This is a genomic window from Bacillus sp. 05T21 (assembly GCF_056396785.1).
The window spans coordinates 115,343-173,013 of the sequence record NZ_JBFTMD010000007.1 but is presented as its reverse complement, the minus strand read 5'-3'; the positions used below and the strand labels follow the sequence as shown (position 1 = coordinate 173,013).

The following is a 57,671-nucleotide window of genomic DNA, read 5'->3' as shown; positions in this document are numbered from 1 at the left end:
TTATTTTAAACAATGAAATTTTGAAAACAAAAAAGCCCCTTCAATTAAGAAAGGAGCTCAAAGGCACGTGCTGGCCAATCGGTAATGATGACATCTACACCATAGTCAATCATAGTTTGTAAATCTTTATATTCATTAATGGTGTAAGGACGAAAAACGTATCCTTGCCCCTGTGCTAATTGGACAAACTCTTTCGTTAATAATTGAAAGTTTGGATGTAATCCAGTCGCCTCGCGCCTTTTTGCTTCAGCAATAGGATCTGCAAGTGGTGTATCGTACAAAATCGCTCTTGGAATTTCTGGAGCAATTTCTGCTAATAATGAAACGGAATCGTGGTTAAATGATGAAAATGCAATTTGATTGGATAGATGATATTCACGAACAAGAGCAACAACTTTTTCTTCAATATTTGGATAATGAAGAACATCTGTTTTTAATTCAATGTTAAGTTGTAAATTTGTTGTAGAGAGCCAAATAAATACTTCTCGTAATGTTGGGATTTTCGCCTCATGGAAAGAAGGATCTTTATGGCTACCAGCATCTAAAGCTTGTAATTCCTCTACAGTTTTCTCAGAAACAAGTCCCACGCCATTTGTTGTGCGGTCCACCGTTTCATCATGAATAACAACTAGTTCACCATCTTTTGATAGATGAACATCAAGTTCAATTCCGTGAGCCCCAATGCGTTCAGCCTCTTGGAAGGCAATCATCGTATTTTCTGGGTGTGTTCCTTTTACCCCGCGATGAGCGAAAATAAGTGGTTTATTCATGTGGAAATCTCCTTATCATCTCTTTTCTTTCATTATGAAACTGCTTTGAGAAAAATACAATTCATATGACAAACATTTACAAAAGTATAACAGTTGCACAAAAGTTAACGTTAACGTAAAATGTAATAATCAGTGAAGGGAGGAATACACATGTATAAAATTGATGAAGTAACAAAGCAAGTTGGTTTAACAAAGCGTACACTTCGTTATTATGAGGAAATTGGTTTAATTCATCCCCCAGAACGCAGTGAAGGGAACATTCGCCTGTATACAGACGAGGACATTGCGAGAATTAAAAGGATTGTGGAAGCGAAAGAAGTACTAGGAATTACGCTTCAAGAAATGCAACATTTCTTATCGTTAAAAGAAAGAATGGAACAAAGAAGAAATAGTGAGAATCCGCGTGACCGTGAAGTGATTCAAGAAATTAAAGAGATGCTTGAAAAACAAGTGCAAACGTTAGACGAAAAAATGGAGCAAATGCAGCGTGTTAAGGCAGAGCTAGAGGATAGTTTAAGCCGTGCAGTTACATTTTTAGAGAATACAAAAGGAGAGTAATCAAAATGGAGAGCAAACAAAAATTAGGGAGATTGATTACAGTGGTGGCTACCTTCCTTGCCTTTTCAGGTATAGGAGTAGTCGATCCAATTTTACCAAGTATTGCTGAACAAATTGGTGCTTCGCATTGGCAAGTCGAGATGTTATTTACAGCATATATTTTAACGATGGCAATTATGATGTTACCAGCTGGAATATTTGCATCAAGATTTGGTGATAAACGAATGATGACGATCGGTCTTGCGATTGTAACTGTATTTGCATTTATATGTGGTATATCGCAAACGATTGCTCAATTATCTCTTTTCCGCGCGGGGTGGGGATTAGGAAATGCGATGTTCTTCGCAACGGCGATGACATTATTAATTGCATTAAGTAAAGAAGTTCATGAAGCAGTAGGATTATATGAAGCAGCTATTGGTTTAGGGATGGCAGGTGGCCCATTGTTAGGTGGTATATTAGGTGGACATTCTTGGCGTTACCCATTTTTTGCGACGAGTATTTTAATTTCTTTAGCATTTATTTTAGTTTTCTTTTTTGTAAAAGAACCGGAGCGAAAAGTGAAGCGTAAAGCGGCAGGCGTAGGAGAATTACTTAACCTGGTGAAGTATAAACCGTTTATGCAAGGTGCTATTTCGGGAATGTTATACTACTACGGATTTTTCGTCGTGTTAGCATATTCACCACTTATTATGCATTTATCTGCTATTCAATTAGGATTTGTATTTTGCGGATGGGGATTAGCATTAGCTTACGGATCAGCAATTTTAGCGCATAAGCTAGAAGGTAAATATGAACCAAAAACATTGTTAAAAGGTAGTTTACTCGTATTTGCGATTTTCTTAATTGCACTATTCTTCGTTAAAATTATGTGGTTACAAATCGTGTTAATCGTTCTATCAGGATTAGCATCAGGCTTAAATAACGCGTTATTTACAAGTTATGTAATGGATATTTCACCTTATGAAAGATCTGTTACATCAGGTGTTTATAACTTCGTTCGTTGGTTAGGAGGCGCGATTGCTCCAATTTTATCAGGAGTCATCGGTCATACAGTTTCACCACAAAGTCCGTTTTTAGTCGGTGGAATTGTTGTGTTAGTTGGTTGCGTAATGATCTTAATTCCGATTCGTAAACCGGTAGAAATAGAAACAAAAACCCTTTCTTAAGAAAGGGTTTTCTTTCCTATTACAGAGCAATCCCTTTTCACATATATGTTAGAACCCTCTGACTAAAATATATTTTCGGTATTTTTGTACTTTTAACTATACTTTTTGGATGTTTTGTTTTATTTTTGTTAGGGGACATTAATGATGTCCCTATTATAAATTTGCATTGAAAGGCGTGATTGTACGATGGAACTATGGTTCACTGAAAAGCAAACAAAGCATTTTGGAATTACGGCGCGTATTAACCGCACATTACATACGGAGCAAACAGAATTCCAAAAACTTGATATGGTTGAAACGGAAGAGTTCGGAAACATGCTTATTTTAGATGGCATGGTTATGACAACAGAAAGGGACGAGTTCGTTTATCATGAAATGGTAGCGCACGTACCTTTATTTACACATCCAAACCCTGAAAACGTATTAGTAGTAGGTGGTGGCGATGGTGGTGTTATTCGTGAAGTATTAAAACACCCAAGCGTAAAGAAAGCAACTCTTGTTGAAATTGATGGAAAAGTAATTGAGTACTCTAAACAATACTTACCATCAATTGCAGGCGCATTAGATGATGAGCGTGTAGAAGTAAAAGTAGGAGACGGTTTCCTACACATCGCAGAAAGCGAAAATGAATATGACGTAATTATGGTAGATTCTACTGAGCCAGTAGGCCCAGCAGTAAACCTATTTACAAAAGGCTTCTACGCTGGAATTTCTAAAGCGTTAAAAGAAGATGGTATTTTCGTTGCTCAAACGGACAACCCTTGGTTTACACCAGAACTAATTACAACTGTGTTTAAAGACGTAAAAGAGATTTTCCCAATTACTCGTCTATACACAGCAAACATTCCGACGTATCCAAGTGGACTTTGGACGTTCACAATCGGATCTAAAAAACATGATCCATTAGAAGTAAGTGAAGAGCGTTTCCATGAAATCGAAACGAAATATTACACAAAAGAATTACACAATGCAGCATTCGCATTACCGAAATTTGTTGGCGATTTAATTAAGTAAGAGCGTTAAATTGAAATAAATAAAGTGTAAGTAACTCATTTAAGGTGTTTGTCTAGAAGGCTTGAACATGCTAGTTACTTACACTGCTACAAATGAAGTAGTCTTCTTGTGATAACAAGAAGGCCCAGGTAAATCGAGAAAGAGGAGCAATGCGCTCCAAATTTGAGAAATAGTGAAAGGTTGGGATACCTTAAGTTCCACATAAGGAGGAAAAGAATATGCGTTTTGATGAAGCTTATTCAGGTAAAGTATTTATTAAAAGTCATCCAAGTTTTGAAGAGTCAGAGGCAGTTATTTACGGGATGCCTATGGATTGGACAGTAAGTTTCCGTCCAGGATCTCGCTTTGGCCCTGCACGTATTCGTGAAGTATCAATCGGTCTTGAAGAATATAGTCCGTATTTAGATCGTGAACTAGAAGAGGTAAAATATTTTGATGCGGGTGATATCCCATTACCATTTGGGAATCCACAGCGCAGCATAGACATGATTGAAGAATATGTAACAAAACTATTAGATGCCGGTAAGTTTCCACTAGGTCTCGGCGGAGAGCACTTAGTGTCTTGGCCAATTTTTAAGGCAATGGCAAAAAAATATCCGGATTTAGCAATCATCCATATGGATGCTCATACTGACTTACGTGAGTCATATGAGGGAGAGCCTTTATCCCACTCTACACCAATTCGTAAAGTGTGCGATTTAATTGGTCCGGAAAACGTATATTCTTTCGGTATTCGTTCTGGAATGAAGGAAGAATTCGAATGGGCAAAAGAAGTAGGTATGAACTTATATAAATTTGACGTATTAGAACCGTTAAAGGAAGTATTACCGAAACTTGCAGGACGCCCAGTCTATGTCACAATTGACATCGACGTATTAGACCCAGCTCACGCTCCTGGAACAGGAACATTAGAAGCTGGAGGTATCACATCTAAAGAACTATTAGAGTCCATCGTAGCAATTGCAAATTCAAATATAAAAGTAGTCGGAGCAGACTTAGTAGAAGTAGCTCCAGTCTACGATCATAGTGATCAAACACCAATCGCAGCAAGCAAATTCGTGCGGGAAATGCTGCTCGGTTGGGTTAAATAAAAGCGTAGGCAGCTCGCTCAGAATGTGAGGAAGAAGCGAAGCCACCGATCATTCTAGCCGCTGTAGCTGGATAAAGTAAAAGTGAAGCCGACTCAAAAAGTGTTTTGAGCCGGCTTCTTTTATTAATAGGTAGGTTATTATTGTCTTATTTAGTAGTTAAGTCGATATCCTTTGTCGAAACGTCGATATATGCGGAGTTGTGTTCAATATAATTTCACTTACCGTCACGCGACATAAAAAAGAGCTATTCTCAAACGATGAGAATAGCTCCCTTTCTTTACGCAACGTTCTCTTCCGAAGTAATTCCGCGAATTTCATCAGCAGAACGGATTGGATATTTGCGGAACACAATGGAACCGACGTATCCAATAATAGTGGTAACGATTCCACATAATACGGCAGCAATCGTTACTTTTATTACATCATTAAATCCGAACAGTACGAGAAGTCCTGGAATTGGTGATGCTGTCCCTGGTGCATTATTAACGAGCTGGAATAGCGACGTAATAATACCGGCAAGCGCACCGCCAACAAAGTTTGTCATATAGATAGGAATTGGATTTGCTGAGACAACATCGGCCTGTGTTAACGGCTCGATTGCCACGGCGATTGTATCTTTCTTTGAACAGATTTTTAGTCGTTTAAAGAAAATGAAGTTCATTGGGGCAGAAGCTGCTACGGCAAGACTACCAATTGCCATTGGTAAACCAGTTAATCCAAGCATTGCAGTTAGTGCCATAGAACTTAATGGAGATGTAGAAATAACTGTTATTAATCCACCAAGCATAATACCCATAATGATAGGACTTTCTGTAGTCGCAACTGAAATCATAGAACCGATTTTACCGAGTGTTGCGTTAACGAGTGGATCCATAAGCATGGCCATTCCACGTGAAATTGGTGCGGCAATACATAGAATTGCTAAAAATTCTACACCAGCTGGTAATTTCTTTTCGAGAAATTTCACGACGAAAGCACAAACGTATCCAGCGAAAAATCCTGGTAAAATACCGAATCCACTAGTAGCTATACCGATTAAAACAGCGTATACGGGTGAGACACCGATTGCTAATGCGACTAAAATTGCCGCTGCGACACCGCTCATGCTACCAGAAGCTACTCCTACTGATTGTAAAAAGTCATTATGAAACATTTCTCCACCAATATAACGGTGAAATGCTTCAATAAGAAAACTTGCGATTGCTGCATTAGCTAAAGCGCCCATTGCTTTCATTCCGTAAGGCGCACGGTAACTGAAAAGTGTAAATAGACAAAGTACAACAAGTAATAGTGCTAAACCTTGCAAGATAGCCATTTGAAAATTGTCTCCTTTGATTTTTGTAATAAAAATTTGTATCATTCAATAATAATATAAAAGTTTGTTAAACGGAAAAAATTTTTATTGGGAAATTGCTGTAAGGTGAAAAACTCTTACAATAATGTAAGGAAAGTGTAAGGCATTTCGATAGAGTATAGTATGCCTTTTTTCGTATAATACAGGTATAGACATACGGCTAGTGAGAAAGAAGTGCAAACAGGAGGCGCATTTATGAAATTGGTAATTAAAGTTTTAGCTGTGTTCGCCATTATTTTAGGTGGAACAGCATATTATTTAAACACGAAAACAGAAGGTGTGCATGCTTTTGTAGACAACTTCTTTTCAAATAAAGAAATACAAGATTATTATGCTGTTATAGATAAAAGTGAGAAAAAAGACGATGAATATTTGTATACATTTAAAGGGTATACAGAAGATGGAAAGCTACAAGTTATTAAAAGAATGGTGAACCGTGAATTGCATACGGGTGCTTTTATAAAAATTTATGCAAAAGGTATGCAGGGAAAAGGATGGGCTGAAATCTCGAAAGAATCAATCCCGCAAAAAGCGTTGCAAAAAATAGAAAAACCATAAAAGGAGCGAATCGTTCGCTCCTTTTTTAGTGCGTTAAAATGGTGATAGCTGAACTTTCTTTATTAGAAATGATTTTTGCCCTTCCGCCAATTGGGAAAGTAAAAATAGGAGTTGTATGTCCGAAACTTGTATTTGCAATGATAGGTATATGTGTAAGTTCAGGCTTTGAAGCAATCATTTCTTGAATGTCTTCTATCGTACATTCTGCTCCTTTTTGCATTCGTCCTATAACAATGCCTTTTACATGTTCAAAGTCAGGTTGATGCATAAGAGAATGTAAATATCGATCAAAAGTTTTTAGGGTAGATTTTCCTGTTAAACTATCCTCTTCAAGAAATAAAATTTTGCCCTGTAAGCTTGGCATATATGGTGTACCTTGCAGTAAATTAAATGTGCTCATATTGCCACCAATAATATCTCCCATCGCTTCCCCTTCTTGAATTGAAACATATCCTTCATTTTTAATAAATTCTCGATTTTCTTGATCCATATACCAAGAGTCATCGCTCCAAGTTTCAGCTGGTAGTATTTCAATAGGTTCATGAGAAGTTAAGCACTTTAAAAAGTAATCGGTCGTATAATCGAGCCCTTTCTCCATTCCAAATGAAGAGAAGTGAGGACCTGAATATGTAACTAAGCCTGTTTTAGCATAAATCGCGTTACTTAAAGCGGTAATATCAGAATAACCGCAGAAAATTTTCGGATTTTCTCGAATTAAATCATAATCGAGATGTTTCAATAAACCATTAGAGTTGTATCCGCCAAGTGTCGTCAAAATGGCTTTTACATTAGGATCTCTAAATGCTTCGTGGAGGTCTTGAACTCGTGAAGAAATAGAAGAGGAAGCGAATCGATCTATCTCATCAGCATATTTTGAGAATGTAACTTGAAAGCCTATGTCGGTTAATCTTTTTATAGCAAGGTCTCTGTTTTCATTTGAGACAATACTTGAACTACAAGATGGTGAAATAGCCCTTATTTCATCACCTTTTTTTAATTTTGTTGGTAGCACCAAATTCACCCCTTTAAATGAAAGAATATTTAGATTTAAAAAATATTTTAACATATGAAATAAAGTGAAGGTGAATTATTTTTTGAAAAGGAGTTTTCCTGATTTTTCAGCAGACAGACAGAGTCTTTTTTTGATATGATAGGAAAAGTGATTTATTATAAGTAGTATTTAATATCTATAACATTTGAAGGGTGTGCAAGACGTGAAGAAACAACTTGCAGGCTTGCCGGTACACGTTCATTTCGTAACAGAAATCCGTGAAGGGGCGAGGAAGGAAACCGTTGCTTTTGAAGCAAATGGTCAATACTATGTAAAAGGTCAAGGTACATATATAACATTCCAAGAGCCGAACGAACAAGGCGAAGTGAAAACAATTATTAAAATTCAAGATGAACAAGTTCTCATTATGCGTTCAGGTGCTATTTCTATGCGTCAGACGCATGTGAAAGGTGAATGGACAACTGGTACGTATACGAGTGAACTTGGTACGTTTGCATTGCAAACGAAAACTGATAACGTTCTTTTTAAATGGTCGGATGAAAAGAAAAAAGGACAACTCTTCTTAACGTACGCATTGCTTCTAAGTGAACAAGAAGCTGGCAGATATACAATTACACTTAATTTGAAGGAGGCAAAATAATGAATTCTTTAGAACAAGTAAAAGGATTGATTAAAGAAGAAATTCAAGCTGCTGTATTAAAGGCAGAACTAGCGACAGAAGAACAAATTCCAAACGTTGTATTAGAATCTCCAAAAGATAAAACAAATGGTGACTTCTCTACAAATATGGCAATGCAACTTGCACGCGTTGCGAAAAAAGCACCTCGTATGATTGCAGAAGACTTAGTTGCAAACTTCGATAAAGCAAAAGCTTCTATTGAAAAAATTGAAATCGCTGGTCCTGGTTTCATTAACTTCTACATGGATAATAGCTACTTAACAGACTTAATCCCAACAATCGTCAACGCTGGTGAAGCATACGGTGAAACGAATACTGGTAAAGGTGAAAAAGTACAAATTGAGTTCGTATCTGCGAATCCAACAGGTGATCTTCACTTAGGACATGCACGTGGTGCGGCAGTAGGTGACACTTTATGTAACGTATTAGCAAAAGCAGGATATGATGTATCTCGTGAGTACTACATTAATGATGCTGGTAACCAAATTCATAACTTAGCTCTTTCTGTTGAAGCTCGTTACATGCAAGCTTTAGGTTTAGAGAAAGAAATGCCAGAAGACGGTTACCATGGTGCGGACATCATTGGAATCGGTAAACGCTTAGCTGAAGAGTTTGGCGATCGTTATGCAAAAGCTGATGCAGAAGAAAGTTATGAATTCTATCGTTCATACGGTTTAAAATATGAGTTAGCAAAACTTCAAAAAGACTTAGAAAGCTTCCGTGTTAACTTCGATGTGTGGTTCTCAGAAACATCATTATACAAAAACGGAAAAATTGATCAAGCTCTTGCTGTATTAAAAGAGCGTGATGAAATCTTTGAAGAAGGCGGAGCAACTTGGTTCCGTTCAATGACTTATGGTGACGATAAAAACCGTGTATTAATTAAAAACGACGGTTCTTACACATACTTAACACCAGATATCGCTTACCACCGTGATAAATTAGAGCGTGGTTTTGATAAGCTAATCAACATTTGGGGTGCTGACCACCACGGTTACATTCCTCGTATGAAAGCTGCTATTCAAGCGCTAGGTTACGATAAAGAAACACTTGAAGTAGAAATCATCCAAATGGTACAACTGTACCAAAATGGTGAAAAAATGAAGATGAGTAAGCGTACAGGTAAAGCAGTTACACTTCGTGAGCTTATGGAAGAAGTAGGCGTGGACGCAATGCGTTACTTCTTCGCAATGCGTAGCGGTGATTCTCATTTAGACTTTGATATGGACTTAGCTGTATCAAAATCTAATGAAAACCCAGTATACTATGCACAATATGCTCATGCTCGCGTATGCAGTATCCTTCGTCAAGGTGAAGAGTTAGGATTAGCTACAGGCGGAGACGTGAATTACAAACTTGTTACTTCTGAGAAAGAAGTAGAGTTACTGAAAAAACTTGGTGAATTCCCAGCTGTAGTTGCGGATGCAGCGCAAAAACGTCTGCCACACCGCATTACAAGCTATGCATTTGAATTAGCAGCAGCATTACACAGCTTCTACAATGCAGAAAAAGTATTAAACCAAGATAACTTAGAATTAAGTAAAGCTCGTTACGAATTAATGAAAGCAGTACGCACTACACTTCAAAATGCATTAGCAATCGTAGGAGTATCTGCACCAGAAAAAATGTAATAGACAAAAGAAAAGATACTTATTTTTGTTTAGAAGTGATATACAAGTTGATATAAAGACATCTGATCAGTCTATACACTGATTAGATGTCAAAGAAAGAAGATCAACGAAAAGACGTATGGGGAAGAACCTCACGTACGTCTTGATGAGGGTAAACTGAAATAAAAAAGAGATGGCAGAGCTGTCTCTTTTTTTTATTTCAGTTTTCTAATATAAATACATGTGACAAATATATGTTATGGTGATGAAGTGAAAATAGTAAAATACCAATTAACTATTGATTTTTAGGAACGATTCTAGAATAATAGACTGTTGGGGGTAAAATTATCAAAAATCCATATATGTATTATTAGTTGGTGGAATGTTACTAGGAAATGGTGTGATTGTTGTAAAAAACATTGTTACAGCTATGCCAAATACTAAAATAACAATTCATCTAACCAAGTATCTAACCAATTAGTAATTAATCTTGAAAACTTCCAGCTTAGTCAAGAAACTAGGGGGATATGTTTAAAATAGTACATATAGTACAATTGAAGTTTTCATGATTTGATAAAAAATAATGAAAGGATATAAATCTCTCGGTTTTGATATTATCATCATATATAAGCTCATTTTAATTCTTCGACATAGCCATGGAACCCATTAGGCAAAGTGTTTTTTCTCGACACTCATTTATATACTCCAAAAATGAAAAGGCTGAATTTCGTATTTCTATGCGATTTACATGAAATCAGTTGACAATCATACTCTTTTTTAGTTACCCCCAAATTCGGTCCACTGTATTCAAATTTGGAGAATATGACTATCATCTTGCATAGGCAAACAATACTTCATCCAGAGCGTTTTTAATTATATAATGCTGGCGGTGGAACGCTTCTTGTTCTACTTGTTTCGGTGTGTAGGTCGGCTGTGTAACTAAACACAAAAGGTTTTAACATATGGCCAATTTCACCGCAACTTATAATGGCAGAAAACGCATCTTCAATAACATCTTTTAGAATACGAGTATCCAAGTATGTTTCACAGTTCGAACTTTCCTTGGCTGATATGCTAATTTCGATTATAGATGGTACTTCTTGTTATTCTTTAGGAGGATAAGTAAGGAAGTTGACCAAATGCATATTTACTGTGAAGTAGCTAGGCCATACTTGTCGGTAACGAATTTTTCTGTATTTATAGGGCAAACGTTTGCGCTGAATATGAAGAAATTTCGAGAACTCTACGGCATAATAAGACGAAAGACTGTTATGAGTTTTATCGTGAGTGCTTTTCGAACTGTCTTCTTCTGACTTTAAAGTTATTCTATGGTCCGTTCATGTGTACTTGTAATTTGAATTTCTTTATCAAAATTTGTCCTGTATCTGTTTTTGTTAAACAGTATATACGAGAAATGAAATGTCAGGGGAATTAGACGAATCTATATAAGAGCCAAACTGCAAGTTTCTAAGTAATAGAAGGATTGAAAAAGAGAAAAAGATGATAATAGCTGTCAAACATATTTTAGTAAATTGGCTTAATGACATTGAATTGTAGAACCTTTGTTATAGTATGCTTGTACCAGGATCTATCTATTTTTAATTTTATAGGAGGATAACATAAAATATGTATTTAAAAAGAGTTACTTCGATTTTTTCGATTATAATGATTTTCATGTTTACTATAGGTCAGAGTTTGCTACCTATAGTAGCAAATGCACAAGAACTAAACACAGCAGGACTTGTGGATAGTTTTCAGATTGGTAAAACAAATCTAAGTACCACAGAACGGACTAAAGTCACTGTAAACTTCAGTGAAAAAGATGGACTTAATCTGAAGCCTGGAGACACACTAACATTAACACTGCCTCCAGAATTAAAAGGATTAGATAGGGAGTTTCCATTAGATGACTATGGTACTTGTAAAGTCACTGCAGGTACTGTGGTATGTACATTTAATGATAAAGTGAGCACATATGAAAATATTCAAGGGTATTTAAACTTTTTCGTGGAAGCCACTAATGTAGGAACGGATCAAAAGAAAGAGATTGAAACCAATTTCGGTACAACTGTAGATAAGCAGTCTGTAACAATTACCGGTCCAAGTAGTGGCGGTGGCACAGATCCTGGAAAGCCACCGTTTTTTTATAAAACTGGTGATATGAACTCAGGTAAGGACAATGAAGTACGTTGGTTCTTGAATATAAATTTAAATAAAGAAGAGTTAAGTCGTGATATTGTTGTGACTGATAATTTACAGGAAGGTCAAACACTTAATAAGGATAGTTTCTATATAAGTGTAGATAATTACCTAGGTAATCGATATTTAACGCTACAAGAGTTTGAACAGCAAGGTTACGGAACGATTACCTTTACTGGTGACAGATCATTTAAAGTTGTGCTTAATAAGGATAAAGCGGGTCTTGCTGCCTTTTCGATTGGTTATACATCTACTATAACGGAAGCCGGAAAGAAGCAAGAGTTTTTTAAGAATGATTATACGATTGATTACCAAGTTCTAAACGAAGAACCAGTTAATGAATCGGGTAGTCACCCAGTCGAAAATATGACAGCTGGCGGTGGTGCTACTGGTAACAAGGTTCCAAAAGGAAAGCTGAAAATTGTTAAGCATATTGAAGGAAATAAAGAAAAAGTAATTCCGAATGTTTCGTTTAAGTTGTATAAAGAGTCTGGTGAACAAGTTGGGGGCGAATATAAAACAAATGAAAAAGGGATAGTTGAAACTCCTCAATTATCACCAGGTAAATATTATGTACAAGAGGCTTCAGCTCCAGACTATATTGATTTCGATCCTCAGAAAAAAGTAGAGTTTGAAATAAAATCAGATGATGAAAATGGAGTCGAACTGGATATTCCAAATAAAGTGAAAGCTACATCTGTTTCAGGAACGAAGATGTGGAATGACAACAACAATAAGTTTGGTAAACGCCCAGAAAGCATCACAGTTCAATTGCTTCAAAATGGAACAGAATTTAAAACACAAGAAGTGAAAGCTGATAAAGAAGGCAACTGGAACTTTAGTTTCACGGATCTTCCAAAGTACGATGAGCAAGGAAGCGAGTACACGTACACAGTAAGTGAAGTAAAAGTAAACGGATATGAAACAAAAGTAGACGGAACAACGATTACGAACACTTACAAAAATACGGACAAAACAGAAGTTAGTGGTAAGAAAGTCTGGGAAGACTACAACAAYAAGTTCAATACACGCCCAGAAAGCATCACGGTTCAATTGCTTCAAAATGGTAAAGAGTTTAACAAGCAAGRAGTAAAAGCTGATAAAGAAGGCAACTGGAATTTCAGCTTTAAAGATCTACCAAAGTACGATGGACAAGGAAATGCGTACACGTACACAGTAAGTGAAGTAAAAGTAAACGGATATGAAACAAAAGTAGACGAAACAACGATTACGAACACTTATAAAAATACGGAAACGACTGAAGTTAGTGGTAAGAAAGTCTGGGAAGACTACAACAAYAAGTTCAACACACGCCCAGAAAGTATTACGGTTCAATTGCTTCAAAATGGAACAGAGTTCCAAACACAAGAAGTGAAAGCTGATAAAGAAGGCAACTGGAATTTCAGCTTCAAAGATCTACCAAAGTACGATGGACAAGGAAATGAGTTCAAGTACACAGTAAGTGAAGTAAAAGTGAAAGACTATGAAACAAAAGTGGACGGAACAACAATTACGAACACTTACAAAAATACAGAAACAACTGAAGTTAGTGGTAAGAAAGTCTGGGAAGACTACAACAAYAAGTTCAACACACGCCCAGAAAGTATTACGGTTCAATTGCTTCAAAATGGTAAAGAGTTTAACAAGCAAGAAGTRAAAGCTGATAAAGAAGGTAACTGGAATTTCAGCTTCAAAGATCTACCAAAGTACGATGAAAAAGGAAACGAGTTCAAGTACACAGTAAGTGAAGTAAAAGTAAACGGATATGAAACAAAAGTAGACGGAACAACAATTACGAACACTTACAAAAATACAGAAACAACAGAAATCAGTGGTAAGAAAGTTTGGGATGATAATAACGCAATAGATCGTCCAGTATCCATCAAAGTAGACTTATTACAAAATGGAAAAGTGATTGACACGAAAGAAGTAAGCGTGGCAACAAACTGGAAGTACACGTTTGAAAAACTACAAGTATATGATGCAAACGGAGTAGCGTACAAGTATGAAGTGAAAGAACAACCAGTAGCGGGATACAAATCCGAAGTAAATGGTTATGACATCACGAATACAAAAATCAAGGACGAACCAGGTGTAGATCCAAAAGATCCAAGCACAGATCCGAAAGATCCAAGCACAGATCCGAAAGATCCAAGCACAGATCCGAAAGATCCAAGCACAGATCCGAAAGATCCAAGCACAGATCCAAAAGATCCGAGCACAGATCCAAACACAAATACAGACAAAAATAGCGATTCAAAAGTTCCACCTACTACAGAAAATGATAAGCCAACATTACTTCCTAACACAGGAGGAACATCAGCAGAAACGATTTCAATTCTTGGCGGTATGGTATTGTTCCTTTTAGGTGGAATTCTATTTGCTCGTCAGCTAATAAAATAATAAAAGAGCTTTAGATTATTGATTAAACCGTAATCTGAGTAGCAGACAAGTTGAAAAATTACTATTGATATTACGCCCTTTAGGTAAGTATTCAAAAAACTTCACGATAAAGTGAAGAGAAGAATGCAACCTGAAGGGTTTTTTTATAGAAAAAGAGAACAGTTTCAAGTTGGACTCAATCGGCAGCCCAATAATATGGTCAGCTTTCATAGAGATAAGCGGCTCTAAAGCGATAACAAAACCGGTTTTAAGAAGTCTATTATCCATTGGACCATAAGCTTAGAATGCGGTGTGGTATCTCATGTAATTTAAGATCAATGACCATGTTCCATTAAGTTTTGGATGACTGTATGGCCATTTTTATGGCGAATTTAGAAATAGTATTCTGTAAAGCTTTGTTCTTGAGTAGCTGCAGCAGCGTTTGTTTCAGGAATAAAGGCATTAGTTCCTGAAATTCAAGTTAAAGTTAACGCACCTGCAAGAATAATTTTTTCATAATGGAAAAGCCTCTTTATTAGACGTAATCACTATTATTACAATTTTTATTCTACATGGTAATACCATGTAATAAATATGCTATTATGCATATTTTGCAATTTTTTATTCTATATGATAATGCCATGTAATAAACATGTTTTTATACATATTTATTTTTCCTTAATAAAAAGCCACCGATTAATCGGTAGCTTGGAAATAGTATTAAGCAGCTTTTTGTCCTGCTTTCACGTTAGATTGAAGGATATCATAGACACCGGTTCCAATGACCTCTAATGCCATTTTCATACGTTCAGGTGAAATGTTTTCGAATACATTATCTTGAGGTGTATGGTATACCTTTTCGATATGATAGATTAATGGATTCCAGCTATCGACACCCATCCAAATAAATAGAGCGGAGGGAATACCCACTTCAGCAAATGGCACGTGATCACTAGAACCGAATTTTCCTTGAAGAACGAGATCATTATTTAATTGTTTACCTGCTTGTAAAGCGGCATCCGTTACAAGGTTTGTAGAACCATCAGGAGTCATAGCGTATAAATTCTTTGCTTTATCATAATTTGTTGCCACCATATCAGCATTAAAGACACCTAAAATACGGTCACGTTCTTTTTGAGATAGACTATTCACATAATAACCCGAACCGAGTAAACCCATTTCCTCGGAACCGAAAGCAATAAAGCGAATTTCTTTATCAGTTTCTACATTTTGAAAAGCACGAGCTAATTCTAATACTAATCCAGTCCCAGAAGCATTATCATTGGCACCAGGTGCGCCACCGACGCTATCATAGTGCGAACTTACAACGACTGCTTTTTCATTACCTGTACTATTTTTTGGTTTCTTTTTTGCAATGACATTTAGTGATGTTAAATTAGATTCGTGTCTAGCTTTTAAAGAAAGGATTGTTGTTCCTTTTTTCGCAATTTCTTCTTTAAATGCATTCCCTTGAGCGTAAGCAAGGCCAAATACAGGTACGGATTGTTTTTTCGTTAAGCGAGGATTGAAAGTTTGTCCATAGTTTCCGCGTCCTCCAATTAAACTGTATAAAAGAACCCCTTTTGCCCCTTTACTAACAGCATTTTCAACTTGCTTATTATAATCCGCTACTGTTGCACCTCGTTCGAATAAAACAATTTTTCCGCTAACCTCATTCGGAATTTCATCTAATTTTGTTCCATTTTTAACGAAGATAAGTGGTGCTGTGATAGCTGCTGTAGAAATTAGTGCATTGGGAGCAGCGCCAGCTTGCCAATTACGTTTTGTGGATAATGGTGATTCGATAAATCCAACGTATTGATCCGGTACTTGAAAGGGCTGATATTCTACTTCATATCCCATTGATTTAAGCTGCATACCAACGTAGCGAGAAGCCCATTCTTCTGATTTTGTACCACCAGGGCGGGGACCGATTGTCTCGGATAAGAAACGGATATGTTCGATGGCGCGGCTTGCATCAACTTGTTTTGTAATAGATGGGGCCTGTGTAATTTCTGATGTAGAATCAGCTTTTGCTTGAACAATTGGAGCTAAGCTAAAGGCGAGTGATACAGTAAGCAAGGAGCTTACTATTTTTTGTTTCAGTGATTTTCTCATTTTTTCCTCTCCCATTCTTCTATTCTCTCTGACTGACAAAAGAAGACGGATAACGACTTTATTTTACTCTTGGATTTCTGAAATTTCAATCTATTAACATTGAGAAATAAAGTAAAACGTTAATGAGTGGGATAAGAAACGCTATATGTATATTTGCATATTTTTAGTGAGTATATGTATGCTATCATTCTAAATGAAGGTTTGCTTTCTGTTCTGAAGGCTCCTACATTGCATGAATCTAGTGTACCCAAACTTTAGATTATGTAGGGAAAAGGAATCCGTTATAGGGTTTCTTTTCTCATGTTTGAATCATGTGATGGTAACTATGTTTCCGCATTTCATAATTATCATCAGTGATATATGTAAGGCATCCATATGAAAATACGAGGCTGTTCAAGAGTTTTCCGTACTTTTGGACAGCCTCACCCCGTTAAGAAGGTGATGCTTTGATGCACCACCTTTTTATTTATATAAGCTTTTACATGCATAAAAATAATAAAAAACAGCCGTTTCAGTAACAGGAATCTACAAAACGGCTGCTTTTTATTATATTTCGGTTAAGATAATCGGTTCGCCACGTGTTACAACGATTGTATGCTCACATTGTGCAACAAGACTTTTATCAGGTGTAACGAATGTCCAACCATCATCCCCGCGCTCAATAATATGATCTGCTTTCATAGATATGAATGGCTCTACAGCGATAACAAGACCATCTTTTAGAAGTGCATTATCCATTGGATCATAGTAGCTTAAGATATGATTTGGAGCCTCGTGTAAGCTAAGCCCAATGCCGTGACCAGTTAAGTTTTGAATAACGTTGTATCCATTTTTATGTGCAAAGTTAGAAACAGCACGACCAATTTGGTTTTGTTTTGATCCAGCTTTTATTTTTTTCATTGCTTCCCAAAACGCATCTACCGCAGCTTGGCATAGCTTTTCTTTTTTTTCGTCTTCACCAAGAACAAATGAAATACCTGTATCTGCATAATAACCGTCAAGTGCTGCTGATACGTCTACGTTTACTAAGTCGCCTTCTTTTAATACACGATCTCCTGGAATACCGTGAGCAACTTCTTCGTTTATACTAATGCAAGTTACACCTGGGAATTTATATTCTTTTTCAGGTGCTGATATAGCACCGTGCTCATCTAATACTTTTTTACCAATTAAATCAAGCTCTTTCGTTGTCATACCTGGCTTCGCTTGTTGTTTCATTTCTTCGCGTGCAAGTGCAACGATGCGGCCGATTTTTCGTAAACCTTCTAAATCTTGTTCATTACGAATAATCATGAAAACCACTGTCCTTCCTCGAATATATATCTTATCCGATTGTATCATGTTTATTTTGCTCCTGCTACTCGCTTGCAGTATGCGGGTTGATTCCTCTCACAAAGAATACATGACAATTGTCATATGGATGTCATGACGCATCATACTGTTTCCTAACTTTTCCAACACATACAATGTAAATATAAGAAACGGCGGGGGTGGAGAGATGGAAAAGATTATTGAAGTAAATGGTGTTTCTAAAACATTTAAACATAAAAAAGCAGTAAATAACGTTTCATTTCATGTAAATAAAGGACAAATAGTAGCATTACTCGGTCCAAATGGTGCGGGGAAAACAACGACAATTTCAATGATGCTCGGATTAAAAGATCCGACAGAGGGGAATGTCTCTATATTTGGAAAGAGTCCGAAGCATAGAGATGTTCGTAATAGCCTTGGTGCGATGCTACAAGAAGTAAGTGTGATTGATAGTATCACGGTAGAAGAGGCAATTGAGTTATTCCGTAGTTATTATACGAATCCTGTAGAGAAAGAAATATTACTGCAGTTGTCAAACTTAGAACCAGAAAGAAAGCAAAGATGTGAGAAATTATCGGGCGGTCAAAAAAGAAGGTTAAATTTTGCGCTGGCACTTGCAGGGAATCCAGAGTTGTTATTTTTAGATGAACCAACTGTAGGGATGGACATAACATCTCGAAAAACGTTTTGGGAAACGATTAGAAAATTAGCAAGTGAAGGGAAAACGATTATTTTAACAACACATTATTTAGAAGAAGCGGATGCGCTAGCAGATCGAATTTTATTATTTGCGAACGGAAAGATTATCGCAGATGGCACACCAGATGAGATGAAAGCGACTATTTCTCGAAAAACAATCTCGTTTTATTCGAAAGAGAAAATTCCTAAGAGTTTACTAAAGGACTTACCGCATGTAACAGAAGTACAGTCAAATGAAGGGCGCTTCACTTTAACGACGGAAGATACAGATGCCACTTTACAAGCAATTTATCAGAGGAATCTACCTGTAACAGACGTTTCAGTTGAACGTGGAAGCCTCGATGAAGCATTTGAACAGTTTGTTGCAAATCAGAAGGAGGGAATCGCATGAGAGCATTATGGATGCAATGTAAAATAGAGGTTTTACGTACGTTCCGCAATAAATTATTCATCTTTTTCTCATTATTAATGCCAGTTATGTTTTATTACATCTTTACAAATGTTGTTCAAGTCCCGCAAAACGGAGATGCATGGAAAGCACATTATTTAATTTCAATGGCGACTTTCAGTATTGTAGGGACTGCCCTTTTTAGTTTCGGTGTGAGACTTTCTCAGGAAAAAGGGCAAGGATGGACACATTTGTTAAAAATTACACCGCTTCCAGAGGGAGCATATTTAGCAGCTAAAATTATTGCTCAAACAGTAGTGAATGCTTTTTCAATCTTAGTTATTTTTATGGCAGGAATATTAATTAATAATGTTGAGTTAACGATAGGCCAATGGATTGGTGCAGGATTATGGCTATTACTAGGCGTGACACCATTTTTAGCCCTTGGAACAGTAATAGGTTCAATTAAGAAGGCGGATGCAGCAGCTGGTTTAGCCAATATTTTAAATATGAGTCTGGCTGTAATCGGTGGATTATGGATGCCAATTGAAGTGTTTCCGAAAATATTAAGATCTATTGGTGAATGGACACCAACATACCACTTTGGAAGCGGTGCATGGGACATTGTAGCTGGGAAATCAGTTGGTTGGGAAAATATCGCGGTACTAGGAGGTTATTTCCTTATATTTGTTGTAGTATCAATATATATAAGAAAAAGACAGGAAGCGGTATAAATGATAGAGAAGAAGAGGTTTGAAGTTTTTCCGAAACAGATGGGTTTCTTCCCGTATATGTGGTTAGTGTATCTGTTATTTCCGATTTACCATCTAACGCAGGTATCAGGGTGGAAACTTGGGATAGGGAGCGGTATGTTGGTGCTTTTTATTATCACATACCGTCAACTTTATTTTGTTAATAAGACGTTCATTTTATGGGCATGTATTCAAATGGTACTCATCTTTTTATTTGCCTTATTTTATAATGCTTTTATGATATTTTTTGGTTTTTTCACGGCAAGTGCGATGGGCTTTGCGCCAAGTAAGAAAGTATTTCGAGTGTTGTTAGGACTGTTGATTACAATGCTTGGGGCCTTTATATTCGTATATTTTAAGCATTTAACAACTACAAATTTAGTGAATATAGTTCCAATGTTTATTTTAATGCTTCTTACGCCATTTGGAATGCGTAATTTTAATCAAAAAAAGATGTTAAAAAATCAACTAAACGAAGCAAACGAACAAATTAAAGACTTAGTAAAACGTGAAGAACGTCAGCGAATCGCAAGAGATCTTCATGATACGTTAGGGCATACGTTATCTCTTATTACTTTAAAGAGTCAGCTTGTGGAGAAATTGATTGTGAAGAATCCAGAACGCGCAAGTATAGAGGCGAAGGAGATTACACAAACATCTCGTACTGCTTTAAAACAACTGCGCGAGTTAATTTCTGATATGCGTATGATTACAGTGGAAGAAGAACTTGAGCAAATAAAAGCAATTTTACAAGCGGCTAATATTGAATTAGAAGTAAAACAAGAAGCTAATTCTAGTTCGTTATCACCAATTGAACAAAATATTTTAGGAATGTGTTTGCGTGAGGCAGTTACGAATATTGTAAAGCATAGTAAGGCGACGGAGTGCATTGTATCTGTATTAGAATCGCAAGGTGAACTGATTTTGAAAGTAGAGGATAATGGCGTAGGTTTGGAAAATCAAAATCATGATGGAAACGGTATTCGCGGTATGAAGGAGCGGATCGCCCTTATTGATGGGTTTGTTGAACTAAATACGATAAATCCAGGGACACTATTAATAGTAAAAGTACCAGTTGTTATTAGAACAGGAAAAGATGAGGTGAGGGCATGATTCGAATTATTATTGCAGAAGATCAGCGAATGCTTCGTGGTGCGTTAGGAGCCCTGCTTGATCTAGAGGATGATATTGAAGTAGTTGGTCAGGCTGCGAATGGGGAAGAGGCGTTAAAATTAATCGAATCGCTAAGGCCTGATATAAGTATTATGGATATTGAAATGCCGATTCAAAGTGGTTTAGATGTTGCTGAAGCGCTGAAGAAGGAAAAGTCACCTTGTAAAGTAATGATTTTAACAACATTTGCACGACCAGGTTATTTTGAACGGGCAATGAAAACTGGTGTTCACGGGTATTTATTAAAGGATAGCCCAAGCGAGGACTTAGCTTCAGCAATTCGAAATGTCATGAAAGGGAAGCGAGAAATTTCGCAGGAGCTAATGTTTGGCTTATGGCAGGAACAAAATCCGCTATCAGATCGTGAAAAAGAAGTGCTGGTACTTGCGAAAGAAGGAAAGACTACAAATGAAATTGCTAAGATGCTTTATCTTTCGCCTGGTACAGTACGTAATTATATTTCTGAAGTATTAGCGAAACTGGAAGCAAAAAATAGAATTGAGGCAATTACAATTGCGGAAGAAAAGGGATGGATATAAAAAGAAGTTTACCTATGAGTGGTAAACTTCTTTTTTCTTATAAACAACGGTTTCACTAGAGAATTCCGTCTCAGCTGAGTCGCTTGGAATTTGAAGTGTAGTACGTAATGTAGATTTTGCTTCATTTTTCGACAAAAAATTTGTTATAGTAAGATTAGGTTGTTGGTCTAAATTTTGGACAACTTTACCACTAACAGTTGTAATTACTCCATTTTTATCTACTTTTACAATGAGATCTTGACCATATACTTTATAGTTTTTGTAAGTTTGTGCAAGGCGAACTTCGGTTTTATTTACTTTTGTATCTTTATTTGTAGGCTGGGAATCTACATTCATTTCAGTTGTCACTCACTCTTGTTGAGCTTTAGCCTCGTTTATCTCATCTTTTAAATACTTTTTCGCCATATTTTTTTCGTATTATTTTGAGGTTGTGTTAATTTTTTTATCGTTAAACTAGGCTGAGCAATTTCAACTTTTACTTCATTTCTATCTAGTTCTTGGGTGTGAATAGCTTCTGCTGATAAAGGATAAAGAAGACCGAATGTAACGAAAGCACGGGCAAATTTTCTATAATTTATCTATAAAATTACTAGTCTATTATATTATGTGAGATGGATTGTATGAAAAATTTGCCGAATTTTATATATATTATGCATTATTTCATATCAAAAATTGTCGAATTCACATTATTGTAGTGGTATGACAACTTAAAAAATTAGATTGTTATAATGGGATGGTGAGTAAGTATGCACGCAGAAAAATTAGGAAGCGAAATAAAGAAAATTAGGGTGATGAGAGGATTAACACAAAAACGGTTATCCGATAATATATGTCACCAATCGGAAGTGAGCCGAATTGAATCGGGCGCGGTATACCCAAGTATGGATATATTGCAAGGTATTGCGGCGAAATTACAAGTTCCCATTATTCATTTTTATGAGGTACTCATTTATTCTGATATTGAGAGGAATAAGCAGTTAAAAGATCAAATTATTATGCTTTGTAAGCAAAAGAAATATAAAGAAATTTATAATAGGGTATGGAATGAGTTGAAGAAGGAAGAATATCATCCCGAGCTTGAGCAATTTCTTCAATGGCAATATCATGTAGCTGCTTACATATTGAAAAAAATCGATTACGATTATTGTATTTTAGAATTAAAGAAATTGCTCAATCAACAATTGGTAGGAATAGATGTATATCAGAATCTTTATATTGAAAACGCAATTGCAAACATTTATGCTGAAAATGGCTATTTTAAGAAGAGTATTGAGTTATTTGAAAATATATTAAAACAATTAGAGGCATTGCATGATAATAAAGAGTTTGATGTGAAGGTGAGACATAATCATGCAAAAGCATTATACTTAGATAATCAATATGAAGAAGCGCTTTGTCACGTAAACAAAGCCATTGAACTATCGTGTCAAATTAATAGTATGACATTGATTGGACAGTTATACTATCAAAAAGGTGAATGCCTAGAAAAGCTAGAGTGTGATAGAGCAGAAATTGAAGATGCTTATGAAAAAGCGTGCTTCTTTTTCGATATATTAGGAATCCATGCATTAAAAGAATCACTTATAAAAAAAATGAAGAAATAAAAAAGACCTAAAAAACAAATATGCATAATTGCATACGATATGGATAAATTTTCATGATATATTTAAAGAAAAAATGTGGGTGATGGAATATGAAAAAACTACTTATTGGTAGTCTATTAACGTTAGCGATGGCATGGGGTATTTCACTAGGAGATACAGCTTTAGAGAAAAGTCAAGTGATTTCCTATAATGATCAAGAGATACAATTAGCTTCAGATGTACCTTTTGAGTACTAAAAAACAACCGTCTTACTTAGACGGTTGTTTTTTTGTGGAGTAACATCCAAACATCTTTACTAGAAACAGGTTTGCTAAAGAGGAATCCTTGAATATGGTCACAGTTTTGTTCATGTAAAAACTTCCATTGTTCTTCTGTTTCTACACCTTCCGCAATAACCTCTAAATTTAATTCTTTCGATAGCTTAATAATGGAAGCGATAATCGCTTCTTCTAAAGGGCTATTTGTAATTCCACAAATAAATTCTCGAGCAATTTTTAATGTATTGATTGGATATTTCGTTAAATAAGCTAAAGAACTATAACCAGTTCCAAAGTCATCAATTGAAATTTGGATACCGAGATTTTGAAGTTCTTCTAGTTTAGCAATTACAGAATGATTTTGATTAATTGCGATACTTTCTGTAATCTCAATATCTAGCGCTTCCGGCTTTAGTTCTGTTTCTTCCAAGACCTTTGAAATAGTTGATATTAAATATGCGTGATTAAATTGAACAACAGATAAGTTTACACCAACGTTTAAGTGAGAAAATCCTTGGTTATGCCACTTTTTTGCTTCTAAGCAGGCGGTACGTAAAATCCAATTGCCAAGTTCAATAATAAATCCTGTTTCCTCTGCTAGAGGAATGAATTGGGCAGGCGATACAATTCCGAGTTTTGGATGTTTCCAGCGAACTAATGCCTCAAAACCGATAATTTGTTTTGTTTTTGTATTTACTTGCGGTTGATATTCAAGGGAAAATTCATTTTGTTGCAGAGCTTTTGAAAGTTCACCTTCTAGGAAGTGTATTTCATTTTGTGCAATACTCATTTCTTTTKAGAAGAAAATGAATCTATTTTTCCCATTAGCTTTTGCTCGATACATAGCCATATCTGCATTTTTCATTAATTCGGTTACATCGGTTCCATAGTCAGGGTACATTGCAATTCCGATACTCGGTGTAACAGAAAGTTCTTCATCTTTAATAAAGTAAGGCTTATTTAAGATAGTTAAAATTTGTTCAGCTATAAAAGAAGCACTTTTTTCAGAGTACATATCTGGTAATAGAATCGTAAATTCATCTCCGCCTTGGCGGGCAACGATATCTTTTGAACGTAAACATCCACGTAATCTTTTTGCTACTTCAATTAATAATAAATCCCCGACATCATGGCCGAGTCGATCGTTAATTTTTTTAAATCGATCTAGGTCGAGGAACATAACCGCAACGTCATTAGTGTTGTTTTGAGCTAGATTTAAAATCGTTTTTAAATCTTTTTCGAATTTCCGTCGATTCGGTAGTCCTGTAAGTGCATCATGGAAAGCCATATGCTCTACTTGCTTTTGTTTTTCATATAAAGTTGTAATATCACGTGCGATACCAAACATCCCAACAACTTCTTTATTTATAAAAATAGGGATGAATGTAATGTGAAGGTGATAATAATAGCCTTCTTTTTCTTTTGTACGAATTTCTAGAGTTTGTGGTCTACCTTCTTTTGTAATTTGTAAAGATTTCTTCAATAATTCATGATCTTGTGGATCAATGAAGTGTTGAAGAGAATAGCTTGTTACTTCACAATAATAGGCTGTAAATAAACTTTCACAAGCCTTATTAGATTGTTGAAAAATCCCGTTCATATTTAAAGAAAAAACAGCATCAGGATGATCTTCGAATAAAGATTTATAACGTTGTTCACTTTTTGATAGGGCAGATACGCCTTCTTCAACTTCATCTTCTAGTTGTGTAGTCAACTGTTCATACGTATCGATTAACACTTGATTATCTTTCCACATGTAAAGTTGTCGTAGGATTAATAATACTAGTGATAATACTAGACCGATTAGCATGAACTTATCATCCCAAGGTTGAATAACAACAAAGGAAAAAGTAATGATTATACCAAAATAAGGTAATATAAAGCGTACATAATCGAATCGATAATATTTCGTTTTCGTTTCATGTTGCATTGGTTTATCCAAAATGTACAGTATGGACGATAAACCGATTAGTAAAATCGAAGCAGTATGTATTAAATAAGAGACTTCAGAAGAAGTTCCCATTCCCGTGTTTAATTGGAATAGATGTATATATCCGTACACAAGTATGATAGTAAAGCCAATAATTAATGAGATTCTACTAGAAGAATACCGTTCTCTTCTATATAGGCTAATAACGGCGTAAATTACTAATGATTGTGCGATAAAATACCCAATCAAAATCCACGTGTCCTTTGTTAACATACGAAAGCTTGAAATATCTAAAATAAAGGTTAAGATAAAATAAATATTCATAATAATAATGAATATGCTATCGAATGAAAATTGAGCAAGACCCCTAATGGAGTAATGTTTTATAAACTTTATAGCAAAGCCAGAAAAAAGCAAAATATATTGTATGATAAAAAAAGGTAGTGATTCATATGAGAATATAACTTGATCATAAATAGAAAGTGAATGAAGAAATAAAGTTATTTCCATAATTAGTCCACATATGCAAGTACATAGTAGTAAAACCCAAAATAGTTTATCACCGCGCTTCATTTTTTTAATTGCTTTATATAAGCAATAGCAAGAAAAGAGTGCAGCAAAACAAAATAAGAAGAGAATTCCAATTTCTTTTATATTTAAATCCTTAGGGATAAGGAATATCCAAAGAGAAAATATAATTATATACATCATGACAAATTGTACATATTTTTTTTGATTAATCATATTATGACTCCGTTTCAATAAGGTTGAATCTCAGGGGAAAATGCTAATCTAAATAGTAGCATACAAACGGGGATGTTTTTTACTATAAAAATTACTTTTTTTTGAAAAAAATAGCGCAACGTTACAATTTACCATTGTAACGTTGCGCCATTTTTTCTTTTTATCCCTCTTATAGAAGAGATTTCATCTATTAACTGAAGAAGTGCTAAATCCTTTTGTTTACTTTCAATCATAATATCGAAATCATGATCAATTTTTTTTGTAATGTGTAAAAAAGGTTTAATAAACTCTAAATCAATATAATTTGCGTGAGCTCTAAATTCTTTTTCGGATTTAGGAGAAGAAATATGAACTTTAGGAAGGACATTTGTATGTGACCAAGTTTTAAATATCATAGGAAGTAATTCTTCTAGCGGTTCATTACAAAGGTTCGCTATGTGATGATGATAATCGAACACGAAAGGGATTTTTTCTTTTTGACAAATAGCCAAAGTTTCAGAAGTTGTATACGTTTTATCGTCATTTTCAAGAGTCATTTGTCCTTTTATATGGTAAGGGAGTTTTTGTATGTTTTCATGAAAACGTTCGATTGCCTTCTCCTTATTTCCATACGCACCACCTACATGGATATTAATGTAGGAAGAATCTGCAATTCCCATAGCATTTAACACATTATAATGATAGGTCATATCTGTAATAGCATTAGTTGTAATATGTGGTTTGTCGCTTGTAAATAGTGTGAATTGGTTGGGATGAAAACTTACGCGTAAATTGTGTTCTTGAATTAATGCTCCTATTTTACGCCATAGTGGAGCAAATAGTTGAATGTAATCAAATTCAACTTCAGGATGTGTTGCAAGCGGGACGATAGAAGATGATAAACGATATAATGGAATTTCGTGTGCAATATTGTAATGAAGGATGCGTATTGTGTGTTCTAGATTTTGCAGTGTAACATTATATAATTTATCTTCACGCTCTTGTTTTTTTAGCTTTTTCCAGCTTGTAAATGTCATTGTTTTGGCAGGCGAACAGTCCCATAATGCCGTAGCATGTGAGACATATCCAAATCGAATTATCATATGTAATGCACCTCCTTGGCCCTTGAAATTTCTCTATAAAAAGAACGCGAGTATCGTTCCTATCCATTCCTTTCCTCTATCGATAATGGAGAGAGGGCTGACATCTTCAAAGGAAAGTAATGAGGAGCGTTCCAAATCTTCCTCGAATTTACTTTTTACTTCTTGTATGAAATGTTTATCGTATAAAAGGCAATTGATTTCATGGTTAATATATATACTTCTCATATCGAAATTAGCAGTTCCGATATCACAAGTATGATCGTCTACTATAATAATTTTTGCGTGGAAAAATCCTTGCTGAAAAGCGTAAATATTACAACCAGCTTGTATTAACTTTCGGCAATATGGGAATTTTGCTTCTCGAACGAGGGCGTGATCAGCTTTTTGTGGAACGAGAATAGTTATTTGAACCCCACGTTTTCGCGCTTTTAATAATGCATTCATAATTTTTTTTCCAGGAATAAAATATGGTGTACCGATAAAGAGTTCTTTTTTCGCGCTTTCGATTAAATGTAAAAATGTATTTTGTAAATAGGCACCATCAGTAGGGATGAAACGATGTAGAATGGTCCCTGGTTGTTGCATAGGAAAATAAAGAGATGAATCTAATAAATTTTGGTCTGTATCGTCGAGCCAATCATGTAAAAATTGTTTTTGTAAATCTTGTATCCCTTCTCCTGTAAGACGTAAATGATAATCTCGCCATAACCCTAACCTTTGATTATGCCCTAAATATTCTTCGCCAATGTTAAATCCACCAATATAACCAATTTTCCCGTCAATAACTGTAATTTTTCTATGGTTTCTTTGATTTGCAGAAAAGAAAGGAAAAGGAAATTTCACTTTATGACAAAATGAAAAAGAGACACCATGCTTTTGTAGCGAGTAAATCGCTTCTTTTGATAAATAATGACTTCCAAACCGGTCGAGTAAAAGTCTTACTTCAATTCCTTCTTGTGCTTTATCGATAAGTAACTTTAAAAACGTACGACTTATATCATCGTTTTTTACAATAAAAAATAAAACGTGCACATGGTGTTTAGCTTGTTTTATATCAGTAAAGAGAGCATCGTATAGATCATTTCCGTATGTATAAAGGCGAAAATCACTTTGACGTAAAGGGAAAGAACGAGAACGTACACGCTTTAAATGAACAATTCTCCCATATGAAAGGTCGATTGTAATCCAGAGAGCGCTGCCTAATAACAAGAGAGATAAGAAAAACATAAGTAAATTCCCTCCTTCACGGTCTTTTCACCATCAATTTTTTACAAATCAAAATTTCACTGTATCCCGCTATTTGCGGGCAGTAAGACTCCCACCTCGAAATTGGGTTAAAAGCAAAGAAGTTGGTTGGGATTCGGGCTGCCCGTAAAATCCCGATTGGTGAGGGCTAATAATCAGTAGGGAATAAACCGCTCCCTACTGATTAAAGTTTCACTTTATAGTTTCACCGAAATAAACAGCTTTATTAAAAAATGTGTTGTTGTATAACAAAAAACTGTTGACTGAATGCTCACTCATTATATAATGGGAATAGGGGATATAATTCAGAAAATTATATATTTTCGAAGATTCTAAAAAAGAAAGAGAGCTTACAAAGAGAGGGGTAGCATAAAATGAATAGCTTACTAATCATTAATTGGCTGGCTGCCATTGCTGTTATTGCTTATGCGGGGTATTTGTTTGTATATCTTATACGAACAAGGATGGCCTACATACAATTAGGAAAAAAGATCGAATTTGACCGTCGCTTTAAAGAGCGTTGGGATCTTCTTAAGGTCAATGTTTTCGGTCAGAAAAAGCTGCTGAAAGATAAAAAGAGCGGCATCATTCACGTTATGTTCTTTTACGGATTTATTCTTGTCCAATTTGGAGCAATTGACTTCGTTTGGAAAGGACTTGCACCAGGATCGCATCTTCCACTTGGACCACTATACCCTGCATTTACATTCTTCCAGGAAATTGTCACACTCGTTATTTTAATTGCAGTCTTTTGGGCTTTTCATAGACGCTATATTGAAAAGCTTGTTCGTTTGAAACGTAATTTTAAATCAGGCCTTGTTCTTATCTTTATTGGTGGCTTAATGATTTCTGTGCTACTTGGTAATGGAATGGGAATTATATGGCACGGCGAGGAGCTTTCATGGAGTGAACCGATCGCTTCTGCAATCGCTTACGTTTTCTCGGGATTAAATGAAACCGTAGCCATTTCAGTGTTCTATTTCTCTTGGTGGGTGCATTTACTAATTTTGTTAACGTTTTTAGTTTATGTTCCACAATCAAAACATGCGCATTTAATTGCTGGACCAGTTAACGTGTTTTTTGGTCGTCTTTCAAATCCGGGAAAACTTGAAAAAATTGATTTTGAAGATGAAACACAAGAAACATTCGGTGTTGGTAAAATTGAAGACTTTAGACAAAATCAACTTATCGACTTATATTCCTGCGTCGAATGTGGTCGTTGTACAAATATGTGTCCGGCAACAGGAACAGGGAAAATGTTATCACCGATGGATTTAATTTTAAAACTTCGTGATCATTTAACTGATAAAGGCGCAGCGGTAACATCAAAAGCACCGTGGGTTCCAGTTGTTGCTTTTAATAATACACAAGGAAATCAGTTAGCGATGATGGCAGCTGGAAAAGGACAACAAGAATCAGCGGCTACAGCGCTAGCGTACGACCCAAGTTTAATCGGAGACGTTATTACAGAAGAAGAGATTTGGGCATGTACAACGTGCCGTAACTGTGAGGACCAGTGCCCAGTTATGAATGAGCATGTTGACAAAATTATTGATTTACGCCGCTATCTCGTTTTAACAGAAGGAAAAATGGACGCGGAAGCGCAGCGTGCAATGACAAACATTGAGCGTCAAGGTAATCCGTGGGGACTGAACCGTAAAGAGCGTGAAACATGGCGCCAAGGTGACGATGAAGTAACAGTTCCAACTGTAAAGGAGAAATCAAAAGCTGGCGAAGAGTTTGAATACTTATTCTGGGTTGGATCAATGGGTTCGTATGACAATCGCAGTCAGAAGATTGCGATATCATTTGCGAAGCTAATGAACGAAGCAGGCATTTCATTCGCAATTCTTGGTAATAAGGAAAAGAACTCTGGTGATACACCGCGCCGCCTTGGAAATGAATTTGTATTCCAGGAAATGGCGACTAAAAATATTGAAGAATTTGAAAAAGCAGGAGTGAAGAAAATCGTTACGATTGACCCTCATGCTTATAACACTTTTAAAAATGAGTACCCGGACTTTGGCTTACAAGCAGAAGTCTATCATCATACAGAATTACTAGCCCAGTGGGTGAAGGAAGGTCGTTTAAAACCTGTCCATTCTATTGAAGAGACAGTTACGTACCATGATTCCTGTTACTTAGGAAGATACAACGAAGTATACGAAGCGCCGCGCGATATTCTAAAAGCAATTCCAGGTGTAAACCTTGTAGAAATGGCGCGTAACCGTGAAACGGGAATGTGCTGTGGTGCGGGTGGCGGCCTAATGTGGATGGAAGAAACGACAGGTTCTCGTATTAACGTTGCTCGTACAGAACAAGCGCTAGCTGTACAGCCGTCAATTATCGGTACAGGATGCCCGTATTGCTTAACGATGATTAGTGACGGCACGAAAGCGAAAGAAGTTGAAGAAACAGTTCAAACTTTGGACGTAACAGAGATTTTAGAACGCTCAGTTATCGGACAGAAGAAAGAAGCAATGTAGTTTGTAGGAATGCATTTAAATTTAGAAAGAGGTGCAATAATTGCACCTCTTCTAGGCGCAAGGATACCGAGCGAGCGCTCGGTGCTAAAAAAAGAAATGGGGGAAAGAAACATGAGTAAAACAGTTATTTTAAGTGCTGCAAGAACACCGGTTGGAAAATTTGGAGGAACTTTAAAAGACGTGAAAGCAACAGAACTTGGAGGAATCGCAATTAAGGCAGCGCTTGAAAGGGCAAATGTTTCCGCTAGTGATGTTGAAGAAGTTATATTTGGAACGGTTATCCAAGGAGGGCAAGGACAAATTCCATCACGTCAAGCAGCAAGAGCGGCCGGCATTCCTTGGGAAGTGCAGACAGAAACAGTAAATAAAGTTTGTGCATCAGGGCTTCGCGCAGTTACGTTAGCAGATCAAATTATTCGTACTGGTGATCAATCACTGATTGTAGCTGGTGGAATGGAATCGATGAGTAACAGCCCTTACATTTTACGAGGGGCAAGATGGGGATACAGAATGGGTAACAACGAAGTTATCGATTTAAACGTTGCAGACGGTTTAACATGCGCATTTTCAGGTATACACATGGGTGTTTATGGCGGAGAAGTTGCGAAGGAAGATGGAATCTCTCGCGAAGCACAAGATGAATGGGCATATCGTAGCCATCAACGTGCGGTTTCGGCACATAAAGAAGGGCGTTTTGAAGAGGAGATTGTACCAGTAACAATTCAGCAAAGAAAAGGCGATCCTATCGTCGTGGCTAAGGATGAGGCGCCACGCGCGGATACAACGATTGAAAAATTAGCGAAATTAAAGCCTGTATTTGATAAGACGTCAGCGGTGACAGCAGGTAATGCTCCGGGACTAAATGATGGCGGTGCTGCACTTGTATTAATGAGCGAGGACAGAGCGAAGCAAGAAGGAAGAAAACCATTAGCGACAATTTTGGCGCATACGGCGATTGCGGTAGAATCGAAGGATTTCCCAAGAACGCCAGGTTATGCAATTAATGAATTGCTGAAAAAGACAGGTAAGACAATTGAAGACATAGATCTATTTGAAATCAATGAGGCATTTGCGGCTGTAGCAATTGCAAGTACAGAAATCGCAGGGATCGATCCGGAAAAATTGAATGTAAATGGCGGTGCTGTAGCAATGGGGCATCCAATTGGAGCGAGCGGAGCACGTATTATCGTTACACTTATCCATGCACTGAAGCAGCGCGGCGGCGGAATTGGAATTGCTTCTATTTGTAGCGGTGGCGGTCAAGGTGATGCAGTGATGATTGAAGTTCACTAATTAAGATTAGAAGATATATAGTTTATTAACAATTAAGGGGGAAGAAAAAATGAGTGTACAAAAGATTGTTGTAATTGGTGCAGGGCAAATGGGTTCAGGTATCGCACAAGTGTGTGCAATGGCAGGCTATGATGTGAAAGTGCAAGATTTAAAGCAAGAGCAATTAGATAGAGGGCTAGCTGTTATTTCGAAAAATTTAGCCCGCCAAGTAGAAAAAGGCCGTATGAAGGAAGAAGAGAAAGATGCGACTTTAAATCGCCTTACATGGACGCTCGATTTAAATAGTGTCAAAGAAGCTGATCTTATTATTGAAGCAGCTGTTGAAAAAATGGATATTAAAAAGAAAATTTTTGCGAATTTAGATGAAATCGCTCCAGAACACGCAATTTTAGCGACGAATACGTCATCGTTACCAATTACGGAAATTGCAGCGGTAACGAAACGTCCTGAGAAAGTAATCGGCATGCACTTTATGAATCCAGTTCCAGTTATGAAACTCGTTGAAATTATTCGTGGTTTAGCTACAGATGATGCAGTGTACGAAACGATTGAGGATATTACGAAAAAAATCGGGAAAGTGCCAGTTGAAGTAAATGATTTCCCAGGGTTTGTATCGAACCGTATTTTATTACCGATGATTAACGAAGCGATTTATACGTTATACGAAGGAGTGGCGACGAAAGAAGCGATTGATGAAGTAATGAAACTCGGTATGAATCATCCGATGGGACCACTTACGTTAGCTGACTTTATCGGTTTAGATACGTGTTTATACATTATGGAAGTGTTGCATGAAGGATTAGGAGATAGTAAATATCGCCCATGTCCATTATTACGTAAGTATGTGAATGCAGGATGGTTAGGACGTAAAACGGGTCGTGGTTTCTACGTTTACGAATAAATTCCTCCCTTTATTAAAGTAGTGGTCTGACCAAATTGTTAAGAAGATATATAGCAAACGGAGGCGAAGTACATGAATTTTCATTTTACTGAAGAGCAACAAATGATGAGGAAAATGGTTCGAGATTTTGCGCAGAAGGAAATAGCTCCCTTTGTTCCTAGTATGGAACAAGGGGTGTTCCCGAAAGAGATTTTGCAAAAGATGGGTGAGCTTGGACTAATGGGTATTCCAGCGCCTGCAAAATATGGCGGGGCAGAAATGGATTTTATTTCTTACATTCTAGCAATTGAGGAAATTTCAAAGGTAAGTGCAACGGTTGGTGTAATTTTGGCTGTACATACGTCAGTTGGAATGAATCCGATTTTATACTTCGGAACAGAAGAACAGAAGCAGAAATATGTTTCTAAACTGGCGACTGGTGAATATTTAGGCGCATTTGCTCTAACAGAACCGAATGCAGGATCAGATGCAGGTAGTTTGAAATCAAGAGCTGTAAAGAAAGACGATCACTACATCATTAATGGATCGAAAGTCTTTATTACAAATGGTGGTGAAGCAAGTACATATATCGTCTTCGCGTCTACAAATCCAGATGCGGGGAAAAGCGGGATTTCAGCATTTATAGTAGAGAAAGATACACCAGGCTTAATCATTGGAAAAGATGAGCATAAGATGGGTCTTCTTGGTTCTCGTACAGTGCAACTTACGTTTGAAGATATGAAAGTGCCGGCCGAGAATTTACTTGGTGAAGAAGGACAAGGATTTAAGGTGGCAATGGCGAATTTAGATGTTGGGCGAATTGGAATCGGAGCGCAAGCATTAGGAATCGCGGAAGCGGCGCTTGCATGTGCGATTGATTATGCGAAAGAGCGTGAGCAATTCGGAAAGCCAATTGCGGCGCAGCAAGGACTCGGATTCAAACTTGCAGATATGGCAACAAGTGTAGAAGCATCGCGATTACTTGTATACAGAGCAGCATCGCTAAGAGCACAAGGATTACCATGCGGTAAAGAAGCTTCTATTGCGAAATTATTTGCTTCTAAGACGGCTGTCGAAGTTGCGATTGAAGCGGTGCAAGTATTTGGTGGTTATGGTTATACGAAAGATTATCCAGTAGAAAGATTTTTCCGTGATGCGAAGATCACACAAATATATGAAGGAACGAGCGAAATACAAAAGCTTGTAATTAGTCGAGCTTTATAAAAAGGCAGAGGGGGAGACGGGAATGCATTTTAAATTATCAGAAGAACATGAAATGATAAGAAAAATGGTTCGGGATTTTGCGAGAAATGAAGTAGCACCGACAGCAGCAGAGCGTGATGAGGAAGAGCGATTTGATCGCGCTTTATTTGATCAAATGGCAGAGCTTGGTTTAACCGGTATTCCGTGGCCTGAAGAATACGGCGGAATTGGAAGCGATTACTTGGCGTATGTAATTGCCGTTGAAGAATTATCCCGCGTTTGTGCTTCTACAGGTGTAACGTTGTCTGCACATACTTCACTTGCTGGATGGCCAATTTTTAAATTTGGAACGGAAGAGCAAAAACAAAAGTTTTTGCGCCCAATGGCTGAAGGGAAGAAAATTGGTGCATATGGCTTAACAGAACCAAGCTCTGGATCAGATGCTGGTGGAATGAGGACGACTGCAAAACGAGATGGAGACCATTACATTTTAAATGGTTCGAAAATTTTTATTACAAATGGCGGTATTGCTGATATTTATGTTGTTTTTGCATTAACAGATCCTGATTCGAAGCAGCGCGGCACGAGTGCATTTATTGTGGAGAGTGATACGCTAGGATTTTCGGTTGGGAAGAAGGAAAGTAAGCTAGGGATTCGTTCTTCGCCAACAACTGAAATTATATTTGAAGACTGCCGTATTCCTGTAGAGAATTTACTAGGGGAAGAGGGCCAAGGGTTTAAAGTTGCGATGCAGACATTAGATGGCGGCCGTAATGGTATTGCGGCACAAGCAGTCGGTATTGCACAATCCGCTTTAGATGCTTCTGTAGAATATGCAAGAGAACGTCATCAGTTTGGGAAGCCAATTGCGGCGCAACAAGGAATTGGCTTTAAACTTGCGGATATGGCAACGGATGTAGAGGCAGCGCGTCTTTTAACATATCAAGCGGCTTGGCTTGAATCAGAAGGGCTTCCGTATGGGAAAGAGTCAGCGATGTCAAAAGTATTTGCAGGTGATACAGCGATGAAGGTAACGACTGAAGCGGTACAAGTATTTGGTGGTTATGGTTATACGAAAGATTATCCAGTAGAGCGTTATATGCGCGATGCAAAGATTACACAAATATATGAGGGAACACAAGAGATTCAAAGGCTTGTAATTTCTCGTATGTTAACGAAGTAGGAACAAAAGCGTAGGTATTTTCCTACGCTTTTTACTTCCAAAAATAATAGAGAGAGGTGAAGGGATGGTTAAACATAATGTACATGCGTCAGTGAAAGATGAAAAATTAGTTGCGTTAAGACGTGAACAAATGATTAAAGGTGCGGTGCAGCTGTTTAAGCAAAAAGGATTCCCGCGTACAACAACGAGAGAAATTGCGAAAGCGGCTGGATTTAGTATCGGAACACTTTATGAGTATATTCGCACAAAAGATGATGTATTATATTTAGTTTGTGATAGCATTTATGAACATGTAAAAGAGCGGTTAGAGGAAGTGGTGTGTACAGAGAAGGGAAGTATAGAAAGCTTAAAGATAGCGATAATGAATTATTTTAAAGTGATGGATGAATTGCAAGAAGAAGTATTAATTATGTATCAAGAGGTACGTTTTTTACCGAAAGAATCACTCCCATATGTATTAGAAAAAGAGTTTCAAATGGTCGGGATGTTTGAGGATATTTTAGAGCAGTGTACGGAAAATGGGACATTTACACTAAATAAAAAGGAAATACAGCTTCTTGCACATAATATTTTCATACAAGGACAAATGTGGGGATTTAGACGTTGGGCCCTGCAAAAACTGTATACTCTCGAAGAATATACAGAAATGCAAATTAGGTATGTACTGCAAGGAGCACATATGTCTCCGAAATAAAGAATGGACAAATTATAATTTTATTGCCCGTAAATAGCGCGATAAAAGTTTCCCGTTTTTTTTGTAGCATATTTGTGCGACTTTTGTTTATAATGAATAGTATGGATTTTTTTAAGCAGACCGTTATATATAAGCTTATATTTGAAGAAAGGAAGTGCCGCATAAGTGGGTTTTAAGCAATATTCACCAGAAGAGCTAAAAGAATGTTCAATGATTGAAGTTGTACATAGTGTTTTAGGGAATAAAAGACAAGCAACGACATTCAACGAGTTGGTTCAAGAAATCGCTCAAGTGCTGGGACTATCTCAAGGGCAAGTTAATACGAAACTCGCACAATTTTATACAGATTTAAACATCGATGGACGTTTCATTAATTTAGGAGAAAATCGTTGGGGGCTACGTAGCTGGTACCCATATGAGCAAATTGATGAAGAAATTCTGCCTCAGCCAAAACCGAAGAAGAAACGCAAAGTTGAAGAAGACGGTTTTGACGACTACATTGAAGAAGATGATGTAGAAGAAGTAGAAGAAGAAGAAGTAGAAGAAGATGTAGTAGATTTGGACAAAGTTCTTGAAGACGAAGACGCAGATGATGAAGATGATGATCTTGATGATTTAGAAGAAGATAATGAAGACTTCGCAGAAGAAGAACTTGAGTATGATGAAACTGAAGAAGAAGAAGAGGAAGAGCGGTAGCTCTTGACTTTTCATTATCGTCCATGTAGAATCATTTTTGGGCTCTTTAAAAAAAGACGATAATACTTTTAAAGTGTAAATATAAAAGAAAATTGCTCCCTACTTATTACTTTATGTGATGAGGGGAGCAATTTTCTTTTTTGTTTTTTGTTTAGAAAATAAAAAGAGCCTAACAATAAGATAGATACAGTGTTATCTACATACGTTGCGCTTTGCAACGGTGATTATATAACAACGAAGTAGAAGGGAGTATTTTCATGACTAAGTATATTTTTGTAACAGGCGGTGTAGTATCGTCTTTAGGTAAAGGTATTACAGCAGCATCTCTTGGAAGACTTTTAAAGAATCGTGGTTTAAACGTAACTATTCAAAAGTTTGATCCATACATTAACGTAGACCCAGGGACTATGAGCCCCTACCAACACGGTGAGGTATTCGTAACAGATGATGGTGCAGAAACGGACTTAGACCTAGGTCACTATGAGCGTTTTATCGACATCAACTTAAATAAATACAGCAACGTAACAACAGGTAAAATTTACTCTTCAGTTCTTCAAAAAGAGCGTCGTGGTGAATATTTAGGAGGAACAGTTCAAGTTATTCCTCACATTACTAACGAAATTAAAGAACGTGTATATCGTTCTGGTCGCGAAACAAATGCCGACGTTGTTATTACAGAAATCGGTGGAACTGTTGGTGATATCGAGTCTCTACCATTCCTAGAAGCAATTCGTCAAATTAAGAGCGACATCGGTCGTGACAATGTAATGTACATTCACTGTACGTTAATCCCGTACTTAAAAGCAGCGGGTGAAATGAAAACAAAACCAACGCAACATAGCGTTAAAGAGCTTCGCAGCTTAGGTATTCAACCAAATATTATCGTTGTTCGTACAGAACTACCTGTTTCTCAGGACATGAAAGACAAGCTTGCATTATTCTGTGACATCGATACAAAAGCAGTTATCGAAGCACGCGATGCAGATACTTTATATGCGGTTCCATTATCTCTTCAAGAACAAAACATGGACCAAATCGTTTGTGATCACTTGAAGTTAGACAATCCAGCTGCAGATATGACAGATTGGACTGCGCTAGTTAATAAAGTACGTAACCTTTCTAAGAAAACAAAAATCGCTCTTGTTGGTAAATACGTAGAGCTTCAAGATGCATATATTTCTGTTGTAGAAGCACTTCGTCATGCAGGTTATTCATTCGACACAGATGTAGAAGTGAAATGGGTAAATGCTGAGCACGTAACAGCAGAGAACGTAAAAGAATTAGTTGGCGATACAGATGGTATCCTTGTACCAGGTGGCTTCGGCGATCGTGGTGTAGAAGGTAAAATCGTTGCAATTCAATATGCTCGTGAAAACAAAGTTCCATTCTTAGGAATTTGCCTAGGTATGCAACTTGCATCAATCGAATTTGCACGTAACGTATTAGGATTAGAAGGAGCTAACTCTTCTGAAATTAATCCTGACACACCTTATGCAATTATCGATTTATTACCAGAACAAAAAGATGTAGAAGATTTAGGTGGTACACTTCGCCTTGGTCTATACCCATGTAAGCTTGCTGAAGAAACAAATGCTTACAATGCTTACAATGAGCCGGTTGTATATGAGCGTCATCGTCATCGTTATGAGTTTAACAATCAATTCCGTCCAGATATGGAAAAAGCAGGATTTGTATTCTCTGGTACAAGCCCAGACGGTCGTCTAGTGGAAATTATTGAATTACAAGATCACCCTTGGTTCGTGGCAGCACAGTTCCATCCAGAACTTGTATCTCGTCCAAACCGTCCACAACCATTGTTCCATGACTTCGTAAGTGCTTCTATTACGAATAAAGAGAGCAAGTAATAAAAAAAAGCGCCTGAAATAGGGCGCTTTTTTTAATATTCGTTTAACATTTCATCAATTGTAAATTTCAATCCGTGATAAGCAAATAAAGCTATAATTAAACTTGGGAACCCATAGCGGTTACCTTCATCATCTGGAATAAGACCTTTTAACAGCTTTGTATCAATATGTACATCTGTATATTGTTCCAGTGATTCAACACCTTCTTGAATAGCCGAGATTCCAACGATAGATTGGCCTTCTTCATGAAGTTTTTTCGCGGTTTTTATAATTTCTTCATCTGTCGAAAAACGACTAATAAGAAGTACGCGGTCCGCAACAGTCACTGCCGCCGGTTCACCGTTTTCTATTAAACGTTTTGCTTGTTTCATTGGTTCGGCGCCAAATAATGCTTCTGAAACAATACCTTCCATTTCGTTTGTACCATGCAAGTAAATGAAGCCATCACCAACTAACGCCTGGGCAAGTAGACGAGCGCTATCTTCTATATTCATTTCCTCTTTTTGAGAAATTCGGGAGAAATATCCATTTAATTGAGTCGAGAAAATTTTTAACATGTTGTTGCTCCTTTCTTTCGTGTTAGCTGGTTCTCATTATAGCTTATTTTTTTTGGAAAGGGGAAATAGTAGGGTGGCATAACAAAATAGGAAACGGTAAAATAAGAAAGAATAGGAAGGGATTTGGCAAAGAGTAGCGAAAATAAACCGATAAGATATAAGAAGCTTTAAATCTTGTACTTACACAGAAAGGTTGGGAGTTATGGAAGGGAAAATTTTAATCGTTGATGATCAATATGGCATTCGTGTTTTATTGCATGAAGTGTTCCAAAAAGAAGGTTATCAGACTTTCCAAGCAGCGAATGGATTTCAAGCTTTAGATATCGTGAAAAAAGATAATCCGGATTTAGTAGTGTTAGATATGAAAATTCCAGGTATGGATGGTATAGAGATTTTAAAACATGTAAAAGAAATTGATGAGAGTATTAAAGTTATTTTAATGACTGCTTATGGAGAATTGGATATGATTCAAGAAGCGAAAGATTTAGGAGCTTTAATGCACTTTGCTAAACCGTTTGATATTGATGAGATTCGTCAAGCAGTGAGAGATCAGCTTGCCGTAGAGGCGTAAAAAATGAATTTTTTATAAAAAATATGGAAAAAAGCGTTTACATGGACTATTGAGCAGGTGAATACGGTTGAGTTTTTGAGTACAAGTTGTTATCCTATTGAGTGTAGAAAGAAGTCCGGTATGTAAATATACATATTTTACCTTATTCTGGTCATACTACCAGCGATAAGAATTTATCGGATACAAAAAACGTTTTTTAGGAGGATTCACCATGCCTTTAGTTTCTATGAAAGAAATGCTAAACACAGCACTAGAAGGAAAATACGCAGTTGGTCAATTCAACATGAACAACTTAGAGTGGACTCAAGCTATCTTAGCTGCTGCGGAAGAAGAAAAATCTCCTGTAATCTTAGGTGTATCTGAGGGTGCAGCTCGTCATATGACTGGTTTCAAAACAGTTGTAGCTATGGTTAAAGCTTTAATCGAAGAAATGAACATTTCTGTTCCTGTAGCGATTCACCTTGACCATGGTTCAAGCTTCGAAAAATGTAAAGAAGCAATTGATGCAGGTTTCACATCTGTAATGATCGATGCTTCTCACCACCCATTCGATGAAAACGTTGAAACTACTAAAAAAGTGGTAGAATACGCACACGCTCGTAACGTATCTGTTGAAGCTGAGCTTGGAACAGTTGGCGGACAAGAAGACGACATCATCGCTGAAGGCGTAATTTACGCTGATCCAGCAGAGTGTAAGCACCTTGTTGAAGCAACAGGTATCGATTGCCTAGCTCCAGCTCTAGGTTCTGTACACGGTCCTTACAAAGGTGAGCCTAACTTAGGATTCGCTGAAATGGAACAAGTTCGTGACTTCACTGGCGTACCTTTAGTATTACACGGTGGTACTGGTATCCCAACTGCTGATATCGTAAAAGCTATTTCTCTAGGTACTTCAAAAATTAACGTAAACACTGAGAACCAAATTGAGTTTACAAAAGCTGTTCGTGAAGCATTAAACAAAGACCAAGAAGTTTACGATCCTCGTAAATATATTGGACCTGGCCGCGACGCTATCAAAGCAACTGTTGCTGGTAAAATGCGTGAGTTCGGTTCTAACGGTAAAGCGTAAGAATAAAATTCCGTTTTGGAAACCGTCTAGTCTTTTAGACGGTTTCCTTTCGTTGTATAATGAAAGCGCGAACAAGTCTAAAGATTTTATAAAGTGAATTTTTGGTTTGCAAATATAGAAAATAACGTGCATAGTCCTATTAATAAATGTGGTAAGTATCTGAATTGAGTAATTTGATTCGATGAATAGTTAATCTTCATCTATTTGTACAGCAGGGGAGCTACAGGTGATGGTTTTCTACTTATTGAGTTTCAGGATGGAAAGAGTGATTGAGATTCTTAAGGGGGAATCTTCTACTTCTTATAAAGAAGTAGAAGATAAATGCATTCACAAGAAGGGAGCTCAATATGGAAAAGTTGCTAATTGAAGGCGGAAGAGCTTTAAATGGAACGATTCGTGTGAGTGGTGCAAAGAACAGTGCTGTTGCACTAATTCCAGCGACAATTTTAGCAGATACTCCAGTAACTATTGGCGGTGTTCCTAATATTTCGGACGTGAAAATGTTAGGAGACTTACTAGAGGAAATTGGAGGGAAAGTAACTTATGGGCAGGAAGAAGAGATGGTAGTCGATCCTTCTAACATGGTTGCGATGCCTTTACCAAATGGAAAAGTGAAAAAATTGCGCGCCTCTTATTATTTAATGGGTGCAATGCTTGGCCGTTTTAAAAAAGCTGTTATTGGGCTTCCAGGTGGATGTCATTTAGGGCCACGACCGATTGATCAGCATATTAAAGGGTTTGAAGCGTTAGGGGCATATGTTACAAATGAACAAGGTGCCATTTATTTAAGAGCAGACGAACTACGTGGGGCACGTATTTATTTAGATGTTGTTAGTGTAGGAGCTACGATTAATATTATGCTAGCGGCTGTACGAGCGAAAGGTAGAACTGTTATTGAAAATGCAGCGAAGGAACCAGAGATTATTGATGTAGCTACATTGTTAACGAGTATGGGAGCACGTATTAAAGGTGCTGGTACAGACGTAATCCGAATTGATGGTGTGGATTCACTGCACGGTTGTCACCACACTATTATTCCAGACCGTATTGAAGCTGGTACGTATATGATTTTAGGGGCTGCGTCAGGAGGAGAAGTAACAGTTGATAATGTTATTCCTCAGCATTTAGAATCCGTTACTGCGAAGCTAAGAGAAGCTGGTGTTCAAATTGAAACGAACGATGACCAAATTACAGTGAACGGCAATAGAAGGTTAAAAGTAGTTGATGTAAAAACGCTTGTATATCCAGGGTTTCCAACGGATTTACAACAGCCGTTTACAACGCTTTTAACAAAAGCGCATGGAACAGGAGTTGTAACTGATACAATTTACAGCGCACGTTTCAAGCATATTGATGAATTGCGCCGTATGAACGCGCAAATTAAAGTAGAAGGCCGTTCAGCAATTGTGACTGGACCGGTTTTATTGCAAGGTGCGAAGGTGAAAGCGAGTGACCTACGAGCTGGTGCGTCCCTTGTTATTGCGGGTTTAATGGCAGATGGCATTACAGAAGTAACGGGACTTGATCATATTGATCGAGGTTACGAAAATATAGTAGACAAGCTTAAAGGGCTTGGTGCAAACATTTGGCGAGAACAAATGACAAAGCAAGAAATTGAAGAAATGAAGAATGCATAAAGTGAAACTTTAATCAGTATGGGGTATCCCACGCCGATTATTAACCCTCACCAATCGGGATAAGGTGGTGATACTTCCGTTAATGGGGAGCGAAGAATCACTACTAACGGAAGTACACTTTATAGAAAAACAAGGTTCACAAAATACGGCAGAAATATAAAGACTTAAAGGAGAGGGATTATCGTGGAAAGAAGTTTATCTATGGAGTTAGTACGTGTAACAGAGGCTGCAGCATTATCATCAGCGCGTTGGATGGGGCGCGGAAAAAAAGATGAGGCAGATGGTGCAGCAACATCAGCTATGCGTGATGTATTTGATACAATTCCGATGAAAGGTACAGTTGTAATTGGCGAAGGTGAAATGGATGAAGCGCCAATGCTATATATCGGAGAAAAATTGGGTACAGGATATGGACCACGCGTAGACGTTGCAGTTGATCCTTTAGAAGGGACAAATATCGTAGCGGCTGGCGGCTGGAATGCGCTTGCTGTTATTGCAATTGCAGATCACGGCAATTTGTTACATGCTCCTGACATGTACATGGATAAAATAGCGGTTGGTCCAGAAGCAGTTGGTGCAGTTGATATTGACGCACCTATTATCGACAACTTACGTGCAGTTGCGAAAGCGAAAAATAAAGATATCGAAGATGTTGTAGCGACAGTTTTAAACCGTCCACGTCATCAAGCAATTATCGAAGAAATTCGTAAAGCTGGTGCTCGTATTAAATTAATTAACGATGGAGATGTAGCTGGAGCAATCAATACAGCATTTGACCGTACTGGTGTAGATATTCTATTCGGTTCTGGTGGAGCACCTGAAGGTGTATTAGCTGCGGTCGCATTAAAATGCTTAGGTGGAGAAATTCACGGGAAGCTCTTACCTCAAAACGAAGCTGAACTAGCTCGTTGTAAAAGAATGGGTATTGAAGATATCAATCGTATCCTTCGTATGGAAGACTTAGTAAAAGGTGACGATGCAATCTTTGCAGCAACAGGTGTAACAGACGGAGAACTATTACGAGGCGTTCAATTTAAAGGTAGCGTCGGGACAACACAGTCCCTTGTTATGCGTGCAAAATCAGGCACAGTACGCTTCGTAGACGGCCGCCATAGCTTAAATAAAAAACCGAATTTGGTTATTAAATAAAAAGTGCAAGCGGCTCGTTTAGAATCGCAGGAAGAAGCGAAACCACCGACCATTCTAGCTGCTGAAGCTGGATTAAATAAAAGCAGAAATGCCTTATCTATTCTGCCTTAAAATCAGGTGAGTAGAAAAAAGAAAGAAATATGAAAAGGCGAAGACAAATTTTCTTGTCTTCGCTTCTTGTATTTGTGTTTCAACGTATTGATTAAAACTAGATAAAAGGGTTACAATAGTGAATATTATCCTACTTGAACTTATTGCCTTTCATTATTATTTATTTGCCTTCCGTATTTTTCCCTTTACCCATGTGAAAAGAGAATAAAGTTAAAGTGTGGTGTCTGAATGAATTTGTCAATTGCAGCATTAGAAAACATGAAATTAAAAGAGTTATACGAGCTTGCGAAGGAATTTAAGATTTCGTATTACAGCAAGTTAACGAAAAAAGAGCTAATCTTCTCTATCTTAAAAGCTCGAGCAGAAAAAGAAGGTTTCTTTTTCATGGAAGGCGTATTAGAAATTATTCAATCAGAAGGATTTGGATTCTTACGTCCTATCAATTATTCTCCAAGCTCAGAAGATATTTATATCTCGGCTTCGCAAATTCGTCGTTTCGATTTACGTAATGGAGATAAGGTTTCTGGTAAAGTACGACCTCCGAAAGAAAATGAGCGCTATTTTGGATTGCTACAAGTTGAAGCTGTAAATGGAGATGATCCAGACTCAGCAAAAGAGCGTGTACATTTCCCTGCATTAACACCGTTATACCCAGATCGCCAAATGAAATTGGAGACGGAAACGAAAAAGTTACCGACACGCATCATGGATTTAATCGCACCAGTTGGATTTGGACAACGTGGTTTAATTGTTGCGCCTCCAAAGGCTGGTAAAACAAGTCTGTTAAAAGAAATTGCACACAGTGTCACAACAAATCATCCGGAAGCAGAATTAATTGTACTTTTAATTGATGAGCGTCCAGAGGAAGTAACAGATATTGAACGTTCTGTTAAAGGTGATGTTGTAAGTTCTACTTTTGATGAAGTGCCAGAGAATCATATTAAAGTAGCGGAGCTTGTATTAGAGCGTGCAATGCGTCTTGTAGAACATAAAAGGGACGTTGTCATTTTAATGGATAGTATTACCCGTTTAGCGCGTGCTTACAACCTTGTTATTCCGCCAAGTGGTAGAACCTTATCGGGTGGTATTGATCCTGCTGCTTTTCATAGACCGAAGCGTTTCTTTGGGGCTGCGCGTAATATCGAAGAGGGCGGTAGCCTAACGATTTTAGCAACAGCGCTTGTTGATACAGGGTCTCGTATGGATGATGTAATTTACGAGGAGTTTAAAGGAACTGGAAATATGGAACTTCACTTAGATCGCTCATTAGCTGAGCGCCGTATCTTCCCAGCGATTGATATTCGTCGCTCTGGTACGCGTAAAGAAGACCTATTAATTCCGAAAGAACATTTAGACAAGCTGTGGGGTATTCGTAAAACAATGCGTGATACACCAGACTTTGTTGAAGGCTTCTTACGTAAACTTCGTCAAACAAAGACAAATGAAGAATTTTTACAAAACATTGTTGCAGACTCAAAAAGGTATGTAACCACTAAGTAAAGGGAAAAGATGGGGACTCGCTTATTTCGTAGTAAGCGAGTTTTTTATGTTTTTAAGGGAATATTAGAGAGTAATATATGGAAAAAATTTGTTTTTTGAGATGGAAATCATATTTGGATTGAGAGCTTGAAGTGCCCTACGATTCTGGGCGAGCCGCTTGCGCTTTAAGGTGTATCTAGTTCCACCTCAGCGGCTAGAATGGTCGGTGGCTTCGCTTCTTCCTACGAGGCAAAAAGCGCTTCTTGGTCGAGAGCTTGAAGTGACCTGCGATTCTGAACGAGCCGCTTGCGCTTTTAGGTATATCCAGCTCCAGCGGCAAGAATCTCCGGCCATTTCGCTCTCTCGGTCGAAGCAAAAAGCGCTTCTTGGTCGAGAGCTCCAATGTCCTGCGATTCTGAACGAGCCGCTTGTGCTTTTAATTTTTAAAAAGACAAAAACAGGTAGTTGCAAAATGGAGTTAGCCTTGTTATAATTTCATCATATGTGTTTCATCAATATAGTTGTGTAAGCAGCTGAAGATGAAAAACTCTGTTTCGAAAATGATTCAGGGCGGAAGGAGATGAAAAGAATGAAAGCAGGAATCCATCCAAATTACAATAAAGTTGTATTTATGGACACGAACACTGGCTTCAAATTCTTAAGCGGGTCTACAAAAGGCTCTAGCGAAACTGTTGAGTGGGAAGATGGTAACACTTATCCATTACTAAAAATTGAGATCAGTTCTGATTCTCACCCATTCTACACTGGACGTCAGAAGTTTGCTACTGCAGACGGACGTGTTGACCGCTTCAATAAGAAATACGGCATCAAGTAATAAAGAACATAAAACAGGCAAGTGTATGTATTCGCTTGTCTGTTTTTTTTGCGAAAATATTAAACCTTTACCCTACTTTGGATTAGGAAAGTAGATGAAAGGAGAGCTCAATGTACTTAATGAATCAAAATGGTTGGATTGAAGTGATTTGCGGGAGTATGTTTTCTGGAAAATCAGAAGAGCTCATCCGCCGTATACGCCGTACACAATTTGCGAAACAACATGCAATTGTATTTAAGCCATGTATTGATAATCGTTATAGTGAAGAAGATGTTGTATCACATAATGGATTAAAGGTTAAAGCAGTTCCTGTTTCAGCTTCAAAAGATATATTTAACCATGTAACAGAAGAAATGGATGTTATTGCAATCGATGAGGTACAATTTTTTGATGGGGACATTGTGGAAGTGGTGCAAGTATTGGCAAATCGTGGCTATCGTGTCATTGTAGCTGGATTAGACCAAGATTTCCGTGGTCTACCATTTGGACAAGTTCCTCAGCTGATGGCGATTGCTGAACATGTAACTAAATTGCAGGCAGTTTGTTCTGAATGTGGATCTCCTGCAAGTCGTACGCAACGTTTAATCGATGGAGAACCAGCGGCATTTGATGATCCAATTATTTTAGTTGGGGCTTCAGAATCGTATGAACCACGTTGTCGTCATTGTCATGCAGTACCTACAAAACAAAGATAAGTGAAACTCGCTATGTAGAGCGGGTTTTTTTCGAAAATAGATGAAGATTGGTGGCCAGCTCTTCGTGTCTAAGAACCGCCGCTACTCAAGGTGAAAAGCACCTTTTGTGCGAGAGAACCTTAGCCAGTCAGAGCTGAGCGAGCCGCTTGCGCTTTTAAATATTATCTAGCTCCAGCGGCTAGAATCTCCGGCCATTTCACTCTCTCGCTCGAAGCAAAAAGCGCTTCAAGGTCGAGAGTTCCAATGTCCTGCGATCCTGAGCAAGCCGCTTACGCTTTTAAATATAATTTGCGTTTTTTTGATTAAGTACCATATACTATTTGTATTAGATACTAGGATGTAGAGGTGAATGGTGTGTTAGATCGTTTGCAAGCTGTAGAAGATCGTTATGAGAAGTTGAATGAGTTGTTAAGTGACCCAGAGGTTATTAGCGATACAAATAAGCTTCGTGAGTATTCAAAAGAGCAATCTGATATTCAGGACACGGTAGAGGTGTACCGTGAGTATAAAGATGTTCGTGAGCAATTACGAGATGCAAAGGCAATGTTAGAAGATAAGTTAGACGCTGATATGCGTGATATGGTAAAAGAAGAGGTTTCTGAATTAGAAGGACAAGAGAAAACATTATCAGAACGTCTGAAAATTTTACTTGTTCCAAAAGACCCTAATGATGATAAAAACGTTATCGTTGAGGTTCGTGGCGCTGCTGGTGGTGACGAGGCAGCTTTATTTGCTGGTGATTTATATCGTATGTATAGCCGTTATGCTGAGGTGCAAGGTTGGAAAACTGAAATTATCGAAGCGAGCTATACAGAGTTAGGTGGATATAAAGAGATTATCTTTATGATTAACGGTAAAGGTGCTTTCGCGAAGCTGAAATTCGAGAATGGTGCTCACCGTGTACAACGTGTTCCTGAAACGGAATCTGGCGGACGTATTCATACATCTACAGCAACTGTAGCTGTACTACCAGAGGCAGAAGAAGTAGAAATTAATATTCATGAAAAAGATGTTCGTGTTGATACGTTTGCTTCTAGTGGTCCTGGTGGACAAAGCGTTAATACAACGATGTCAGCGGTACGTTTAACGCATTTACCGACTGGTGTAGTTGTATCTTGTCAGGATGAGAAATCACAAATTAAGAATAAAGAAAAAGCGATGAAAGTATTACGCGCACGTGTTTATGATAAATTTAGACAAGAAGCGCAAGCTGAGTATGATCAAAACCGTAAACAAGCTGTTGGTACGGGAGATCGTTCAGAGCGTATTCGTACGTATAACTTCCCGCAAAACCGTGTTACAGACCATCGAATCGGTTTAACGATTCAAAAGCTAGATCAAATCCTACAAGGTAAGTTAGATGATTTCATCAATGCCTTAGTGATGGAAGATCAGGCGCAAAAGATGGAGGCAGCTGAGTAATGCGTGTCTATGAAGCCCTGAAATGGGCTTCTTCTTTTTTACAGGAAAATGGACGAGATGAAAATGCGGGAGAAATTGTCCTTTGTCATGTATTAAAGACGAACAGAACCGGAATGCTCATGAATATGCGTGAAGAAATAACTGCGGAACAAGAGAAAAGTTTTGCACAATTTATCCACAAGCATGTAGAAGGTATTCCGATCCAATATATGCTCGGTTATGAAATGTTTTATGGCCGAGCATTCTTTGTAAATGAAGAGGTATTGATACCAAGACCGGAAACAGAGGAACTTATAGTTGGAGTGCTAGAGAGAATTGAGCGCCATTTCGGTAATGAGGAGCTTCACATAGCGGATATTGGAACAGGTAGTGGAGCGATTTCTATTACGCTTGCTTTAGAAAATAAAAACCTTCATGTGTATACAGTAGATATCGCACAGGAGTCGATTGAAGTTGCAAAAGAAAATGCAAAAACTTTAGGGGCGGATGTAACTTTCTATCACGGCGATTTACTGTCTCCGTTTTATGAAACAGGTCAGAAGTTAGATGTTGTTGTTTCCAATCCTCCGTACATACCAGAGGAAGATTGGCGTGGTCTTTCTACTGTTGTGAAGGAGCATGAGCCGAAGCGTGCGCTTGTTGGTGGGGAAGATGGACTAGATTTCTATCGTCGTTTTATGGAGGAATTGCCGAATGTATTACAGAACAAGGCGATTGTTGCGTTTGAAATTGGTGTAGGGCAAGGTGAAGATGTGAAAGCATTATTACAGCAAACTTTCCCGCGCGCTCAAGTTGAAGTTGTATTTGATATTAATGGAAAAGATCGCATGGTATTTGCAGAGATGGAGTAAGGGATAAGCCTTACTCTATTTTTTGTATGAAAAATTCGTAACTACTCAGCCATACATTTTATTTAGAATTTTGGTAAGGGGTATTATTTCAGCGAAAATAAGCACCTTATTACCTATAGATTGCTGTCATAAAGATAAAAATGGACATACACCTTGTTGCCTGTCTTTGTTTTAAAACTTTGCGCGTGGCAGGAAAAGGCCCTGACCGCTCCTATACATAGCCAGTCCCTATCGCCAATTAAAAAAATGCTTTTCTATCGGTTTTTTATATAGATTTCGAATTTAATAGTTTAGAAAGATGAAAGTCTGTCCACACTGTTTCTAGAGGGGACGGTGGAGGAAATGAAAAAACAAGTTATTGCTTACTTTCTTTTATTATTAATTGGTGCACAGTTACTTGTGCAGTTTGGATATATGAAAGCTGATGCAAAAGGGCCTACTGTTATTCCGAAAGAGGCCGTTCGATTACGTATTTTAGCTAATAGTGATTCCGATAAAGATCAGGCATTAAAACGTAAAGTACGTGATGAAGTGAAAGCGCAAATTGATGGATGGGTAGCGGAGTTAACGTCATTTGAAGAAGCTCGAAAAGTAATTCAAAATCATATTCCTGAAATTGAAAAGACAGTGGCGAATACGCTGAAAAGAGAAGGAAGTAAAAAGGCGTTTCAAGTGAAATTCGGTAAGAATGTGAAGTTTCCTACAAAGGTATATGGGAATTTTATTTATCCGGCAGGAGAATATGAAGCGGTACTTATTACAATTGGAAAAGGTGAAGGTGCAAACTGGTGGTGTGTATTATTTCCACCGATGTGTTTCTTAGATTTTTCAAGTGGTACAGCTGTAAGGAAAGAAGAACATGTTGTGAAAGCTGAATCTCCTGAAGAGGAGCAGGTGAGACAATCAGATGAAGAAGTGGTGGATGTACCGGAGAAGAAAGAGGATAAGGTGAAAGAAAAGAAAGTAGTAAAGCCGGAAAAAGCTGAAAAAGTAACAGCACAGGAAAAGAAAGTAGTAAAACACGAAACACAAGTAGAAGAACAGCCTGTAAAAAAAGTAGAAACAAAAACTGTGGAGAAAGTGGAGAAAGTGGAGAAACCTGTGGAGCAAAAACAAGAAAAGCAAAATGAATATGTAACAGTAGAAGAGGAAGAGAAACCAGAGGTTAAATTATTTATCGTCGAAGCTTTTACATCTTTATTCTCTAAATAGTGCTATTAATAAATCCTTCCTCATATATATCAATGAGGAGGGATTTACTATGAAGAACGTATATTTTGCTACGAAAGCAGATGTAGAAAGATTACATTCTTTTTTCGGACAAGCTAATAAAAAAGATGATAAAATAAATGAGTTGTACGCACAATTTATGATCTTGGAAGAGGCGGGAGAAATACGAGCGGTAATTGGATATGAACAAAGTGGAGAAAATGCACTTATCCGTTCTTGTTTATTCACACCTAATGTGGATAAACAGACTTTCTTATATTTTTTCGAGATGTTTTTGCAGTATATGAAAGAAAAAGATATTCGACAATTGTACTTACTCACAAATCATCCACAATCTGTGACCATCTTTCAGTTTTTTAACTTTGTCATTATAGAGAAAGAGGAAGTGCCAGAGGAAATTCGACAGTTAGAACACTTTTGTAAAAATATAAAAGAGCTAAATGCAATAATACTAAATTGTCAGCTATTCACAAAGTTATCCACGGATTAACAAGGTTTATCCACATTTTGTGGATAAACCTTGTTTGTCTTTTGGATAAATCTCATAGTAAACTAAAAATAGACAAGTATTTCATGGTAGAAAAGGACGTGGGAAAAAATGCATACAAATATGTGGGTTGTGGATAATGTTGTGGAAAGAAAAAAATATTATCCACAATTAAAAGAAGCAGCAAGATTATTAAGAGAAAATGAAGCGGTAGCCTTCCCAACGGAAACGGTATATGGGTTAGGAGCAAACGCAATGGATGATGAAGCGATAGCGAAAATTTTTGAAGCGAAAGGGAGACCGAGCGATAATCCACTGATTGTTCACATAGGAACAAAATCTCAGTTAGATGGTATCGTAAGAGAAATTCCGCCGGTTGCAGAAAAGTTAATGGAGCATTTTTGGCCAGGACCATTAACAATCATTTTACCGAGAAAAAAAGGGATTTCAGAGAGAGTTACGGCAGGACTTAATACAGTCGGAGTGAGGATGCCGGATCATCCAGTAGCGCTCGCCCTTATTGAAGAGGCAAACGTGCCTGTTGCGGCACCGAGTGCGAATCGTTCAGGACGCCCAAGTCCAACGTTAGCTTCTCATGTGTATGAAGATTTAAATGGGAAAATTGCTGGTATTGTTGATGGCGGGGCAACAGGAGTAGGCGTTGAATCAACTGTAATTGATTGTACGAGCGAAGTTCCGACGATTTTACGTCCAGGTGGGATTACGAAGGAGCAATTAGAGGCCGTGATAGGAAATGTTTCTTTAGATCCAGCTTTAAAGGATGAGAAAGAAAAACCGAAATCACCTGGAATGAAATATACACATTATGCACCGAAAGCGCCACTTAGTATTGTTGAAGGGTCCCGTGAGTTTATTCAACGTATTGTGGATGAGAAAAAGAAAGAAGGATTTAAAGTAGGTGTATTAACGACAGAAGAGTATCAGCATGTGTATAGTGCAGATGTTGTATTGTCTTGTGGTGTGCGAAGTGATTTAGCCAGCGTTGCGACTAAGTTATATGATGTACTTAGAACGTTTGATGCAAGTGAAGTAGATGTTATTTTTAGTGAATCATTCCCGAATGAAGGCATAGGAAATGCAATTATGAATCGTTTAACAAAAGCTGCGGGGCATCAGATTATTATTGAATGATAATGTACCTTTAGCAAACAGAATATTTCTCCTCGGATAAGCATATTGTGAAGTAGCACGTCCGAGGGGGGATATGAATGACACTTGAACAATTAATACCTTTAATAATTATGGCATTTGCCCTGGGGATGGATGCATTTTCAGTGAGCCTCGGTATGGGGATGGTAACATTAAAGTTAAGACAAATCCTTTATATAGGTATGACGATTGGGATATTTCATATTATTATGCCATTTATCGGAATGGTACTAGGGCGTTTTCTATCAGAGAGGTATGGGGATGTCGCAAACTTTGCAGGAGCTATTTTATTAATTGGGCTAGGGTTCTATATCGTATATTCGTCTATTTTAGAAGGGGAAGAGACTAGAACTGCTCCAATTGGAATTAGTTTATTTGTATTTGCATTTGGTGTCAGTATAGATAGTTTTTCAGTAGGTCTTAGTCTTGGAATTTACGGAGCAGAGACAATTATTACGATATTATTGTTCGGACTAATAAGTATGTTACTGGCTTGGATGGGTTTATTGCTTGGTAGCCATGCCAAAAATATACTTGGCACATACGGTGAAATAGTAGGTGGTATTATTCTTGTTGGGTTTGGATTGTATCTCCTTTTTCCTATATAATTTTATGTAGGAGGGAATTATGAACAAGCTATTGGAATAGTATGTTAAGCTTTTAACCTTCTTTCCTCGATGGCTAAGAAGACTTATAATATTGGGTGTTATTTTGCAAATTTCGATGTTAGGTTGGATTAAGTTAATTCGTGAATGGTGAGATAGTTCTTTTCTGTGCATAGTTTCGTTTGTACTATATTGATCACACTAAAAAATTACAAATATAGAAAGGATGAGATGAATGACGAGATTGAAGCAAGTTTTTGGTATTATTATTAGTTTTTTTGTTTTTTGGTTCAGTATGCTCGGTGTACAAATGTTTGCTGAGTTTTTAGATATTGAGTCATTGAAGTTTGTTGCAGGAAAATCGGAGGCGGCGCGTACTTTTTATTCTCCGTACCCGTTTTTAATTGTTTTCCTTATTACGTTACTTTCCTTATATTTCTTTGTAATAAAGCTTGGTAGATCTAAAAAAGAGAAATTCCCGGCATTAGAGGAGAAGAACGAAGAATTACGATAAAAAACCCCCCGCTGAAAGCGGGGGGTTTTGTTTGAGTGATGAAGCTGGAGCTTTTCGGTGGTATCCAGTTCCAGTGGCCAGCTCTTCGCGTCTAAGAACCTCCCGCACTAAAGGTATAAAGCACCTTTTGTGCGAGAGAACCTTAGCTGGTCAGAGCTAAGCGGGCCCCTTCCACTTTTAAATGTATCCAGCTTCAGCGGCTAGAATGGTCGGTGGCTTCGCGCCTTCCTGCGAGGCAAAAAGCGCCTCTACGTCAGGAGCTCCATCCCCCTCTCATTCTGAGCGAGCCGCTTCCGCCTTTAAATGGGCCTCACTAATTCAAATTGTTCTCCTAGTTTTGCGTAGTTGTGTCCTGCTAGGCGGCTTATTGGTTTTAGTTCTTCGGCGTGAATTCGGCCGTTTTCGTATAAGTGTTCAGCGACGTGAAAGCGAACGACGCGGCCGATTAGTAGGTCACAAGCTGGCGAGTCTTCGGTTCCGCCGAGTGGGATAGCGCGTTCTAATATACACTCCATTCGAATGTTTGCTTCTTTAACCCCTGGTACTGAAATGACATCACTGTCAATCGGTGTTAGTTTTGCTAATTCGATTTCACTTTCATTAGGAGGTAGGTTCGCTGCTGTTTCATTGATCGCTTCTACGTAAGATTCATCAGAAATATGTACGACAAATTCCCCTTTTTCTATTGCGTTTCTGGAAGTGTCTTTCTGTTTTCCTTCTTTGCGTTGTACTGAAACTGAAATAAGTGGTGGATTGGCAGCGACGATATTGAAATAACTATATGGCGCACCGTTCAATACGCCATCTTTAGTTACAGAAGTAACGAATGCAACAGGACGTGGAATGATACTTCCTGTTAGTAATTTGTAATTATCTTTTTCAGTTTGTTCGTTTGGATTAATGGATAACATGTTGTAATCCCCTTTCTAAATATGAATACTTATTGTTCCTTTACAAGATATCAATGGGAATCTCCTGCTGAAAATAATATTTTTTTGATGATGTAAAAAAAAGAGATTACCTCGATTGTACTGAAGTAATCTCTTTTTTGGTAAATATCTTGAAATAGAGATAAATATTAAAGTAAAACGTAAGCGCCAGGTCCAATTAAAGCTACACCGATAGCGACAGCGATTAACATTAAATTATATTCGAATCCGTTTTGTGTTACCCAGTAACCATTTTTTCCGTGAACTGTGAAAATTGCTACTAACATTGTTCCTACGATAAATAATGAACCAACTACAGTGAAAATACCTGCTGCGAATAAGAAACCACCTAATAGTTCAGTTGCGCCAGCCATAAATGCCATAAATACACCAGGACGTAAGCCGATTGACTCCATCCAGCCGCCAGTTCCCTTTAAGCCGTAACCGCCGAACCAACCAAATAATTTTTGAGCACCATGACCCATGAATGTAATTCCTATAATAAGACGAATAATAAGAAGACCGATATCCATCATTTTAAAAAACCTCCTAAAAGTTATTAACTTATCTTATGTAAGTAATAATAAAATAGTTACTTACTTTAGTCAAGTGGATTTTAACAAAAATTTGAAAGGAATTTTACAAATTAACAACAAAAAATAAAATGTAGTAAAGACCTCTAGACAAGTAAGTGAAAAAAAGAGAAAATATAAGTAGAAGTTAACTTCTCATTGTTATTCAGACAATCAGAATTGACTGGAATTTTGTGAAGCGCTACAATAAGAGTCTAGTAGTAATGACATGATTTATTTCGAAAGAGTTTTTACAGTATAACATTCGAAGTATGAAGTCTTACGTGTATTTCGATCTTGAATAGAGATTGCCCTATAAACTTTTAGGTAAATTATAAGGAGGACTATCCTATGTTTAAAAAATTATTCGGTTTTGGTTCAAAAACAAATGAAGAAACAATCGTAGCTCCATTAACTGGAGCAGTGAAAAATATTGAAGAAGTACCAGATCCAGTATTCGCTGGTCGTATGATGGGTGACGGTGTTGCGATCGATCCTACTGAAGGTGTAGTTGTATCTCCAGTTGATGGTGAAATCGTACAATTATTCCACACGAAACATGCTATTGGAATTAAAGCGAAAAACGGTACAGAAATTTTAATCCACGTTGGATTAGAAACTGTAAAAATGGAAGGTGAAGGTTTCGAAGCTCACGTTTCTGAAGGACAAGCTGTAAAAGCTGGAGATAAATTAATCTCATTTGACTTAGAATTAATTCGTGAAAAAGCGAAAAGCACAATTACTCCAATCGTTATTACAAACACAGATGCAGCTGAGTCTATTAAGACAACTGTAGGTGTAACAGCTACAAAAGGTTCAACAGAAGTAATGAAAGTTACAATGAAATAATTATTTGATAGAAGGAATCCGTTTCATATGAAATGGATTCCTTATTTTGTTTCGTAGTGTGTTCATTATGTATGGTAAAATACTTTGGGCACTTGGAAATAGGGTTTCATATATGTGAATAAGGCGCGTTTTTCTTAGAAAAAATATAAGAGAAATGCGCCTTTCGTATATTCACATTTCTTTTGTTCTATTCTAATATACGCTATGATAAAGTGAAACTTTAATGAGTGGAGGGTGTTCATCCCCCGCTGATTATTAGCCTTCACCAATCGGGATAAATGTAGGAAACAGAAAAAAAGGGGTGGGTTTAGATGAAACGGGTGTTATTTGTTTGCACAGGAAATACATGCCGTAGTCCGATGGCTGAGGCTTTGCTTCGTCATTATGGAGAAGGTAAATTTGAAGTGCAATCTGCTGGTGTCTTCGCCTATCCTGGAAGCGATGTGTCGATACATGCAAAGGAAGCTTTAGCTGAAAAAGGAATTGTAATCGATCATGCCGCGCAGCAGGTAAACGATACTTTGGTTGATTGGGCGGACATTGTAGTAACAATGACGGAAAACCATAAGCAAATTGTACTTGGGTATTATCCGAGCGTGGAAAAGAAATTGGATACATTATATGGATTAACTGAGGGTGTAAGTAAGGATATTTCAGATCCATTTGGCGGATCGCTTTCTATTTATAAAGAAACGTTAGAAGAGATGGAAAAACTTGTACAAACTTTACTGAAAAAACATTCAGAAGGTTGATGTTTCGTGTATAATACGATATTGGAGATCACTTTGTTCCATTTAGGTAGCGAGTGTGAAATGAAGATAATTGATTGAAACTTCGGAGGGGTAAAAATGAAAGTAGTAGTAGCATCTGATCACGGCGGTATGAATATCCGTAAAGAACTTGTAAGTTTATTAGAAGAGCTAAATATTGAATATATTGATTTAGGTTGTGAATGTGAAGCTGGTTCTGTTGATTACCCTGATTTTGCGTTTCCAGCAGCAGAAATGGTCGCGAATGGTGAAGTGGATCGTGGTATTTTAGTTTGCGGGACAGGCATTGGTATGTCAATCGCAGCAAACAAAGTAAATGGTATTCGTTGTGCATTAGTTCATGATACTTTCAGTGCGAAAGCGACGAGAGAGCATAATGACACTAACATGTTAGCGATGGGCGAGCGTGTAATTGGAGCTGGTCTAGCGCGTGATATCGCGAAAATTTGGCTAACAACTGACTATGAAGGTGGCCGTCACGAAAACCGCGTAGGAAAAATTAAAACGTACGAAACAAAGTAATAGATTCTAACTATAAGTAGTATGAAATATAATTTGGTGAACCAACCTGTGAAAGGAAGAGGCGTAATGACAGAAATCGTAAAGGTAAGAGAACAGCTACAAATGTCGCTTTCTGATTTCCAAGAACAAGCCACGCTGCAAAGAGGCCAAATTTTTGTAGTGGGGTGTAGCACGAGCGAAGTGCTAGGTGAAAGAATTGGAACATCAGGAACGATGGAAGTGGCAGAGGCGATTTTTTCTGAATTAAAACAATTTCAAGAGAGAACAGGTATTGAATTGGCGTTTCAATGTTGTGAGCATTTAAATCGTGCTTTAGTAGTTGAGAGAGATGTAGCGATGAAATATCAATTTGAAATTGTAACAGTTACGCCTGTTAGATCAGCAGGTGGTGCATTAGCGACGTATGCGTATCACAATTTTAAAGATCCGGTAGTAATTGAGTTTATTAAAGCAGATGCAGGAATGGATATCGGCGATACATTTATAGGTATGCATTTAAAGCATGTAGCTGTACCGGTTCGTACAAGTGTGAAGGAAATAGGAAGTGCGCATGTAACGATGGCGAAAACACGTGGGAAACTAATAGGTGGAGCACGTGCCGTTTATGCGGCAAATGAAGAAGCTATTCCTTGCCGTTAAACATGAAAAATTATAAAGTCTTATAACAGCTGTATATCGAAAGGTAAAAGGTATGTAGTCTGACTTTATAATAGAAGAAAGAAAAGACCAATTTTGGTCTTTTTTTTTCTTTTATGATATAGAAAGTCATGTTAGAATGTAGTTGAAAACATGAAGGTTCGAAAGAATTACAACCTGAATTTTCGTTTTTTCTGAATAAATGAGAAAAAACTATTGGGAATTGATGTAATTCGTTCAGAAAAGGGGGATTTTGGTGAATCATTTAAAACGTCAAGATGAAAAGGTATTTGCTGCAATTGAGGCAGAACTAGGAAGACAGCGTTCAAAGATCGAGTTAATTGCTTCGGAAAACTTCGTAAGTGAAGCAGTAATGGAGGCGCAAGGTTCTGTTCTAACGAATAAGTATGCTGAAGGATATCCTGGAAAACGTTACTATGGTGGTTGTGAACACGTAGACGTAGTAGAAGATA

53 protein-coding genes and 1 pseudogene (1 of these 54 cut by a window edge) are annotated in these 57,671 nt (G+C 37.4%); 41 read left to right on the top strand and 13 right to left on the bottom strand.

Annotated features, from left to right (window positions below):
• Nucleotides 1-44: 44 nt before the first annotated feature.
• Complete coding sequence (locus tag AC1DKZ_RS15790) at nt 45-770, bottom strand: glycerophosphodiester phosphodiesterase (protein ID WP_002089801.1); 726 nt, start codon at nt 768-770, stop codon at nt 45-47.
• Between the two features lie 150 nt (nt 771-920).
• Between AC1DKZ_RS15790 and AC1DKZ_RS15785 the strand changes: the two genes are divergently transcribed.
• The 4 genes from AC1DKZ_RS15785 (at nt 921) to speB (ending at nt 4,602) form a co-directional block, all read left to right on the top strand.
• Complete coding sequence (locus tag AC1DKZ_RS15785; RefSeq protein ID WP_002016353.1) at nt 921-1,328, top strand: MerR family transcriptional regulator; 408 nt, start codon at nt 921-923, stop codon at nt 1,326-1,328.
• Between the two features lie 5 nt (nt 1,329-1,333).
• The gene (locus AC1DKZ_RS15780; protein ID WP_002016352.1) at nt 1,334-2,497 is read left to right on the top strand and encodes an MFS transporter; all 1,164 of its coding nucleotides are present in this window, start codon (nt 1,334-1,336) and stop codon (nt 2,495-2,497) included.
• Between the two features lie 186 nt (nt 2,498-2,683).
• Nucleotides 2,684-3,511 (top strand): polyamine aminopropyltransferase, encoded by an 828-nt coding sequence (speE, locus tag AC1DKZ_RS15775; RefSeq protein ID WP_476996564.1) that lies wholly within the window; start codon nt 2,684-2,686, stop codon nt 3,509-3,511.
• 218 nt (nt 3,512-3,729) lie between these two features.
• The gene (gene speB, locus AC1DKZ_RS15770; RefSeq protein WP_002016350.1) at nt 3,730-4,602 is read left to right on the top strand and encodes an agmatinase; all 873 of its coding nucleotides are present in this window, start codon (nt 3,730-3,732) and stop codon (nt 4,600-4,602) included.
• Nucleotides 4,603-4,879: 277 nt separating this feature from the next.
• On the opposite strand, the gene AC1DKZ_RS15765 is transcribed toward speB, so the two are convergent.
• Complete coding sequence (locus tag AC1DKZ_RS15765; protein WP_476996563.1) at nt 4,880-5,917, bottom strand: PTS sugar transporter subunit IIC; 1,038 nt, start codon at nt 5,915-5,917, stop codon at nt 4,880-4,882.
• 234 nt (nt 5,918-6,151) lie between these two features.
• Here AC1DKZ_RS15765 and AC1DKZ_RS15760 point away from each other — a divergent pair, with 234 nt between their 5' ends.
• Nucleotides 6,152-6,514: a YxeA family protein gene (locus tag AC1DKZ_RS15760; protein WP_002130097.1), complete on the top strand. Its 363-nt coding sequence runs from the start codon at nt 6,152-6,154 to the stop codon at nt 6,512-6,514.
• A gap of 25 nt (nt 6,515-6,539) precedes the next feature.
• Here AC1DKZ_RS15760 and AC1DKZ_RS15755 read toward each other — a convergent pair whose 3' ends face one another.
• On the bottom strand, nt 6,540-7,580 hold the full coding sequence (locus AC1DKZ_RS15755) for a S66 family peptidase (RefSeq protein ID WP_476996562.1): 1,041 nt from the start codon (nt 7,578-7,580) through the stop codon (nt 6,540-6,542).
• A 148-nt stretch (nt 7,581-7,728) separates the two neighbouring features.
• Here AC1DKZ_RS15755 and AC1DKZ_RS15750 point away from each other — a divergent pair, with 148 nt between their 5' ends.
• The 3 genes from AC1DKZ_RS15750 (at nt 7,729) to AC1DKZ_RS15740 (ending at nt 14,417) form a co-directional block, all read left to right on the top strand.
• Nucleotides 7,729-8,166, top strand: a complete 438-nt coding sequence (locus tag AC1DKZ_RS15750; RefSeq protein WP_002089794.1) for a YwiB family protein — start codon at nt 7,729-7,731, stop codon at nt 8,164-8,166.
• Complete coding sequence (gene argS, locus AC1DKZ_RS15745) at nt 8,166-9,836, top strand: arginine--tRNA ligase (RefSeq protein WP_002184507.1); 1,671 nt, start codon at nt 8,166-8,168, stop codon at nt 9,834-9,836. Before AC1DKZ_RS15750 ends, argS begins: the two co-directional genes overlap by 1 nt.
• Before the next feature lie 1,605 nt (nt 9,837-11,441).
• Nucleotides 11,442-14,417: a Cna B-type domain-containing protein gene (locus tag AC1DKZ_RS15740; protein ID WP_476996561.1), complete on the top strand. Its 2,976-nt coding sequence runs from the start codon at nt 11,442-11,444 to the stop codon at nt 14,415-14,417.
• Nucleotides 14,418-14,606: 189 nt separating this feature from the next.
• Here AC1DKZ_RS15740 and AC1DKZ_RS15735 read toward each other — a convergent pair.
• The 3 genes and pseudogenes from AC1DKZ_RS15735 to map all read right to left on the bottom strand — a co-directional run.
• Nucleotides 14,607-14,782, bottom strand: a pseudogene (locus AC1DKZ_RS15735) (type I methionyl aminopeptidase); the annotation flags it as partial.
• Between the two features lie 334 nt (nt 14,783-15,116).
• Nucleotides 15,117-16,514, bottom strand: coding sequence for a M28 family metallopeptidase (locus tag AC1DKZ_RS15730; RefSeq protein ID WP_002184510.1), 1,398 nt, complete (start codon nt 16,512-16,514; stop codon nt 15,117-15,119).
• Between the two features lie 546 nt (nt 16,515-17,060).
• The gene (gene map, locus AC1DKZ_RS15725; protein ID WP_002184512.1) at nt 17,061-17,855 is read right to left on the bottom strand and encodes a type I methionyl aminopeptidase; all 795 of its coding nucleotides are present in this window, start codon (nt 17,853-17,855) and stop codon (nt 17,061-17,063) included.
• 157 nt (nt 17,856-18,012) lie between these two features.
• On the opposite strand from map, the gene AC1DKZ_RS15720 reads away from it, so the two are divergent.
• Genes AC1DKZ_RS15720 through AC1DKZ_RS15705 form a run of 4 tightly spaced genes read left to right on the top strand, consistent with a single transcriptional unit; the run spans nt 18,013 to nt 21,376 of the window.
• Complete coding sequence (locus AC1DKZ_RS15720) at nt 18,013-18,915, top strand: ABC transporter ATP-binding protein (RefSeq protein ID WP_002184513.1); 903 nt, start codon at nt 18,013-18,015, stop codon at nt 18,913-18,915.
• Nucleotides 18,912-19,646 (top strand): ABC transporter permease, encoded by a 735-nt coding sequence (locus AC1DKZ_RS15715; RefSeq protein ID WP_002184514.1) that lies wholly within the window; start codon nt 18,912-18,914, stop codon nt 19,644-19,646. The genes AC1DKZ_RS15720 and AC1DKZ_RS15715 overlap by 4 nt, the downstream gene beginning before the upstream one ends.
• Nucleotides 19,647-20,777: a sensor histidine kinase gene (locus AC1DKZ_RS15710; RefSeq protein ID WP_078176162.1), complete on the top strand. Its 1,131-nt coding sequence runs from the start codon at nt 19,647-19,649 to the stop codon at nt 20,775-20,777. It abuts the gene before it with no gap.
• A complete protein-coding gene (locus AC1DKZ_RS15705; protein WP_002089785.1) occupies nt 20,774-21,376 on the top strand; it encodes a response regulator transcription factor in 603 nt (200 codons plus the stop codon). The genes AC1DKZ_RS15710 and AC1DKZ_RS15705 overlap by 4 nt, the downstream gene beginning before the upstream one ends.
• A 12-nt stretch (nt 21,377-21,388) precedes the next feature.
• Here AC1DKZ_RS15705 and AC1DKZ_RS15700 read toward each other — a convergent pair whose 3' ends face one another.
• A complete protein-coding gene (locus AC1DKZ_RS15700; RefSeq protein WP_016127619.1) occupies nt 21,389-21,712 on the bottom strand; it encodes a hypothetical protein in 324 nt (107 codons plus the stop codon).
• A gap of 410 nt (nt 21,713-22,122) precedes the next feature.
• On the opposite strand from AC1DKZ_RS15700, the gene AC1DKZ_RS15695 reads away from it, so the two are divergent.
• Together AC1DKZ_RS15695 and AC1DKZ_RS15690 are read left to right on the top strand one after the other, a co-directional pair.
• On the top strand, nt 22,123-22,980 hold the full coding sequence (locus tag AC1DKZ_RS15695) for a helix-turn-helix domain-containing protein (RefSeq protein WP_002016331.1): 858 nt from the start codon (nt 22,123-22,125) through the stop codon (nt 22,978-22,980).
• Nucleotides 22,981-23,069: 89 nt separating this feature from the next.
• Nucleotides 23,070-23,216: a quorum-sensing peptide PapR gene (locus tag AC1DKZ_RS15690; RefSeq protein WP_002016329.1), complete on the top strand. Its 147-nt coding sequence runs from the start codon at nt 23,070-23,072 to the stop codon at nt 23,214-23,216.
• Between the two features lie 16 nt (nt 23,217-23,232).
• Here the strand turns inward: AC1DKZ_RS15690 and AC1DKZ_RS15685 are convergent, their stop codons facing one another.
• The 3 genes from AC1DKZ_RS15685 to cls form a co-directional block, all read right to left on the bottom strand.
• Entirely contained in the window at nt 23,233-25,911 is a 2,679-nt protein-coding gene (locus AC1DKZ_RS15685; protein ID WP_476996560.1) for a DUF4084 domain-containing protein, read from the bottom strand.
• 128 nt (nt 25,912-26,039) lie between these two features.
• A complete protein-coding gene (uvsE, locus tag AC1DKZ_RS15680; RefSeq protein ID WP_002184518.1) occupies nt 26,040-26,993 on the bottom strand; it encodes a UV DNA damage repair endonuclease UvsE in 954 nt (317 codons plus the stop codon).
• Between the two features lie 33 nt (nt 26,994-27,026).
• Nucleotides 27,027-28,220 (bottom strand): cardiolipin synthase, encoded by a 1,194-nt coding sequence (gene cls, locus AC1DKZ_RS15675; RefSeq protein ID WP_002184520.1) that lies wholly within the window; start codon nt 28,218-28,220, stop codon nt 27,027-27,029.
• A gap of 392 nt (nt 28,221-28,612) precedes the next feature.
• On the opposite strand from cls, the gene AC1DKZ_RS15670 reads away from it, so the two are divergent.
• From AC1DKZ_RS15670 to pyrG, 8 genes are all read left to right on the top strand, one after another.
• The gene (locus AC1DKZ_RS15670) at nt 28,613-30,724 is read left to right on the top strand and encodes a (Fe-S)-binding protein (RefSeq protein WP_002130078.1); all 2,112 of its coding nucleotides are present in this window, start codon (nt 28,613-28,615) and stop codon (nt 30,722-30,724) included.
• 9 nt (nt 30,725-30,733) lie between these two features.
• Entirely contained in the window at nt 30,734-32,017 is a 1,284-nt protein-coding gene (locus AC1DKZ_RS15665; protein WP_003192474.1) for an acetyl-CoA C-acetyltransferase, read from the top strand.
• A 49-nt stretch (nt 32,018-32,066) separates the two neighbouring features.
• Entirely contained in the window at nt 32,067-32,918 is an 852-nt protein-coding gene (locus AC1DKZ_RS15660; RefSeq protein WP_002016322.1) for a 3-hydroxybutyryl-CoA dehydrogenase, read from the top strand.
• 72 nt (nt 32,919-32,990) lie between these two features.
• Entirely contained in the window at nt 32,991-34,121 is a 1,131-nt protein-coding gene (locus AC1DKZ_RS15655; protein WP_002034888.1) for an acyl-CoA dehydrogenase, read from the top strand.
• Nucleotides 34,122-34,143: 22 nt separating this feature from the next.
• Complete coding sequence (gene acdA / locus AC1DKZ_RS15650) at nt 34,144-35,283, top strand: acyl-CoA dehydrogenase AcdA (RefSeq protein WP_002016320.1); 1,140 nt, start codon at nt 34,144-34,146, stop codon at nt 35,281-35,283.
• A gap of 64 nt (nt 35,284-35,347) precedes the next feature.
• Complete coding sequence (locus AC1DKZ_RS15645; protein WP_002034889.1) at nt 35,348-35,977, top strand: TetR/AcrR family transcriptional regulator; 630 nt, start codon at nt 35,348-35,350, stop codon at nt 35,975-35,977.
• A 165-nt stretch (nt 35,978-36,142) separates the two neighbouring features.
• Nucleotides 36,143-36,673: a DNA-directed RNA polymerase subunit delta gene (gene rpoE / locus AC1DKZ_RS15640; protein ID WP_002034891.1), complete on the top strand. Its 531-nt coding sequence runs from the start codon at nt 36,143-36,145 to the stop codon at nt 36,671-36,673.
• 257 nt (nt 36,674-36,930) lie between these two features.
• The gene (gene pyrG, locus AC1DKZ_RS15635; protein ID WP_002016314.1) at nt 36,931-38,538 is read left to right on the top strand and encodes a CTP synthase; all 1,608 of its coding nucleotides are present in this window, start codon (nt 36,931-36,933) and stop codon (nt 38,536-38,538) included.
• Between the two features lie 32 nt (nt 38,539-38,570).
• Here pyrG and AC1DKZ_RS15630 read toward each other — a convergent pair whose 3' ends face one another.
• Nucleotides 38,571-39,095, bottom strand: coding sequence for a DUF2529 domain-containing protein (locus AC1DKZ_RS15630; protein WP_476996559.1), 525 nt, complete (start codon nt 39,093-39,095; stop codon nt 38,571-38,573).
• 202 nt (nt 39,096-39,297) lie between these two features.
• Between AC1DKZ_RS15630 and spo0F the strand changes: the two genes are divergently transcribed.
• The 14 genes from spo0F (at nt 39,298) to AC1DKZ_RS15560 (ending at nt 52,920) form a co-directional block, all read left to right on the top strand.
• A complete protein-coding gene (gene spo0F, locus AC1DKZ_RS15625; protein WP_000398592.1) occupies nt 39,298-39,666 on the top strand; it encodes a sporulation initiation phosphotransferase Spo0F in 369 nt (122 codons plus the stop codon).
• A gap of 211 nt (nt 39,667-39,877) precedes the next feature.
• Nucleotides 39,878-40,735: a class II fructose-bisphosphate aldolase gene (locus AC1DKZ_RS15620; protein ID WP_002016312.1), complete on the top strand. Its 858-nt coding sequence runs from the start codon at nt 39,878-39,880 to the stop codon at nt 40,733-40,735.
• A 347-nt stretch (nt 40,736-41,082) separates the two neighbouring features.
• Nucleotides 41,083-42,372 carry a UDP-N-acetylglucosamine 1-carboxyvinyltransferase gene (gene murA, locus AC1DKZ_RS15615; protein ID WP_002034893.1) on the top strand — a complete coding sequence of 430 codons (1,290 nt, stop codon included), beginning with the start codon at nt 41,083-41,085 and terminating at the stop codon, nt 42,370-42,372.
• A 183-nt stretch (nt 42,373-42,555) separates the two neighbouring features.
• Nucleotides 42,556-43,521, top strand: a complete 966-nt coding sequence (gene glpX / locus AC1DKZ_RS15610; RefSeq protein ID WP_002016310.1) for a class II fructose-bisphosphatase — start codon at nt 42,556-42,558, stop codon at nt 43,519-43,521.
• 339 nt (nt 43,522-43,860) lie between these two features.
• A complete protein-coding gene (rho, locus tag AC1DKZ_RS15605) occupies nt 43,861-45,132 on the top strand; it encodes a transcription termination factor Rho (RefSeq protein WP_002016308.1) in 1,272 nt (423 codons plus the stop codon).
• 568 nt (nt 45,133-45,700) lie between these two features.
• On the top strand, nt 45,701-45,946 hold the full coding sequence (locus tag AC1DKZ_RS15600) for a type B 50S ribosomal protein L31 (protein ID WP_000643447.1): 246 nt from the start codon (nt 45,701-45,703) through the stop codon (nt 45,944-45,946).
• A gap of 110 nt (nt 45,947-46,056) precedes the next feature.
• Nucleotides 46,057-46,641, top strand: coding sequence for a thymidine kinase (locus AC1DKZ_RS15595; RefSeq protein WP_002016305.1), 585 nt, complete (start codon nt 46,057-46,059; stop codon nt 46,639-46,641).
• A 354-nt stretch (nt 46,642-46,995) separates the two neighbouring features.
• Nucleotides 46,996-48,063, top strand: coding sequence for a peptide chain release factor 1 (gene prfA / locus AC1DKZ_RS15590; protein ID WP_002113060.1), 1,068 nt, complete (start codon nt 46,996-46,998; stop codon nt 48,061-48,063).
• The gene (prmC, locus tag AC1DKZ_RS15585; protein ID WP_002184526.1) at nt 48,063-48,914 is read left to right on the top strand and encodes a peptide chain release factor N(5)-glutamine methyltransferase; all 852 of its coding nucleotides are present in this window, start codon (nt 48,063-48,065) and stop codon (nt 48,912-48,914) included. The genes prfA and prmC overlap by 1 nt, the downstream gene beginning before the upstream one ends.
• 342 nt (nt 48,915-49,256) lie before the next feature.
• Nucleotides 49,257-50,126, top strand: a complete 870-nt coding sequence (gene spoIIR, locus AC1DKZ_RS15580; RefSeq protein ID WP_476996558.1) for a stage II sporulation protein R — start codon at nt 49,257-49,259, stop codon at nt 50,124-50,126.
• A gap of 49 nt (nt 50,127-50,175) precedes the next feature.
• Nucleotides 50,176-50,634, top strand: coding sequence for a GNAT family N-acetyltransferase (locus AC1DKZ_RS15575; RefSeq protein ID WP_002016300.1), 459 nt, complete (start codon nt 50,176-50,178; stop codon nt 50,632-50,634).
• Between the two features lie 108 nt (nt 50,635-50,742).
• Nucleotides 50,743-51,783 (top strand): L-threonylcarbamoyladenylate synthase, encoded by a 1,041-nt coding sequence (locus AC1DKZ_RS15570; protein WP_002016299.1) that lies wholly within the window; start codon nt 50,743-50,745, stop codon nt 51,781-51,783.
• 77 nt (nt 51,784-51,860) lie between these two features.
• Complete coding sequence (locus AC1DKZ_RS15565) at nt 51,861-52,409, top strand: manganese efflux pump MntP (RefSeq protein ID WP_002016298.1); 549 nt, start codon at nt 51,861-51,863, stop codon at nt 52,407-52,409.
• Between the two features lie 232 nt (nt 52,410-52,641).
• On the top strand, nt 52,642-52,920 hold the full coding sequence (locus AC1DKZ_RS15560) for a DUF3935 domain-containing protein (RefSeq protein WP_002034899.1): 279 nt from the start codon (nt 52,642-52,644) through the stop codon (nt 52,918-52,920).
• A gap of 299 nt (nt 52,921-53,219) precedes the next feature.
• Here the strand turns inward: AC1DKZ_RS15560 and AC1DKZ_RS15555 are convergent, their stop codons facing one another.
• Both AC1DKZ_RS15555 and AC1DKZ_RS15550 read right to left on the bottom strand, forming a co-directional pair.
• Complete coding sequence (locus tag AC1DKZ_RS15555; RefSeq protein ID WP_002184528.1) at nt 53,220-53,831, bottom strand: flavin reductase family protein; 612 nt, start codon at nt 53,829-53,831, stop codon at nt 53,220-53,222.
• A gap of 167 nt (nt 53,832-53,998) precedes the next feature.
• Nucleotides 53,999-54,385 carry a DoxX family protein gene (locus tag AC1DKZ_RS15550; RefSeq protein ID WP_002068579.1) on the bottom strand — a complete coding sequence of 129 codons (387 nt, stop codon included), beginning with the start codon at nt 54,383-54,385 and terminating at the stop codon, nt 53,999-54,001.
• 387 nt (nt 54,386-54,772) lie between these two features.
• On the opposite strand from AC1DKZ_RS15550, the gene AC1DKZ_RS15545 reads away from it, so the two are divergent.
• The 5 genes from AC1DKZ_RS15545 to glyA form a co-directional block, all read left to right on the top strand.
• A complete protein-coding gene (locus AC1DKZ_RS15545) occupies nt 54,773-55,270 on the top strand; it encodes a PTS sugar transporter subunit IIA (protein ID WP_002016294.1) in 498 nt (165 codons plus the stop codon).
• A 311-nt stretch (nt 55,271-55,581) separates the two neighbouring features.
• On the top strand, nt 55,582-56,022 hold the full coding sequence (locus AC1DKZ_RS15540; protein WP_002130066.1) for a low molecular weight protein arginine phosphatase: 441 nt from the start codon (nt 55,582-55,584) through the stop codon (nt 56,020-56,022).
• Between the two features lie 96 nt (nt 56,023-56,118).
• Nucleotides 56,119-56,562: a ribose 5-phosphate isomerase B gene (rpiB, locus tag AC1DKZ_RS15535; protein WP_000869917.1), complete on the top strand. Its 444-nt coding sequence runs from the start codon at nt 56,119-56,121 to the stop codon at nt 56,560-56,562.
• Between the two features lie 66 nt (nt 56,563-56,628).
• Nucleotides 56,629-57,201, top strand: coding sequence for a TIGR01440 family protein (locus tag AC1DKZ_RS15530; RefSeq protein ID WP_002089746.1), 573 nt, complete (start codon nt 56,629-56,631; stop codon nt 57,199-57,201).
• Nucleotides 57,202-57,454: 253 nt separating this feature from the next.
• Nucleotides 57,455-57,671: the 5' portion of a serine hydroxymethyltransferase gene (gene glyA / locus AC1DKZ_RS15525; protein WP_002034906.1), read on the top strand. The gene runs 1,025 nt beyond the window's last position; the window shows 217 of its 1,242 coding nt (coding positions 1-217); it begins with the start codon at nt 57,455-57,457; its stop codon lies off the right edge, out of view.

What these genes read in the sequence shown, in the direction of transcription:
- AC1DKZ_RS15690 (WP_002016329.1), top strand. Translation starts at nt 23,070, where the DNA reads ATGAAAAAACTACTTATTGGTAGTCTATTAACGTTAGCGATGGCATGG.
- AC1DKZ_RS15790 (WP_002089801.1), bottom strand. Translation starts at nt 770, where the DNA reads ATGAATAAACCACTTATTTTCGCTCATCGCGGGGTAAAAGGAACACAC.
- rho (WP_002016308.1), top strand. Translation starts at nt 43,861, where the DNA reads ATGAATTTGTCAATTGCAGCATTAGAAAACATGAAATTAAAAGAGTTA.
- AC1DKZ_RS15765 (WP_476996563.1), bottom strand. Translation starts at nt 5,917, where the DNA reads ATGGCTATCTTGCAAGGTTTAGCACTATTACTTGTTGTACTTTGTCTA.
- AC1DKZ_RS15600 (WP_000643447.1), top strand. Translation starts at nt 45,701, where the DNA reads ATGAAAGCAGGAATCCATCCAAATTACAATAAAGTTGTATTTATGGAC.
- AC1DKZ_RS15565 (WP_002016298.1), top strand. Translation starts at nt 51,861, where the DNA reads ATGACACTTGAACAATTAATACCTTTAATAATTATGGCATTTGCCCTG.
- AC1DKZ_RS15545 (WP_002016294.1), top strand. Translation starts at nt 54,773, where the DNA reads ATGTTTAAAAAATTATTCGGTTTTGGTTCAAAAACAAATGAAGAAACA.
- rpiB (WP_000869917.1), top strand. Translation starts at nt 56,119, where the DNA reads ATGAAAGTAGTAGTAGCATCTGATCACGGCGGTATGAATATCCGTAAA.
- AC1DKZ_RS15570 (WP_002016299.1), top strand. Translation starts at nt 50,743, where the DNA reads ATGCATACAAATATGTGGGTTGTGGATAATGTTGTGGAAAGAAAAAAA.
- cls (WP_002184520.1), bottom strand. Translation starts at nt 28,220, where the DNA reads ATGTTTTTCTTATCTCTCTTGTTATTAGGCAGCGCTCTCTGGATTACA.
- acdA (WP_002016320.1), top strand. Translation starts at nt 34,144, where the DNA reads ATGCATTTTAAATTATCAGAAGAACATGAAATGATAAGAAAAATGGTT.
- AC1DKZ_RS15575 (WP_002016300.1), top strand. Translation starts at nt 50,176, where the DNA reads ATGAAGAACGTATATTTTGCTACGAAAGCAGATGTAGAAAGATTACAT.
- AC1DKZ_RS15560 (WP_002034899.1), top strand. Translation starts at nt 52,642, where the DNA reads ATGACGAGATTGAAGCAAGTTTTTGGTATTATTATTAGTTTTTTTGTT.
- map (WP_002184512.1), bottom strand. Translation starts at nt 17,855, where the DNA reads ATGATACAATCGGATAAGATATATATTCGAGGAAGGACAGTGGTTTTC.
- AC1DKZ_RS15705 (WP_002089785.1), top strand. Translation starts at nt 20,774, where the DNA reads ATGATTCGAATTATTATTGCAGAAGATCAGCGAATGCTTCGTGGTGCG.
- AC1DKZ_RS15755 (WP_476996562.1), bottom strand. Translation starts at nt 7,580, where the DNA reads ATGTTAAAATATTTTTTAAATCTAAATATTCTTTCATTTAAAGGGGTG.
- spo0F (WP_000398592.1), top strand. Translation starts at nt 39,298, where the DNA reads ATGGAAGGGAAAATTTTAATCGTTGATGATCAATATGGCATTCGTGTT.
- prmC (WP_002184526.1), top strand. Translation starts at nt 48,063, where the DNA reads ATGCGTGTCTATGAAGCCCTGAAATGGGCTTCTTCTTTTTTACAGGAA.
- AC1DKZ_RS15660 (WP_002016322.1), top strand. Translation starts at nt 32,067, where the DNA reads ATGAGTGTACAAAAGATTGTTGTAATTGGTGCAGGGCAAATGGGTTCA.
- AC1DKZ_RS15550 (WP_002068579.1), bottom strand. Translation starts at nt 54,385, where the DNA reads ATGATGGATATCGGTCTTCTTATTATTCGTCTTATTATAGGAATTACA.
- AC1DKZ_RS15730 (WP_002184510.1), bottom strand. Translation starts at nt 16,514, where the DNA reads ATGAGAAAATCACTGAAACAAAAAATAGTAAGCTCCTTGCTTACTGTA.
- AC1DKZ_RS15595 (WP_002016305.1), top strand. Translation starts at nt 46,057, where the DNA reads ATGTACTTAATGAATCAAAATGGTTGGATTGAAGTGATTTGCGGGAGT.
- uvsE (WP_002184518.1), bottom strand. Translation starts at nt 26,993, where the DNA reads ATGATAATTCGATTTGGATATGTCTCACATGCTACGGCATTATGGGAC.
- pyrG (WP_002016314.1), top strand. Translation starts at nt 36,931, where the DNA reads ATGACTAAGTATATTTTTGTAACAGGCGGTGTAGTATCGTCTTTAGGT.
- spoIIR (WP_476996558.1), top strand. Translation starts at nt 49,257, where the DNA reads ATGAAAAAACAAGTTATTGCTTACTTTCTTTTATTATTAATTGGTGCA.
- AC1DKZ_RS15780 (WP_002016352.1), top strand. Translation starts at nt 1,334, where the DNA reads ATGGAGAGCAAACAAAAATTAGGGAGATTGATTACAGTGGTGGCTACC.
- AC1DKZ_RS15620 (WP_002016312.1), top strand. Translation starts at nt 39,878, where the DNA reads ATGCCTTTAGTTTCTATGAAAGAAATGCTAAACACAGCACTAGAAGGA.
- speE (WP_476996564.1), top strand. Translation starts at nt 2,684, where the DNA reads ATGGAACTATGGTTCACTGAAAAGCAAACAAAGCATTTTGGAATTACG.
- AC1DKZ_RS15720 (WP_002184513.1), top strand. Translation starts at nt 18,013, where the DNA reads ATGGAAAAGATTATTGAAGTAAATGGTGTTTCTAAAACATTTAAACAT.
- AC1DKZ_RS15645 (WP_002034889.1), top strand. Translation starts at nt 35,348, where the DNA reads ATGGTTAAACATAATGTACATGCGTCAGTGAAAGATGAAAAATTAGTT.
- argS (WP_002184507.1), top strand. Translation starts at nt 8,166, where the DNA reads ATGAATTCTTTAGAACAAGTAAAAGGATTGATTAAAGAAGAAATTCAA.
- AC1DKZ_RS15785 (WP_002016353.1), top strand. Translation starts at nt 921, where the DNA reads ATGTATAAAATTGATGAAGTAACAAAGCAAGTTGGTTTAACAAAGCGT.
- AC1DKZ_RS15715 (WP_002184514.1), top strand. Translation starts at nt 18,912, where the DNA reads ATGAGAGCATTATGGATGCAATGTAAAATAGAGGTTTTACGTACGTTC.
- AC1DKZ_RS15530 (WP_002089746.1), top strand. Translation starts at nt 56,629, where the DNA reads ATGACAGAAATCGTAAAGGTAAGAGAACAGCTACAAATGTCGCTTTCT.
- AC1DKZ_RS15710 (WP_078176162.1), top strand. Translation starts at nt 19,647, where the DNA reads ATGATAGAGAAGAAGAGGTTTGAAGTTTTTCCGAAACAGATGGGTTTC.
- speB (WP_002016350.1), top strand. Translation starts at nt 3,730, where the DNA reads ATGCGTTTTGATGAAGCTTATTCAGGTAAAGTATTTATTAAAAGTCAT.
- AC1DKZ_RS15760 (WP_002130097.1), top strand. Translation starts at nt 6,152, where the DNA reads ATGAAATTGGTAATTAAAGTTTTAGCTGTGTTCGCCATTATTTTAGGT.
- AC1DKZ_RS15630 (WP_476996559.1), bottom strand. Translation starts at nt 39,095, where the DNA reads ATGTTAAAAATTTTCTCGACTCAATTAAATGGATATTTCTCCCGAATT.
- murA (WP_002034893.1), top strand. Translation starts at nt 41,083, where the DNA reads ATGGAAAAGTTGCTAATTGAAGGCGGAAGAGCTTTAAATGGAACGATT.
- AC1DKZ_RS15655 (WP_002034888.1), top strand. Translation starts at nt 32,991, where the DNA reads ATGAATTTTCATTTTACTGAAGAGCAACAAATGATGAGGAAAATGGTT.
- AC1DKZ_RS15540 (WP_002130066.1), top strand. Translation starts at nt 55,582, where the DNA reads ATGAAACGGGTGTTATTTGTTTGCACAGGAAATACATGCCGTAGTCCG.
- AC1DKZ_RS15555 (WP_002184528.1), bottom strand. Translation starts at nt 53,831, where the DNA reads ATGTTATCCATTAATCCAAACGAACAAACTGAAAAAGATAATTACAAA.
- AC1DKZ_RS15695 (WP_002016331.1), top strand. Translation starts at nt 22,123, where the DNA reads ATGCACGCAGAAAAATTAGGAAGCGAAATAAAGAAAATTAGGGTGATG.
- AC1DKZ_RS15670 (WP_002130078.1), top strand. Translation starts at nt 28,613, where the DNA reads ATGAATAGCTTACTAATCATTAATTGGCTGGCTGCCATTGCTGTTATT.
- AC1DKZ_RS15700 (WP_016127619.1), bottom strand. Translation starts at nt 21,712, where the DNA reads ATGAATGTAGATTCCCAGCCTACAAATAAAGATACAAAAGTAAATAAA.
- AC1DKZ_RS15665 (WP_003192474.1), top strand. Translation starts at nt 30,734, where the DNA reads ATGCATTTAAATTTAGAAAGAGGTGCAATAATTGCACCTCTTCTAGGC.